Genomic DNA, 53,290 nt, shown 5'->3' with positions numbered 1-53,290 from the left:
CTGATCCCGCAGCCGCAGCATTCACCGCTGAATTGAAACAAGTGGTCGCGGCGCGCGATGCCGATCGGCTGCTGGCGCTGACGGACCCGCAGGTCATGCTCGATTTTGGCGGCGGAGCTGGACAGGCGGAACTCCGCCAGCGCCTTGGTTCGTCTGAATATAACCTGTGGGATGGACTCGACCGCATCATGCCGCTCGGCTGCGCCATCGACCGATGGGGCAATCTGGTGCTGCCGTGGCATTTCGCGCAGGAGACCCGACTCGATCCTTTTGAGTCCTTCATTGTGATCGGGACCGATGTGCCCGTTCGGTCCCGGCCCGCCAGCGATGCGCCGATCGTTGCGCGGGTTTCTTGGGATGAGGTTGAGATGGCATATGGCGATGACCCGACGCCAAGCGATGCCTCCGGCAATCATTGGACTGAAATCTGGTTGCAGGAGGTGGAAGGCCGGGACCGGGTGGGCGGGTTTATACGGACGGACCAGTTGCGCAGTCCTATCGATTACCGCCTGCTCGCAGACAAAAAGTCCGGCGCTTACCTTATTAGCGTGTTCGTCGCTGGCGACTAACTGTCTACCTTATCCAGCACCTCATAAGCCAGCACCGCCGCCGCCACCGCCGCGTTGAGGCTGTCCGCACGCCCCTTCATCGGCATGGTCACGCGCAGGTCGCAGGCGGCCTCGTAGTCCTCCGGCAGACCGCGCGATTCGTTGCCGACCAGCACGAAGCAGGGCGCGGCATAGGGTGCGCCGCGATAGGGGACGGCGTCGCGCAAGCTTGCGGCCACCAGTTGTCCCGCACCGCTGCGAAGCCACGGCAGGAACTCGCCCCAGCTGGCCTGCGCCACTTTCTGCGTGAAGACAGCGCCCATGCTGGCGCGCACGGCTTCGACGCTGAACGGATCGGCGCAATCGTCGATCAGGATCAGGCCGCCGGCGCCCACGGCATCGCCGGTGCGCAGCATGGTGCCAAGGTTGCCCGGATCGCGCAGGGCCTGGGCAACCAGCCAGATGTTGGCCGCCGAGCGGTCGATCCCCGCCAGCGAAGTGTCGAACTCGGCAAACACCCCGGCCACCCCTTGCGGGTTGTCCTTGCCGGTGATCTTGCTGAGGATCTCCTCGCTGGTCTCGATCACCTCGCCGCCGGTGCGCTCAACCGCCGCTTCCAGCTTGGCCAGCAGGGGGTGCGGATCGCGCTGCTCGCCCATCACCAGCACCTGCGGCACGTGCCCGCAGGCGAGCGCATCGGTCAGCAGCCGCAGTCCTTCGGCCATGAACTGCCCGGCGGCCTTGCGGTGCTTCTTCTCGCGCAGGGAGCGCAGGTGCTTGACCGTGGGGTTGGAAAATCCGGTGATCTGGCGGCGCATGGCGGCTCCTCTAGCGCAAGGTCAGCACAATAGCCACGCGCCGGACGCGAAGCTCAATCCTCGCCAAACCCGCCCTCGACCATGGCGACCAGTTCGGCCAGCCGGTCCTCGGCGGTGTCGCCGCTGACCACGATGTCCACGCTGTCACCCTTGGCCGCGCCCAGCATCATCAGGCCCAGGATTGATGCGCCGCCGGCCTCGTGCCCGTCCTTGTGTACGCGCACCTTCACATCGTCCATTTGCGCCACGGCGGCCACGAAGCGGGCGCTGGCGCGGGCGTGCAGGCCGCGCTTGTTGACGATTTCCACGGTCTGGCGTGCTTCTGCCATCGGTTCCCCCTCCCCAGGGCGGTGTGGCCGGCCTTTGCGCCGGTCCAAGTCTCTTATGCGTCCTGGCCGAGGAATTCCGAAGCCAGGGTGATATAGGTGCGGCCGGCATCGCGCGCGGCGGCGGCGGCGCGGGGCAGGTCCATATCCTTGCGCGCGCCGGCCAGGCGGATCAGCATCGGCAGGTTGATGCCGGCGATCACTTCGGTCCGGCCGCGTTCCAGCAGGCTTATGGCCAGGTTCGACGGGGTGCCGCCGAAAAGGTCGGTCAGGATGATCGCCCCGGTACCACTGTCCACCGTGTCAATGGCGGTGGCGATTTCCTCGCGCCGCAGCTCCATGTCGTCATTGGGGCCGATGCACACGGTGGCCACCTGGGCCTGCGCGCCGACCACGTGTTCCATGGCGTGGACGAATTCCTCGGCCAGGCGGCCATGGGTTACCAGAATCATGCCGATCATCGGGAAAAGCAACTCGCAGCGAGGGGGCGAACCAGTGACGTTTCAAAAACCGTGTTTGTCATCAATGGGTTGCCATCAATGGTTGGGCGAACCTTCGACCAGCCCGGCCGCGCGGGAGCCTAGGTTGCGGTGCAGCACAGTGGGCGAAAACCCGCCTTCGCGCAAGGCCTGCGCCATGCGTTCCGCCGTATAGACCGACCGGTGGCGGCCACCGGTGCAGCCAAAGGCAATGTTGACATAGGTTTTTCCCTGGCGGGCATATTCGGGCAGCAGTTCCAGCAGCAGGTCGCGCATCTTGGCGAAGGCGGAAACGAACAGCGGGTTTCCGGCGATGTGGCGGGCCACCGGCTCGTCCAGCCCGGTCAGCTCGGCCAGGCCCGGGGCCCAGTGGGGGTTGTCGAGGAAGCGCATGTCGAACACCAGGTCGGTCGCGGGCGGCATGCCGCGGGCAAAGCCGAAGCTGGAGACGGTCACGGTCATCTCCTGCGGGGCGGACTGGCTGAACTGGCTGCGGATCGTCTGCTTCAGGTCATTGGTGGTGAAATCGGTGGTGTCGATCAGCACCTCGGCCCAGCGGCGCAAGGGCGCCAGCAATTCGCGCTCGGCCTTGATGCCTGACGGAACCGGCATGTCCTGCGCCAGGTAATGCCGCCGCCGCGTCTCGTCGAAGCGGCGGGCCAGTTCGTGCCCGGCGCAGTCGAGGAACAGGGTGGTGATCTCCAGATCAGGCCGTTCGGACAGCACCTTCACCCGTTCGATGATGTCGGCCGGCACGAAACCGCGCGTGCGGCAATCGAAGCCGATGGCCAGCGGATGGCCGGTGGCGCCTTTGCCGGCCGCGCCGCCGATCAACCGGTCGAGCAGGCGGATGGGGAAGTTGTCGATCGATTCCCAGCCCAGATCCTCCAGCTCGCGCAGCGCGGTGCTCTTGCCTGCGCCCAGCATGCCGGTGACCAGCAGCACACGCTGGCGGGGGGGAGGGGATTCGTCGGTCATGACGCGGCAGGCATGCGCTGGCGGCGGCGAAAAGGGAAGAGGCTAGGAACCTTGGTCCGTATCGTGGCGCGGCAGCGCGTGGAGGCGCACGGCCCATTCGGCACGCAAGGGCAGGGCGGGCGTAGCGGGATAGAGCGCCAGCAGCGGCAGCTCCACGCCTGCCAGGGTCACCTGCGCTGCCTGCTCCACGAAGCGCGGGGCGGCAGCATCGAGCCGCAGCACCAGCCCCACCTGCCCCTCGGTACAGGGCAGCCGCGCCAGCCCAACGTTGCGGATCTCGATCAGGCCGGCGGTGTGCGGTGGGGGGCTGGCCCACAGGTGGCCGCCGCGCCGTTCCAGCGCCACCCCGTCATCCCCCACCAGCAGCGCGCCACGGTCGATCAGGGCGAGGGCGAGGGCACTCTTGCCGCTGCCCGGCTCACCCTCGATCAGCACCACGCGCCCGTCCACCAGCACCCCGGTCGCCTGGTGCAGCAGCGGCGTCATGCCACCCCCCTCACTCGACACCGGGCAAGTCCAGCACGAGGCAGGCACCCGGTGCGCCGTCGCTCCGGTCCGCCACGTAGAGCGATCCGCCATGCGCCTCGGCAATGGTGCGGGCGATGGCCAGGCCCAAGCCGGAGTGGTGGCCGAAGCCTTCGGCATCCGGCCGGTCGGAATGGAACCGGCGGAACACGTCCTCGCGCTTGTCGGGTGCGATGCCCGGGCCGTGGTCGCTGACAGTGGTGACCACCCGTTCCCCCTGCCGTTCCACCCGCACCTCCACCGCGCCCCCTTCGGGCGAGAACGAGATGGCATTGTCGAGCAGGTTGCTGATGATCCGTTCCAGCCGCAGGGCCACGCCCATCACCACGGTGCGGTGGCCGTTCACGGCAAGCTCGATCCGCCGCCCGAGGTTGAGCCCGCGCTCCTCGCGCGCGGCGATCAGGTGGCCGACCATGCGGCCCAGGTCCACCGCCTCGAACTTGGCGCGGCTGATCTCGGCATCGATGCGGCTGGCTTCGGAAATGTCGGACACCAGCCGGTCGATCCGCTGCACATCGTGCGCGGCCACCTCGATCAACTGCCCGCGCAGGGCCTCGTCCTTCACCTTGGGCAGGCTTTCGATGGCGCTGCGCAGGGACGCGAGCGGGTTCTTGATCTCGTGCGCCACGTCGGCGGCAAAGCTCTCCACCGCGTCGATCCGGTGCCTGAGGGTGCCGGTCATGTCGGAAACGGCGCGGGCCAGCACGCCGATCTCGTCGCCCCGCTCGCTCATGCGCGGAACTTCCACCTCGCGCTCGCGCCCGGTGCGCACGGCCACGGCGGCGCGCACCAGCCGGCGCAGCGGCTGGATGATGGTGTTGGCGAGGTAGAGCGACAGGACGATCGAGACCATCAGCGCAATGCCGATGGCGCTGAGCAGTTGCGAGCGGGCGTTGCGCACCGACTGGGTGATGTCCACCGCATTGCGGGTGGTCAGCAGGGTATAGCCCTGCACGCCCACGGGCGCGGCGGTGTTGATCACCGGGGTGCCATCGGGCGCGCTGAGCAGCTCGATCTGGGTATAGCCCAGTTCGCGTGCGCGGACCACTTCGGGCCAGGCATCGGCGCGGGTGCTTTGCGGTTCCAGGTAGGGGGCGGGCGAGGGCGCGCCGACCAGCACGTTCACCGCGCTGTCGGTCCAGCGGGCGAAGTCTTCCAGGAAGGGTTCGGCCACTGGATCGTCGAACACGAAGCTGGGCGGGGCCAGGGCGAAGCTGTCGGCATCCAGCTCGCCCGCCGGGTTGTACATCCGCAGGCGCAGGTGCTGTTCCTTGCCGATCTGGATCATCAGCGCTTCCTGCCGCGCGCGGGTGGCGCCGGACAGTGCTTCGGCGGCGATCTGCGCCTCGATCCGCGCTAGGTTGAAGCGCTCCTGCAGCAGTTGCCGGCGATAGGAATCGAGGAAGAACAGTCCGCCTGCCAGCAGCAGCAGCGGGATCAGGTTGACCGCCAGCGTGCGCGCGGTGAGCGACCCGCCCAGCGGCCGCGCCATCCGCTCCAGCCGGCCGGGACTGATCGTGTCAGCCATCGGAGAACGAGTAGCCCGCCCCGTAGAGCGTCTCGATCGCGCCGAAATCGTTGTCCACCGCGCGGAACTTGCGGCGCAGGCGCTTGATGTGGCTGTCCACCGTGCGATCGTCCACGAAGATGTCGTCCGGATAGGCGGCATCCATCAGCTGGTTGCGGCTCTTGATCACGCCGGGCCGGGCGGCGAGCGCTTCCAGGATCAGGAATTCCGTCACCGTCAGGCTTACCGGCTTGCCGCCCCAGGTCACCTGGTGGCGCGCCGGGTCCATCCGTAGCCGTCCGCGCTCGATCACCATGCTGTCGCTGGTGGCGGCCTCGGGGGCTTCCCCGCCGCTGTCTTGCACTGGCCCCGCGCGGCGCAGGATGGCGCGGATGCGGGCCAGCAGCAGGCGCTGGCTGAAGGGCTTGGAGATATAGTCGTCGGCCCCCATGGCCAGGCCCACTTCCTCGTCGGCCTCCTCGTCCTTGCTGGTCAGGAAGATCACCGGCAGGCTGCTGGTCTCACGCAAGCGGCGGAGCAGCTCCAGCCCGTCCATGCGCGGCATCTTGATGTCGAACACAGCCAGGTCCGGCGGGTTTGAGCGCAGCGCCGCCAGCGCCGCCTCGCCATCGGAATATACGCGCGTGGCATAGCCTTCCGATTGCAGGGCGATGGACAGGGTGGTCAGGATGTTGCGGTCATCATCCACCAGCGCGATGGTGCGCTGGGCATCGAAGTCCGGTCCGGAATCCAGCACCAGGTCGCTGCTCATCGTCTCACGCTCCACAAAATGCTGCACCACCCTTCGGAGCAATTGAGTAGTGCCGGGGCGGGGCGGAAACAATGTCTTGCACGGCAAAATCGATGCTGTCGATCATCGTAATACGGAATTTCGGCCTCTGCCCGTCGCGGGGCAAATTGACGAGCGGGGTTGCTGCAACTAAGGGCCATCCCCAAGCCGTGTGGGAGCGCGGTTCCTTTTAGAGCTTGGTTTTCACAATTTGCTGCGGGGAGATCGTCTGTGTCGACGACGCTTGGTGTTACGCTTGCCAGCCAGGGCATCGCTACCGATGCCACCATTCATGCCAACCTGGGCACTTCGGCACTGGTCGAACACGCCCTCAAGAAGGGCGAGGGCAAGCTGACCAAGCACGGTGCCCTGCTGGTGGATACCGGCAAGTTCACCGGCCGCAGCGTGAAGGACAAGTACATCGTCCGCGATGCCACCACCGAAGACACGATCAACTGGGGCACCATCAACCAGCCGATGGCCGGGGAGCACTGGGCCAACCTGAAGGCCGATTTTCTGGCCCACGTGAAGGACCAGCCGGAACTCTACGTGGCTGACCTGTTCGGCGGCAGCCAGCCGGAATACCGCGTGAACGTGCGCGTGATCACCCAGATGGCCTGGCACAACCTGTTCATCCGCACCCTGCTGGTGCGCCCCACGGCGGAGGAACTGGCCGGTTTCGCGCCCGAATACACCATCATCAACCTGCCCAGCTTCAAGGCGAACCCCGAGCGCCACGGCTGCCGCAGCGACACCGTGATTGCGGTCAACTTCACCGAAAAGCTGATCCTGATTGGCAACACCGAATATTCGGGCGAAATGAAGAAGGGCGTGTTCGGCCTGCTCAACTTCCTGCTGCCCGCACAGGGCGTGATGCCGATGCACTGCAGCGCCAACATTGGCGCTGACGGCAAGAGCGCGATCTTCTTCGGCCTGTCGGGTACCGGTAAGACCACGTTGTCCGCCGATGCCAGCCGCACGCTGATCGGCGATGACGAGCATGGCTGGTCGGACCAGGCCGTGTTCAACTTCGAAGGCGGCTGCTACGCCAAGATGATCAACCTCTCGGCCGAGGGTGAGCCCGAGATCTACGCCACCACGCAGATGTTCGGCACGATCCTCGAGAACGTGGCGATGGACGAAGACACGCGCGAGCTTGACTTCGACGACAAGAGCAAGACCGAGAACACCCGCGGCGCCTATCCGATCGAGTTCATCCCGAACACCAGCGAGAAGAACCTCGGTCCGGCACCCAGCAACGTGATCATGCTGACCGCCGATGCCTTCGGCGTGCTGCCCCCGATCGCGCGCCTCACGCCGGACCAGGCGATGTACTACTTCCTCAGCGGCTACACCGCCAAGGTTGCCGGTACCGAGATTGGCGTGACCGAGCCGGAAGCCACCTTCTCCACCTGCTTCGGTGCTGCCTTCATGCCGCGCCACCCCAGCGTCTATGGCAACCTGCTGAAGGAACGGATCGCCAAGGGCGGGGCGCAGTGCTGGCTGTTCAACACCGGCTGGACCGGCGGCAAGTACGGCGTGGGCAAGCGGATGCCGATCAAGGGCACCCGCACCCTGCTGAACGCGGTGCTCGATGGCTCGCTGGACAGCGTGGAATTCCGCAAGGACGAGAACTTCGGCTTTGAAGTTCCGGTCTATGTGCCCGCGCTGGAAGCGGCCGGGGTGGACATGAAGATCCTCGATCCGCGCAGCACCTGGGCCGATGGCGAGGAATACGACCAGACTGCGCAGAAGCTGGTGCAGCTGTTCGTCGACAACTTCCAGCAATTCAACGCCTACGTGGACGAAGGGGTGCGCCAGGCCGCGCCCGCTTCCGCCGCCTGACCTGGTCCGGAAGGGAAACTCCCGGGCCGCCACCAAGACGACCCGGGAATTCCCCTCCGATGACCGACCACCCGATCCGCCTTTTTGCCAGCGATGAAGCCGTGCGCCACGTGACGCGCGGATTGCTCGACCGCAGCCTGCCACGGCCCGAGTGGACGCATGAGGCGCACTTGGCCGCCTGCACCTGCCTGCTGCTCGAATATCCCGACTTCGTGCCCCTGCGCGACCTGCCCGGCACCATCGCCGGCTACAACGTGGCCGTGGGCGGGGTGAACGACGAGACGCAGGGCTATCACGAGACGATAACCCGGTTCTACGTGCTGGCCGTGGCGGCGCATCTTGAGGCCGATATCGCAGGCAGCCTGGTCGGGCGCGTCAACCGCCTGCTGGCCAGCGAGCGCGGGCGGCGCGACTATCCCTTGCGGTTCTGGTCGCGTGACCGGCTGTTTTCCCGCGCGGCGCGGCGTGGCTGGGTGGAACCGGACCTGCGCCCGCTGGCCGAATGCTGACTTGCAACTGCGTCCCGGTAGGCGGAAGATGCCTGCGAGGATCCAGAAGGACGAGGAGTCGCATGCGATGAGTATTTTCGACAGCCTGCTGCAAAGCATCGCCGGTTCGCCGGATGACGTGGTCAACCTGGCCGAGAAGGTGGGCATCTCCCCCAGGATGGCGGAAGCCGCCATCGCCGCGCTGGGTCGCGGGCACCAGATGCAGGGCGATACCGTGGAGCACGCCGCCGCGGCGACCGGACTGGACCCGGCGGTGCTGAACCAGATCGTGGGCCACATCGGCGGTGAGGGTTCGCTCACCCAGTTCGCCTCGATCCTCGATCGCGACGGCGATGGCAATCCTCTGGATGACCTGACGGATATGGCCAAAGGCTTGTTCGGCAAGGGCTAATTCCGGCGACAAAGCGGCGCGGGCGCACATTTCTGCCAAAGTGCTGCCGCATTCCGGGAACCGATCAGGGTGCGGTTCGTCTCACCGTGGAGTTCGTCAAACTCGTCACGGAGACCAAAACCATGAAGACTTTCCGCATCCTGGGCGCTTCCGCCCTCTTCGCCTCGGCCATGGCCCTCGCAGCTTGCGACAGCGCGCAGGAAAACGCTGTCGAAGATTCGGCTGAAGCCATCGACGAAGCTGCCGAAATGCAGGCTGACTCGATCGAGGACGCAACCGACGGCACCGGGATGGAAGAAGCCGGCGAAGCCCAGGCCGATGCCATCGAAGCCGAAGGCGAAGCCACCAAGGACGCCATGGAAGACGCGGCCGACGAAATGGACAACAACCTGCCGCAGTAAGCGGCGGCTTGCCCTGAAAAGTGTTCCCCCCTTCAGGAACAGACGAGCGGCGTCGGGACTCTGGTCCCGGCGCCGTTTCGCTAAATTTTGCCTGAGTCAGCATCATTGGGAGAGAAGACCATGACCCTTGCCCGCCTTGCCGCCACCGCCATCCTCGCCGTCCCCGCGCTTGCCCTGGCCGCCTGCGACAGTGCTGCCGAGAACCAGACGGAGGACGTCGCCGAAGCGATCGACGAAAGCTACGAAGCCGAAGCCGACATGGTCGAGGCGGTTGAAGAGGGCGGCCCGAACGAGGAAGTGGCCGAGCAGCAGGCCGACGTGATCCGCGCCGAGGGTGAGCAGATCAAGGACGACCTCGAAGATGCCGCAGACGAACTGGACGCAACCCCGCAGTAGGAATGTGGTGGGCCGCCTCAGCCGCCCATGACCAATGCCAGCATGGTGCCAAACAGGCCCAGGCCGAACACTGCTGCCGCGCCCCCGCGCTGCAGCAGGCGTTTGGTCGGGTTGCGGTGATGGGGGATCATCGCCAGTCCAACGCCGCCGGCCAGGGCGGCAGTGGCAGAAAGATAGAGCATGGTGGCGGACCTTTCACCAACGGATGGTGAATACGGAGTGGCCTGCGCTGGTAAATTTCCGGTTGCCGAAAGCGCCTAGCGTGCCGCTAACCACGCCGTCTCAGGCGCGCCCTGCGATGTGCCGCTCCACGTTGGCCTGCAGCACATCCAGCGGGCAGTTGCCGCCATCGACCACTGCCTGGTTGAAGGCGCGCAGGTCGAACCGGGCAGCGAGGCGGTCGCGCGCGTGCTGGCGCAGGCGCAGAATCTCGGTCTGCCCGATCTTGTAGGCACAGGCCTGGCCGGGCCAACTGCAATAGCGGTCGATCTCGTTGGCCGCTTCGGCCTCCTCCTTGCCCACCTGTTCCTGGAAGAAAGCGGCGGCGCGGGCGCGGCTCCAGCGCATCGCGTGCATCCCGGTATCCACCACCAGCCGCGCGGCGCGATAGGCCTGGTCCTGCAGGTAGCCCAGCCGCCAGGCGGGGTTCTCGTCATAGGCGCCCAGCTCGTCGGCCAGCACCTCGGCATAGAGCGCCCAACCTTCGGAAAAGGCGCTGAACGACAGCACCGAGCGGATCAGGCTGAGCTGGTTGGAATATTCACCCTCCCACACGTGGCCGGGAATGGTCTCATGGTGGACCAGGGTGGGGATGTCGTACTTGCGATGCAGGTCGGTGGTGCGCAGGTTGATCCACATCTTGCCCGGGATCGCGCCATCCTTGCTGCCCGATCCGCCATAGGCCGTGGGCGCGCCCGGCTCCTCGGCCAGCGGCAGGCGGCGCACTTCGAGGCGCGCGGGCACGATGCGTTCGAAAGCGCGCGGCATCTGCGCGCGGATCCAGTCCACCCGCTCGGCGATGAAGGCCATGATTTCCGCACGGCCCGGATCGCCATCGGCAAACTGGAAACGCGGATCGCGGCTGAGTTCCACCATGCGCTGGCCGGCCGTGCCCCGAGTGTAGCCCAGGTCGCGCAGGATCGGGTCCATCCGGCCGTGGATCTCGGCCAGTTGCTCCATGCCGATCTGATGGATTTCCGCCGGGGTCAGCGTGGTGGTGGTCGCCGCCTTCAGCGCCCAGGCGTAGTATTCGTCACCCCGCGGGCGCGACCACATGCCCGCCTCGCTGGTGGCTTGCCCTGCTTCCAGCCGCAGTTCGGCAAGCTGGCGCTGCAGGGCGGCTTGCACCGGGCCCTTCACCACGGCTTCTGCGCGTGCCTGCCACTGGCCGGGCAGGCCCTTTTCTCTCGTGCGGCGGACCAGCGATTCCACCAGCGCGCCGCCGCCGGCCGCATCGGCGATCGACTGTTCCATCTGGCCGATGGCCTTGGCCAGCAGGAAGTCGGGCGGCACGAGGCCCATCTCCCGCGCGGCCTGCAGCCGCTCCAGCTCGCCATCCAGTTGCGCCGGAAAGGCGGACAGGCGGACCAGGTACGCCTCCGCATCGGCGGTCGTCTCGATCTGCTGGTCGCTATCGAAGAAGCGCGGCATGTCGATATAGCCGCCCACGTTCTGGATCACGGTATAGGGCGAATTGCGCCACGAGCCGATCGAGACCGACCCATAGGGCATCGCCAGCCCCTCAAGCGCGGTGGCATAGGCGCTTTCGACCACGGCAAAGCTGGTGCGGGTGGCGTCGTCCATGCCGCTGGTGTCGGTCGCGCGAACCAGTGCGAGGTCCTGCCGCAGCATGGCGGCTTCTGCGGCCAGCCCCGCCAGCGAGACATCGGTGGACAGCCCGCGCAGCGCGGCGTGCTCGCCCGTGTCCACGCCCAGCGAGGTGGCGCGTTCCGGCTCGGCGGTCATCAGCCGCCAGACAATGGCATCGAGCGTGGCAGTGCCGGCCTGCGATGCGCTGAGTGTCTGCGTGGTGGCGCAGCCGGGCAGGGTGACCAGCGCAGTGCCGGCGGCCAGCGTCCCCAGCGCCTGGCGCCGGGTGAAAAGGGTGTTTTCGAGCATGGACAGGTGGTTGCAGGCGAAACCGTGCCTGTCAATCGCCGGCGCCAATCTCCCGCTGGCGGCGGGGCGAGGCCGGCTCTATGACGGCTGCACCATGAACGATTTCGCCCTTTCGCTGGCCATGTTGGCCATGGTCGCCCTGCTGTGGGGCGGCTGGTACCAGTACCGCCGCAACGGACCCAACCTGCAAACTCTGCTGATGGTGGTGATGGCACTGGTGCTGCTGGGCAACGTGGTGATCTGGCAGTTGCCTCCGCCGCAGGATGCGGAAGCGGCGGACGCGGAGAGTGCGCCCGCCGCCCGCTGACAGACGACCCGTCCGGACAGGGCCACGGACCTGGTCTAGTCCGGTAGCTGCCAGCTGACCGAACCGGTATAGATGCCGGCCACTTCCACGCCGTTGCGGTCGATGCCGGGACGGAAACGGGCGCGGCGCTCGATCCTGTCGCAGACGGTCCGGTCCAGCACTTCGAACCCGCTGCTGGCGACCACGCTGCAGCCCTGCACGCGACCGTTGGACCCCACAGTGACCTGGTAGCGCGTGGTGCCCTCATACTCGCGGCTGATGGCGATGCGCGGATAGTCATCCGTGGTTACCCAGCCGGCGGGGCCATTGGCGGGGACCGGTCCGCGCGGGGTGACCAGCGGCGGGCGCGGGGGTTCCGGGGGCTGTGGCGGCGTCGGCAGCGGAATGTCGGTGCCGCCGGTGTAGGTGATCTGCTCGTCCGTGGGGGTTGGCGGAACCGGGGGCAGGGGCGGGGGAAGGTTCAGGTCAACCGGCCGCTCCGGTGCGGTGGGCGGCACCCGCGGATCGACCGGGTCCGGCTGTTCCCTGGTGTCTGGCGGCGGGGGCGGCGGCAAGGGAATCTGCCCGCCTTCGAACGGCGGGGGCGGTGCCGGCCGGATATAGTCGATTGCCAGCCCCGCCGTCAGGCCCAGGGCAAGCACGATATGCACCAGTGCCACGCCGGTAACCCCGGCCAGGCGCTTGTGGCTGTGATTGTGGTCGAGATAGGCCATCGGCTTTCCACTCCTCTCTTGTCGCCGGCCTAGGTCTCGTGCCTCGACTCGGCGTGTTATAATGTAACATTACATCTTACGACAAAGTGTTACAAGTGGATTGATTGAGTTAGTGCCAGGGGCACGAAAAAGGCCCCTGTCCCGCGTGGGGAAGGGGCCTTCTCGAAAGCGAAACTGCTACCGGATCAGGTGATCGGACAGCTCGGGTCCAGCCGGAAATCGAGATAGCGGTCGACCGATGCCTTCAGGTCCTCCAGCTCGTTCTCGAAGAAATGGTTGGCGCGCGGAATCTCGTCGTGGTGGATGGTGATGTGCTTCTGCGTGCGCAGCTTCTCTACCAGCTTGGTGACCGAATTGGGCTGCACCACCGTATCGGCCGACCCCTGGATGAAGATGCCGCTGGCGGGGCACGGGGCCAGGAAGCTGAAATCGTACATGTTGGCAGGCGGGGCGACCGAGATGAAGCCGCGGATTTCCGGGCGGCGCATCAGCAACTGCATGCCGATCAGCGCGCCGAAGGACACGCCGGCGATCCAAGTGGTCTGTGCTTCCGGGTGGATCGACTGCACCCAGTCGAGCGCGCTGGCGGCATCGCTCAGCTCGCCAATGCCGTTGTCGAAGCTGCCCTGGCTCTTGCCAACGCCGCGGAAATTGAACCGCAGGGTGGCAAAGCCGCGCTCGGTGAAGTTCTTGTACAGCATCTGCACGATGCGGTCGTTCATCGTGCCGCCGCCCTGGCTGTGCGGGTGCAGGATCATCGCCACCGGCGCGCGCGGACGCAGTCCGGGGGAAAAGCGGCCTTCGAGACGGCCTTCGGGGCCGGGGAAAATCACGTGGGGCATGGGTCTATCGGATACTCTGCGATGAGGGCGTGACCGCGCGGGTGGCGCGGCGGAGTTGGCGGGCTATATAGGAACTGTGTCCATTTTCGCAATTATTCGATGACCGGCCGAGTCTATCTCGACCATGCTGCCACCAGCCCGCTGCGCCCGCAGGCGAAAGCGGCGCTGGATGAAGGCTTTGCCCTGTGGGCCAACCCCAGCAGCCCGCACGCCGAGGGCCGCCGCGCGCGCGCCGCGCTGGAGGAAGCGCGGGCGCGGATCAAGGCCTCGCTGGGGTGGGAGGGGGAGGTGATCTTCACCAGCGGGGCCAGCGAGGCGCTGGCCTTGGCCCTGGGCCGCGCCAAGGTGGACCGGCGGATAGTGAGCGCGGTGGAACACGATGCCGTGCTGCGCGCCGCGCCCGATGCCACGGTCGTCCCAGTGCGGGCCGCCTCGCTCGATCCCGTGGCGCTGGACGAGGCGCTGGCCACGTGCGGCAAGGCACTGGTGGCCATGCAGTCGATCAATTCGGAAACCGGCACCGTGCTGATCCCGCATGAAGGCACGCCCGTGCTGGCGCAGGTGCGCGCGGCGGGCGGGTGGCTACTAGCCGACTGTTCGCAGAGCGCGGGCCGCGTGCCGCTGCCCGATGCGGACATGGTCGTGGTCTCCGGCCACAAGCTGGGCGCGCCCATCGGCGTGGGCGCGCTGCTGGTGCGTGACTATGCCATGCTGGAGCCGACCGGCGGGCACGAGCGCGGTTATCGCGCGGGAACCGAGAACCTGCCTGGCGTGCTGGGCCTGGCCGCCGCGCTGGAAGCGGGCGGGGTGGAAAGCTGGGCCACCGGCTATCCCGACCGCTATGACCTGCGCGACATGCTGAACCATACGGGCGACGTGGTGCGGCTGGGTCCGCAATGCAGCCACGTGCTGGCCGTGACCCACCCCACGATGAGCGCGCAGGCACAGCTTATCCGGCTGGACGCGGCGGGCTTTGCCGTTTCGGCAGGCAGCGCCTGTTCCAGCGGCTCGCTCAAGCCCAGCCGGGTGTTGAAGGCTTTTGGCCTGGGTGACGAGGTGGCCCAGCGCACCATCCGCGTCAGCATTGGCTGGAATACCACCCCGGCAGACCTCGCAGCCTTCGCCAGCGCTTGGGGGCACCTGGCGTGATCTACCTGGATTACCAGGCAACCACTCCGCTGGCCCCCGAGGCGCGCGAGGCCATGCTGCCATGGCTGGGCGGGCCGGACAGCGACCACTTCGGCAATCCGCACAGCACCCACCGCATGGGTCGCATGGCCATGGCTGCGATCGAGGTGGCGCGCGAGCAGGTGGCGGCGCTGTTTCCCCCCGGGGGCCGCGTGGTGTTTACCAGCGGGGCGACCGAGGCGCTGAACCTGGCGATGCGAGGCTGTGGCGGGCGGGGACCGCTTGCGGTCAGTGCGATCGAACATGCCGCAGTGCTGGATACGGCAGCAGCATCGGGTGCGGTGCATGTGATCCCGGTCGATAGCGAAGGGCTGGCCGCCCCGGCTGCGCCTCTGCCCAACGATACCCGGCTGGTCTGCGTGATGCAGGTGAACAACGAGATCGGCACCGTGCAGGACAGCGCGGCGTGGCAGGCGCGGGCGCGGGCGGCGGGCGCGCTGTTCCTGTCCGATGCAGTGCAGGCGGCGGGCAAGCTGCCGGTGGCCGAGGCCGACATGATCGCCCTGTCCGCCCACAAGCTCCACGGCCCCAAGGGGATTGGTGCGCTGTGGCTGCGGGACGGGCTGGCGCTGGAACCGCAGACCACCGGCGGCGGGCAGGAACAGGGCCTGCGATCGGGCACGCTCAGCCCCGCGCTGGTGGCCGGGTTCGGCGCGGCAGCCAGGCTGGCGGTGGAGCGGCGTGAGGACGATACGGCGCATGTGCAAGCGCTGTGGGCCCGGGCACGCGACCTTTTCGCCGGGTGGACCCTTAACGGCAGCGCCACCCAGCGCTGGCACGGCAACCTCAACCTGCGGCGCGATGGCCTCGATGTCGCCCGCCTGATGAGCGACTGCCGCAATGTGATGTTCAGCGCCGGCTCCGCCTGCGCCAGCGGATCGGGCCGGCCCAGCCACGTGCTCAAGGCCATTGGGTTGAGCGATGCCCAGGCCAAATCGTCGATCCGGCTGGGCTTTGGCCGCTACACCACGATGGAACAGCTTGAAGCGGGCGCGGCAGCCATTATCAGCGCGGCGGAGGCGCAATAACCCTTTGGCAGGAGCAGGCACCATCAAGGTCATCTTCATCAACCGCGACGGCACCCGTACCGAGGCCGAAGGCAAGCCGGGCGACCGGTTGCTGGAAGTGGCGCAGGCCGCCGGGATGCCGCTGGAAGGGACGTGCGAGGGGCAGATGGCCTGTTCCACCTGCCACGTGATCGTGGGCCGTGACTGGTTCGGCAAGCTGCCCCCCGCGAGTCCCGACGAGGAGGACATGCTCGACCTCGCCGCCAGCCTCGCTGCCACCAGCCGCCTCTCGTGCCAGATCCTGCTGACCGAGGCCCTCGACGGGATCGAGGTGAAGATCCCGCGCGAGAGCCGCGATATGCAGGGGTATTAGGGCGCTCAGCCCGCAGCGGCCGCCGTGAGGCGCTGCCAGCGTTGCAGGCCAAGTGCGCCCAGCACCAACGGACCGGCAACGTCCGCCGAAAGAGCCACGCAAAAAGCCCCGCCACCTGTGGGGGTGGCGGGGCCCTGGCGATGCGGGTTGGGAACCGAAGGGGTCAGTCCGCCCGTTCGCGCAGCATGGTGATCAGGGCATCGGTGAAGGCGGGGATGTCTTCCGGCTTGCGGCTGGTGATCAGGTTGTCGTCCACCACCACCTCGGCGTCCTCCACCTCGGCACCGGCATTGGCGAGATCGGTGCGGACCGAGGGCCAGGCGGTCACCCGGTGGCCGTCCACCACGTCGGCTTCCACCAGCAGCCAGGGGGCGTGGCAGATGGCGGCGACGGGCTTGCCGGCATCGTAGAACGCGCCCACCAGGTCCACCGCCTCGTCATCCATCCGCAGGATATCGGGGTTCATCTGCCCGCCGGGCAGCAGCAGGGCATCGAAATCGGCCTCGTCGGCATCTGACAGGGCCATGTCCACCTTGACGGCGCGCCCCCAGTCCTTCTGGTCCCAGCCGCGGATCTCGCCCGTCTTGGGGCTGGCGACGGTGGTTTCGAACCCCGCCTTTTCCAGCAACGCCTTTGGCTTTTCCAGTTCCGACTGTTCGAAGCCGTCGGTGGCCAGGATGAGAATCTTCTGCGGCATGGCGAGTGGTCCTTGTTCGCGGGGGAAGTCAGCCACACAACACATGGGGAAAGCCGCTGGTTCCGCGCTGTTGCGCGAAAGCCCCCGCTGCTAGGGCACGGGGCATGGATACCATCGAAGACGAGAAGGACCCGTTCGACGCGATCGTCGATGCTCCGTTCGACAGTGCCCTGTCGGAGCGCTACCTGGTCTACGCCCTGTCCACCATCACCGCCCGTTCGCTGCCGGACCTGCGCGACGGGCTGAAGCCGGTCCACCGCCGCATCCTGTGGGGTATGCGCGGGTTGAAGCTGGACCCGTCCAGCGCCTTCAAGAAGTCCAGCCGCGTGGTGGGCGACGTGATGGGCAAGTATCACCCGCACGGCAACCTGGCGCTGTATGATGCCATGGTGCGCCTGGCCCAGCCGTTCAGCCTGCGCTATCCGCTGGTCGAAGGGCAGGGCAACTTCGGCAATATCGACGGCGATAACGCCGCCGCCGAGCGCTACACCGAAGCGCGCCTGACCCGCACCGCCATGCTGCTGATGGAGGGGCTGGACGAGGGCACGGTCGATTTCGTCCCCACCTACAACAACGAGGAGGAAGAGCCGACCGTATTCCCCGGCCTGTTCCCCAACCTGCTGGCCAACGGGGCCAGCGGCATCGCCGTGGGCATGGCCACCTCCATCCCCAGCCACAACGTGGCCGAGATCATCGATGCGGCCGAACTGGTCCTGTTCAACAAGGACGTTACCCATGCCGAACTGATGCAGGTGTTCCACGGCCCCGATTTCGCTACCGGCGGGCTGGTGGTGGACAGTGCCGATGCGATCAGCCACGCCTATGCAACCGGGCGCGGCAGCTTCCGCGTGCGCGGCCGCTTCTACGCCGCCGAGGCTGCGGACGAGGCTGACCGCATGGCCGGGATCGAACGGCACAAGGGCGGGGGCTGGCAACTGGTCATCTCCGAAATCCCCTACCAGGTGCCCAAGGGCAAGCTGATCGAACAGATCGCCCAGGCCATTGCCGACAAGAAGCTGCCGATCCTGGAAGACGTGCGCGACGAGAGCGACGAGCAGATCCGCCTCGTGCTGGTCCCGCGCAGCCGCAATATCGACCCCGAGCTGCTGAAGGAATCGGTCTACAAGCTGACCGACCTGGAGACGCGTTTCTCCCTCAACCTCAACGTGCTGGATGCCACGCGCACGCCGATGGTGATGGGGCTGAAGGAAGTGCTGCTGCACTGGCTGACCAGCCAGATCGAGGTGCTGCAACGGCGCAGCCAGCACCGGCTGGACAAGATCGCCAACCGGCTGGAACTGGTGGCGGGCTATATCATCGCCTACCTCAACCTTGACCGGGTGATCGCCATCATCCGTGCCGAGGACGAGCCCAAGCCGGTGCTGATGGCCGAATTCGAACTGACCGACCGGCAGGCCGAGGCGATCCTCAACATGCGGCTGCGGTCGTTGCGCAAGCTGGAGGAAATGCAGCTTCGCAAGGAGCAGGACGAGCTGCTGGCCGAGCAGGAGGAGCTGAACAAGCTGCTGGAAAGCCCGGCCCGCCAGCGCACCCGCCTGAAGCGCGATCTTGCCGCTATCCGCAAGGAATATGCGGAGGATACCGCGCTGGGCAAACGCCGCACCACCATTGCCGAAGCTGCCCCCACGGTGGAATTCAGCATGGACGCGATGATCGAGAAGGAACCGGTCACCGTAATCCTGTCCCGCAAGGGCTGGATCCGCGCTGCCAAGGGCCACGTGGACCTGGGAACCGACGGCTGCGGCGATTTCAAGTACAAGGAAGGCGACGAGGCGGCCTTTGCCGTCCATTGTCAGACCACCGACAAGCTGCTGCTGGCCTGCGACGATGGCCGCTTCTTCACCATCGGCGCGGACAAGCTGCCCGGCGCGCGCGGCTTTGGCGAACCGGTGCGGAACACGCTGGACATCGACGCCAGCGCGCAGGTGATCGCCATGATCGTTCATGAGGCGGGGCGGCAACTGCTGCTGGCGGCAGACAACGGCAAGGGCTTCGCCGCCGTGACCGACGAACTGCTGGCCGAGACCCGCAAGGGTCGCCAGGTGGTCAACGTGAAGGACGGGGTGAAGCTGGTGGTGGCCCGCGCCATTGCCCCGGCGCACGATCACGTGGCCGTGGTGGGCGACAACCGCAAGCTGGTTGTCTTCGCGCTGGACGAAATGCCGGTGATGGCGCGAGGGCAGGGCGTGACCCTGCAACGCTATCGCGATGGCGGCCTCAGCGATGTGACCACTTTCACCTTGGCCGATGGGCTAAGCTGGCAGATGGGCGGTGATAGCGGCCGCACGCGCACCGAGACGGAAATCGGCATGTGGAAGGTTGCGCGTGGTGCCGCAGGGCGGATGCCGCCGACGGGATTCCCGAAGGATAACCGGTTTTAGGCCATGAAAAAGGGGCCGGTGACAAACCGGCCCCTTCATCGGTCCCGTCCGGAAATCCGGTGGATCAGCCAGCCGCCACGGCGGCCATGATCGCTTCCTTGGTGGCGCGGACCATCACGTTGCCGCCGGTGTCCAGCGCCAGCAGGTCACGCGGCAGGGTTACCACGAATTCGCCTTCGCGGATCACGATGTTGTCGCCGTCCACCTGGTCGATGGTCCCCAGCGGCTGGGCATCGGCGGTGACCACGGCAGCGCCCACAACCAGCTTGGCATCGCGCGCGGCGGCGGCCTGCGCCAGCTGCTCGCCATAAAGCTGGTCCAGCTCGGCCTTGGTGGTGTTGAGGGTGGAGCCGCCATCGGCAGCGGCGAAAACGTCGGCGGGCAGAGGCACCTGGTGGGTGCCGGTATCGACCACCACGGTCGACCCGTCGTTGGACAGCACGGTGCCCACGGCGGCCCCGTCATTGCCGTTCACAGTCGCGCCAACATCCTGCGCCTGCGCGGTCTGGGCCGCAGCAAGGATGGCGGCGGCAGCGAATGCAATCTTGAAATTCATTGGAAATCTAGCCTCTTTGCAATGGGTTCGCGACCCGTTGCAAAGACGGTCGGGACATGGTCCCGATGATGCAACCCGTTCCGGACGAGCTGTGCCTCAGCCTCCATGAACCGAGCCACAAGCCGGGCACGACTTGCCTTTGCTCGTCATTGCGAGGCCGCAGGCCGAAGCAATCCAGGGTGGTTTGGGTGAACCCTGGATTGCTTCGCTGCGCTCGCAATGACGAAAGGCTATCAGCCCTGCCAGGCGTTGCGCTTGGTGTTCGACTTCTGGCGGTTGCCGCCACCGTTGCGCTGGCCCTGCGGGCGCTGGCCTGCGTTCTGGCCGCCCTGCGCCCGCTCGCCTTGCGGACGATCTGTACGCTGCGGGCGGTCATTACGCGGCTGGTGATCGCTGCGCGGCTGGCGCTCGTCACGCACCGGGCGCTCATCGCGGGCCGGGCGGGCGGGGCGGGCAGGGCGTTCGGCGCGCTCGCCGGGGCGGACAACCAGCGCATCGGGATGGCGGCGGGGGCCGCGCGCCTTGCGCTCGTTCTCGCGGGTGCGGCGGTTGCGGCCGCCGGCGCGGTTATCGTCCGAATATTCGGCACCGCTGCCACCGGCTGCCGCCTTGGGCAGCTTGGCGGCCAGGGCCACGAAGTCCTTGGGCAGCGGAGCCGAAGCCGGAACGACGCCGGTCAGCTTCTGGATGTCGCGCAGGTAGGCCTTCTCGTCCGGCGCGCAGTAGCTGATCGCCAGGCCGCCCTTGCCGGCACGCGCGGTGCGGCCGATGCGGTGGACGTACTGTTCGGCCACGTTGGGCAGCTCGAAGTTGAACACGGCGGACACGCCCGGCACGTCAATGCCGCGCGCGGCAATGTCGGTTGCCACCAGCACCGGCACCTTGCCGGCGCGGAAGCCGTCCAGTGCGCGGGTGCGCTGGGCCTGGCTCTTGTTGCCGTGGATCGCGGCTGCTTCCACTCCGGCGGCGACCAGGTGGCGCACCACGCGGTCAGCCCCGTGCTTGGTGCGGGTGAACACCAGGCAGCTTTCGATATCGCCGTTGGCCAGGCCCTTCTGCAAGCTGAGGGTCAGCAGCGCCTGCTTCTCCTTCTGCTCGATGAAAGTGACGTACTGGCCCACCTTTTCGGCGGTGGTCGATTGCGGGGCCACTTCCACCTTCACCGGGTTGACGATGAACTGCTTGCCCAGGCGGGCAATCTCGTCCGGCATGGTGGCGGAGAAGAACAGGCTCTGGCGCTGCTTGGGCAGCAGGTTGGCGATGCGGGTGAGGGGCTTGATGAAGCCCAGGTCCATCATCTGGTCGGCCTCGTCCAGGACGAAGATTTCCACCTCGTCAAGAAACAGGGCCTTCTGCTCCACCAGGTCCAGCAGGCGACCGGGGGTGGCCACCAGCACATCGGTGCCGCGCGAAAGGTTGGCAATCTGCTTGCCCACCGGCACGCCACCGAACACGGTCTGCACCTGGATGTCGACATACTTGGCATAGAGGCGGAAGTTGTCGGCAATCTGCGCCGCCAGCTCGCGGGTGGGCGAAAGGACCAGCATCCGGCAGCCGCGACGGGGGCGGGGGGCGGGATTGGCCAGCAGGCGGTGGATCGAGGGGAGGGCAAAAGCGGCGGTCTTGCCGGTGCCGGTCTGGGCAATGCCCAGCAGGTCACGCCCTTCCAGCAGGGCGGGGATCGCCTGGCGCTGGATCGGGGTGGGATCGGTGTAACCCTTGGTGGCAAGTGCACGCAGGATCGGCTCGGCCAGGCCAAGGTCGGTAAAATAGGACATGAAAAACTCTTTCAACGCATAGTGGCGCACGGCGCACGCATGGCGTCCGGGCGCAAGGTGGGGCCTTTGAGGCTCCCCACGCGTGATGCGGGTTGCTTGGCATATGACCGTGATTTCCGCCGCCGGTCCTTGCCCCTTGTTGGATGTGGGGAGGCTCACGCTAGCAGGCGGATCACGCGACGAATTCGCGCCGGTCACGCAGGCCAGATAGCGATGTTTCGCAAAAACGCAAGGAAATTACCGGGAGGAGTCCAGTTCTTCCGCCAACAGCGCTTCCACGCGGGGGCGGGGCGGGAAACCTTCGGCCACCCAGCGGGCCTCCACGGCGCGCAGCACGCGGGCGACCTGCGGGCCGGCGCCGACGCCCCTCTGCACGATTTCGCCGCCCTTCAGCGGCAGTTCGGGGACGGTCCAGTCGGCCAGCGGGGCGGGGTCCGTGCCGCCCAGCAGCGCCAGGTCGCGTGCCGCCTCGATCCCGTGGCGATAGGCCAGTGCGCGGACATCGCCCGAGGCGCGGCTGGCGAGGGTGGCGAGGTGCTTGCGCTGCGCGGTCGAGAGCTTGAGGCGCGCGGCCACCTTGTCCACCAACGGCGGATCGGCGGGCAGCAGCGCGGCCATTCGGCGCAGGGGGGCGGGGGCAATGCCACAGGCCGCCTCTGCCGCCACCAGCGCGGGCATGGTGGTCAGCGTGGCTTCCGGCAGGACCATGGCCAGTACGCCAAGGCTGTCCATCCGTTGCAGGGTGGCGACCGGATCGGGCAGGGCCAGCAGGGCCAGCAGTTCCATCGCCACCCGCTCGCGGCTGAGGCCTTTCAGCGTGGCGGCAAGATCTGCGCAGGCGGCATCGGCCTCCGCATCGATCGCGCTGCCGAAGCGGGCCTGAAAGCGGAAGTAGCGCAGGATGCGCAGGTGGTCCTCGCGGATGCGCTGGCGGGCATCGCCGATGAAGCGCACCCGGCCTGCCTGCAGGTCCTCCAGCCCGCCGAAATAGTCATCGATGGCCAGCGTCACGGGGTGGGCATAGAGGGCATTGATCGTGAAATCGCGCCGCGCAGCATCGTCTCGCCAGTCGCTGGCGAAGGCCACGGTGGCGCGGCGGCCATCGGTGGACACGTCATGCCGCAGCGTGGTCACCTCTACCGGCCCGCCCGGCAGCACCACAGTGACGGTGCCGTGATCGATCCCGGTGGGGACGGTGCGCAAGCTGGCGGCTGAACAGGCCGCGATCACCTCGTCCGGCGTCAGCGTGGTGGCGGCATCGATGTCCTTCACCGGGTGGCCCAGCAGGGTATCGCGCACTGCGCCGCCCACCCAGCGCATGGTGTCCACACCCAGCGCCGCCACCAGGGCGGCCAGGTCTGCGCGCTGCGTCCAGTCGGCGGCAGGCAGCCTTGCGGTCACGCGAACAGTCCCCCTTCCAGCCGATGCGACAGGTTGCCGATGATCGCGGCGGTGATGCCCCAGATGCGATGTTCGCCGTACATGATCTCGACATAGCGCCGCTCGTGCCCGCCCAACAGCCCCACGCGCTGGGCATGGTTGGCGCGGTCGAGCGCGAAGGCCAGCGGCACCTCGAACCAGCCGGCCACCTCGTGCGGGTGGGGCGTGATCGGGGTATCGGGGGAAATGACGCCCAGTACCGGCGTAACCTCGAAGCCGGATCCGGTGGTAAACCGTTCCGCCATGCCCACTACCCGCACCGCATGGGGGGCGATGGACAGCTCCTCCTCGGCTTCGCGCAGGGCGGCGGCCACGGCATCCTCGCCCGGTTCGATCTTGCCGCCGGGGAAGGAGACCTGGCCCGGGTGCTTGGCCATGGTGTGCGGGCGATGGGTCAGGATCAGGCCGGGCTCGGGCCGGTCGGTCACCGCCATCAGCACGGCGGCAGGGCGGGTGACGGGGGGCACGAAGCGGCCATCATCGTGCAGGCCCAGGTGGGCCCGTTCGATACTGGCGGCAAAGGCCGCGTGGAGACGCTCGAACAGGCCGCTCATGGCACCAGCGCAAAGTCCGCGCCCTGGCTGGAGACGACCGGAATGGGGCCGGAAAAGTCTGCCAGGGCAACCAGTTGCAGCCAGGTGCTGCGATTGATCCGCGCCTGCGTGCCATGCCGCACGGCCAAGTAGATGGCCGGGCAATCGGCATCGCCTTCGGCCCGCAAGGGGTTGCCGGGGCCTGCCAGCACCAGCTCGTCGGTGTTGAGACGGAAAGCGAGGGTGCCGTCCCTGGCTTCCACATCCACCGCCACGAAAGCGGCATCCTCCACCGCGATACGCTGGCGGCACTGCGGGGTCAGCAGGAAATGCTGCCCGTCGCGCTGCACCAGCAGGGAAGAGAACGCGCGCACCATGGCCGGGCGGGTGATCGGGCGGCCTTCGTGCAGCCAGGTGCCATCGGCCCGGATGACCATGTGGCTGTCCAGCTCCTCCGCCGGGTCCCACTGGTCGATCGGCGGCAGGCGGCGCGCGGCCAGTGCCTCCGCGATCTGCGGCAGCGTCATCTCGGCCAGGTTGGGAGGGGCATCATAGGGCATTGCGCCCGCTAGATGGCACTTGTGATCAGCCGCGCCAAGGCCCCAGCATGCCTTCGCGGGGGAGCACGGCAGGATTGGCGCAGCGCACCAGCAGGCGATCCTTCTCGTAAGGCCCGGGCAGGCTCCAGCCCTGGGTGGGCGCGGCGATAAAGCCGAACTTCCCGTAATAGGGTGCATCCCCGATCAGCACCTGCGGCAGTGTGGCGGGACCATCGCCGATCGCTTGCTGCTGGGCCAGCATCAGCGCCGTGCCATAGCCTTCTCCCTGCCGTTCGGGCAGCACGGCTACCGGGCCGACCATGATCATCGGGTGGGCGCGGCCTTCGGCATCGGTCAGCGCCACCGGCCAGGCCTGGATGGTGCCGACCAGCAGCTCGTCCTCGTCCAGCGCGGCAAAGCTGAGCGCGGGCAGGGCCTCGGTCCCCTGGCGCACCATGTAGGCAGTACGCTGGAAGCGGCCAGGACCGAACGCGCGGTCGAGCAGATCTTCCACCATCTGCGGGTCAACGCCCGCCAGCGGAATCAGCGAGGATATAGCCTGTGCCATGGGGGCGCGCGGATACGGCGCATGAACCCCCGGCGCAAACGAATTCGCGAGCGGCGGGTGGCTCTATTGCGCCGCCGTCACGTGTAGCAGCCGGCCACGCGGGCCATCCTCCACCACCCACAGCGAACCGTCCGCTGCCTCGGCAATATCGCGCAGGCGGGTGGGAAAGCCGTGGCGGGCCACTTCCGTGGCGGCTGCTTCGCCGGGGGCGGGCAACTGCACCTGCACCACGGCATTCACGCTGCTCATCGCCGCGATCAGGGCCTGGCCACGGAACTGCGGGAACATGCTGCCGTGATAGATCAGCAGGTCGCCCGGTGCGATCACCGGGTCCCAGAAGATCACCGGCTTGGTAAAGCCATCGTCCGCCGTGTGATCGGGAATGTCGGTGCCGTTGTAGTTGTTGCCGTTGGAGCGGACCGGCCAGCCATAATTGTTGCCCGGCTCCACCAGGTTGATCTCGTCACCGCCGCGGGGCCCGTGCTCCAGTTCCCACAGGCGGCCGTCGGGGGCGAAGGCCAGCTGCAGGTTGCGGTGGCCATAGGACCAGATCTGCGCCGCCACGCCGCCACGGTCGGCAAACGGATTGCCCGCCGCCGGGGTGCCATCGGGATTGAGCCGCAGCACCTTGCCCAGGTTGTTGGCCAGGTCCTGCGCCGGGTCGGCCTGCATCCGCTCGCCACTGCCGATGAACAGGTAGCGGCCATCGGGGCTGAACATCAGCTTGTGGGAAAAGTGGCCACCGCTGGCCACGGCCGGTTCCTGCCGCCAGATTTCGGTCAGGTCATTGATCTGGCAAGCTCCCGCCGCACAGGCGAGCTGTCCTCGCGCGGCCACGGCGCGGCGCGGGGCGTTCTCGCCTTCACCGGCAGCCTGTGCCCAACTGAGGTAGATCGTGCGGCTGGCGGCATAGTCGGGCGCGAAGATCACGTCACCCAGGCCGCCCTGGCCGCCGTAGGCCACGGCAGGCAGGCCGCTGACCTCCCACGCATCGCCGGTGGCGGGGTTGAAGTACTTGGCGGTGCCGCCCTTTTCCGTAACCAGCAGGTTGCCGGTGCCCGGCTCCACCGCCACGGACCAGCCTTCGTTGAGGTTGAGCACGGCGCGCGCGGTGAAGGGCGATCCGGCCTCCAGTTCTACCGGCGTGCCACCGGCGGCGATCGGGGCGGGGCTATCCCCGGCAGCAAAGGCGGAGCAGCTTGCGGCCAGCAGCGAGCCGGGTAACAAGGTGCTGAGCAGAATCCTGAGACGCATGATTTTCGGCACTCCCTCGCGCGAATTTGCAGCCCGGTTGGGCCCGTCCTCCCTGGTTGCCGGGGTGGACGAGGCCGGTCGCGGGCCTTTGGCTGGTCCGGTTGTGGCGGCTGCCGTGGTCCTGTGCAAGCCGGGACCAAAGGGCATCGACGATTCCAAGAAGCTGGGCGAGGCAGCGCGGGCGCGGGCGGAGGAGGCGATCCGCCGCCGCTGTGCCTTCGGCATCGGCGTGGTGAGCGTGGAAGAGATCGACCGGCTGAACATCTTCGGGGCCACCATGCTGGCGATGACGCGGGCCATGGCGCTGCTGTGCCAGGTGCTGGAATGCGACGTGGCGCAAGTGCTGGTGGACGGCAACCTCACGCCCCACGGCCGGGTGGCGGACTGGCGCTGGCCGGCCCGCGCCATCGTGGGGGGTGACGGGCGCGAGCGGTGCATCGGCGCGGCCTCCATCCTGGCCAAGCAGTACCGTGACCGGCTGATGGTGGAAGCCGCGCGCGAGCATCCGCATTACGGGTGGGAACGGAACAAGGGCTATGGCTCGGCCGAGCATCTGGCGGCGCTGCGCCAGCACGGCCCCACGCCCTTGCACCGCCGCTCCTTTGCCCCGGTGGCGCAAATGGAAATGGCGTTTTGAAAGGCCAAGGCAAGGGATATACCGCCCGCCATGTGCCAGACCAGGCGGGGCGGCGGTTCCTGATCACGGGGGCCAGCGCCGGGATCGGCTGGGAAGCCGCGCGGGTGCTGGCCTTGCGCGGGGCCGAGGTGATCCTGGCCTGCCGTGACGTGGCCAAGGGCGATGCCGCGCGGGCGGCGATCCTGGCCGAGGCGCCCGGTGCCGCCCTTTCGGTGCTGCTGCTGGATCTGGCGGACCTCGCCAGCGTGCGCGCAGCGGCGGCGCAGGTGGAGCGGATCGATGTCCTGATCAACAATGCGGGGGTGATGAACCCGCCGCTGCAACGCACTGCGCAAGGCTTCGAACTGCAGTTCGGCACCAACCACCTGGGGCATTTTGCCCTGACCGGGCTGCTGCTGCCGAAGATTTCCGGCGCCGATCCGCGCGTGGTGACTGTGGCCAGCCTGGCCCACAAGCGGGGGGCGATCGACTTTGCCAACCTGGATGGTGCGCGCGGCTATTCGCGATTCCGCTTCTATGGGCAGAGCAAGCTGGCCAACGCGCTGTTTTTTGCCGAACTGGACCGGCGGTTGCGCGCGGCAGGCTCGCCCGTGCGGTCGATGGGCTGCCATCCGGGCATTTCCGGCACCACGCTGGGCCGTTTCTCGCTGTTCGACAGGGCGGGGCTGGCGCTGGCCAGCGTGCTGTTCCACCGCCCGCCCGAAGCTGCCGTGCCTACGCTGCAGGCTGCTTGCGACCCTGACATGTTGGGCGGGGCCTATGTCGGCCCGCAGGGGTTCCTGGAGGCAAGCGGTCCCAGCGGCCCCGCGCGCCGCAGCAGGGCAGCGCGCGATCCGGCGCTGGCCGCGCGGCTGTGGCAGGTGAGCGTGGAGCTGACCGGGGTGGATCCGGGGATCTAGCTGAACGCCTTGGCGCGCATCGCCTCGATGTATTCGCGCGCAAAACCTTCCCGCGCCACCGGGTCGGCGGGAATGCCGCCATGTTCGTCGGACTGGGCACCCAGTTCGTCGCGGCTGTTGACGCGGGGAAAGGGGCTGTCCGGCACCGGCACGCCCAGGAACGCGCACAGCGGTTCCCACCCGTCGCGCGGGTGGAACTGGAGCAGGCGTTCGGGCGGCAGGCCGTCCACCACCGCCTGGTTGCGGCGCAGGTACCAGTCGGTCATCCACGCCCGGTCGGTGAGGTGGCCGTCGAAATGGCTGATCGCTACGCCGTCCAGCAGCGCCTCGAACGGGGTGCCTTTGACCGAATCGTTCATCCGGGCGGAAAAGATCGTGTCGCTGACCGAATCGAACCAGCTATCCGGATCGCGTGTGGTCAGGACCACCTTGGCCTGCGGAAAGTGGTCGGCCAGTTCGCGCCAGTAGCTGCATGCCGGGTAGTCGGTGGTGGAACGGAAGCCGGCAAAGACCGCGTCCCAGTCCGGCGTGCCGCCGATCACGTCCAGCCACAGGGGGATGGCCCGGCGCCCGTCGGCCAGGACTTCCGACATGTGGTAGCAGGGGCCGTAGCCGATGTGCTCCAGCGCGAATTTCAGCGAGAACGTGGCGTTGCGCCCCAGACCCGCGCCGATCACTTCCAGTGCCATCTTCACCCCTCCGGCTCCGTCGAACCCTGCTTGTGCCACCTTGCGGGCGATCACGCAAAAATTGAGTCCTGCCGGCAACACCCCAGCATATCGAGTCTTCACAAGGGCAGGAGACTCAACATCTTGTGGGGGACTCTTTTCGTTCCGCCTTATCCGGAGGCGGGCCTGCGACGGGCTGAGAGAATTGGTGCTTGACCCGGGACTCCGCAGGACTCACCCTGTGGATAAGTCAGGGGGTCTTACCGGATGGGTGAAGTGCTGAAAGTACGGGCGGCTCCGGCCGCAAGGGCGAAAGCTGCGCCCAGGGTGGACAAGAAGGACCTGCCGCTGGGGCAGATCCTCGAAGGCGACTGCATCGCGGCAATGCGCAGCCTGCCCACGGCCAGCGTGGACCTGGTGTTCGCCGATCCGCCCTACAACCTGCAACTTGGCGGCGATCTGAACCGCCCCGATGGCAGCCACGTGGACGCCGTCACCGATCACTGGGACCAGTTCGACAGCTTCGCCGCCTATGACCGCTTCACCCGCGAATGGCTGGTGGAGGCGCGCCGGGTGCTGAAGCCCGATGGTGCCATCTGGGTGATCGGCAGCTATCACAACATCTACCGCGTGGGCGCGATGATGCAGGACCTGGGGTTCTGGCTGCTGAACGACATTGTCTGGCGCAAGACCAACCCCATGCCCAACTTCCGCGGCACCCGCTTCACCAATGCCCACGAAACCCTGCTGTGGGCCAGCCAGGGCGAGAAGGCGAAGTACCACTTCAACTACCGCGCCATGAAGACGCTGAACGACGAGCTGCAGATGCGCAGCGACTGGGTGCTGCCGATCTGCAGCGGCGGCGAGCGGCTGAAGGACGAGGCCGGCCACAAGGCCCACCCCACGCAGAAGCCCGAGGCGCTGCTCTACCGCGTGCTGCTGGCTACCACCGAGGCGGGCGACGTGGTGCTCGACCCGTTCTTCGGCACCGGCACCACGGGCGCTGTCGCCAAGCGCCTGGGCCGCGAATGGATCGGCTGCGAGCGCGAGGAAAGCTATATCAAGGTGGCCAAGGCGCGCATCGCCAAGGAACTGCCGCTGGATGAAAGCGCCGTCACCACGATGAGAGCCGCGCGCGATGCCCCGCGCGTTGCCTTCGGGGCCGTGGTGGAGGCAGGGCTGATCCCGCCCGGCACCGTGCTGTCCGACAAGAAGCGCCGCTGGCAGGCCACGGTGCGGGCCGATGGCTCGCTGGCCTCGGGCGCTCTCAGCGGCTCGATCCACGCGGTCGGCAAGGACCTGCAGGGCGCGCCAAGCTGCAACGGCTGGACCTTCTGGCACATCGAACAGGACGGCGAACTCAAACCCATCGACAGCGCGCGGCAGCTCTACCTGCTGGCGGTGGAGGATTGATCGCCGCGCCCGGTTGTGGAACGGACACGCCATGACCGAACGCATCTACATCCAGCCGCTCACCCTGGTCCCCTCGCCGCAAAGCGTGGATGGCGATGCCGTGCGGCTGGGCGGGTCGATGGCCTATGCCCATACCTTCGCCATCACCATCAGGGACGGCGCGCAGGTGGTGGAGCGGGCCACCGCCACCCCGCGCGAAATGGCCGAGGTGCTGGGCGACCTCAGCGGCCCGATCCTTGACGAGGCCGAAGCCCAGTGGGCCAATATCGGCCGCCAGCATCCGCCACTCCAGTGCGGCACCCGCACCGTGAAGCTGGACGAGCCGCAGGTTATGGGCATCCTCAACGTCACACCCGACAGCTTCAGCGATGGCGGCAAGTTCAACGATCACGGCACCATGATGCGGGTGCAGGCCGCCATGATGCACGAGGCGGGCGCGGCGCTGATCGACATTGGCGGCGAAAGCACGCGTCCCGGTGCCAAGGCGGTGTGGGAAGGCGAGGAGATCGAGCGCGTTGTCCCCGCCATCCAGCACTGCGTGAAGATGGGCGCGGCAGTCAGCGTGGATACCCGGCGCCCTGGCGTGATGCAGGCGGCGCTGGATGCCGGCGCGCACGTGATAAATGACGTATCCGCCCTGCGCCACGACCCGCGCAGCCTGCAATTCGCCGCCAGCACGCAGCGGCCCGTGATCCTGATGCACGCGCCCGGCCCCAGCAACGAGGCGGCGCAGGACCTGCATGACGATGCCACCTATAGCAACGTGGTGTTCGACGTGTTCGACTGGCTGAAAGAACGGCGCGACGCCGCGCTGGCGGCGGGCATTGCGCGCGAGAACATCGTGCTCGATCCGGGCGTGGGCTTCGGCAAGTCGCTGGCCGAGAACCTGGCCCTGATCAACGCCCTGCCGCTGTTCCACGCCCTTGGCCAGCCGCTGCTGCTGGGTGCCAGCCGCAAGCGCATGATCGGCGCGCTGAGCAACGAGGCGGCGGCCGACAAGCGGCTGGGCGGATCGCTCGCCCTGGCCATGCGCGGGATGGAGGCAGGCTATCACCTGCTGCGCGTGCATGACGTGGCCGAGACGGTGCAGGTGCGCAATGTATGGCGCGGCCTGCGCGACGCGGCGCTGACCGACTTCGCGGGGCTGGTGGTTTGATGCGTCCAAGTGCTCTTTGTCGGATCGCGGTGGCATTGTCCTGCCTCGTCCCGGCTCAGACCCATGCACAGAGTGTCCTGCCAACAGTGCGCATGGACGCGAACGTATCGCCATTTACGCTGTCGCGTGTCGACGATCTTTTCTGTGATCTTTCCCTGCAATTCTCGAATGTTGATGGCCGGATCGGCCACTTCACTCTGACTACCGCGGACATGGGACCTTCTGGCCCACCCTGATGCTTCAAGACGGATTTTTGGCAACCGGTAGGGAACCGGAGATGTCAGTTTTGGCTCCGTGGCGGCGACGGCAACGTGATGGGTGGAATCCGGCGACCGGTCATGGTGACGCCGATGACGGACAGCGGCCGGTCTTTCACCAGCTTCCGTGCTGGCGGACCAATTTCGGTCACCCTCATCGATCGCATGCAGGCGGCGCATACAATCGGGTTTGGTCTTGATGGGCTAACCGTCAAGGAAATCGAGATCGTTGGAGGTGGGGGCCATGTTGTCGAGGGCCTTGCTCAGTGCGTGGAAGCCTTGCCCTGAACTTGGATTTCGTCAAGCAAGCTCAACAATCTTGGTGGCGCTAGCTGCATTGCCTGCGACAAACACTTCCCATCGCCCACCGGCACCACGCGGATAGCGCACTCCGCCCGCCAGCTATACCGAAGCCCCGTCCCGCCGCCCCACCAGCAGGCCCTTGGTGCCGCCGCCTTCGTAGCTGAACGTGAAGCCCGGCCATTCGCGCATCCAGCGGCGGGCCACGTGCCGCTCGCCGGGACGGGCGGCATCGTCCAGCAGCACCACACCGCCCGGCACCACTCGGTCGAACAGCCGGTCCGCCATGCCGCGCACATAGGGGTGGATCACCCAGGGCGGCCCGTCGATCAGCAACAGGTCGATGGCGGGCGGCAGGTCGGCCAACTGGTACCACACCCCCGGCCAGCGCGGATCGCGCTGGGCCAGCGGGGCGTGCTGGAAGTGGGCGGACAGGCCGTGCTCGCCTAGCCACTGGCCCATCTGGTCCACGAAGGGGCGATGCTGGTCGAAGCTGTACAGCGTGCCGCCGCCATTGGCCGCCAGGGCCTGGGCGATCACCAGCGATGTTGCGCCAGAACCCAGTTCCACCACGGTGGCCGGGCGCAGCGCCTCGATCATGTCCACCACGCGGTGCAGCAGGTAGGTATCGGCCTTCCAGCTTCCCAGGTTGGGCAGGGCATCGGCGGGCAGGCCCACCCGTTCCAGCAGCGCCTGCTTGTCCGCCTGCGAGCCGCCGGAGAGGCTGGCCAGCAGCCAGGGCCACTGGATCAAGGCGTACGCATAGACGAAGGCGCGCTCTGCCGTGGTGGCGGGCAGCGTGACGGCGAAATCGGCCGGCTTTGCCAGCAATCCGGTGAGGGCTTTGGTGGTCACGCGGCAGGCATCCTTGTTGTGGGCATGGTGGCTCAGGCAAAATGGTCGGCCCGTCAAGAGATCAGGCCTGTTGCAGCCTGATGAATAAGCCACCGGGCCGCTGTCAGGCCGCCCAATGCGCGGGATGAACCGAAGGTTCCGGTGCCACGCCCACGATACCGTTTCCCTTGGGGCGATCGCGGCGCTGTGGGTCAGCCGCGATCGCCGGGAAGTCAGGCCGTCATGCAAAATACCACACGGCATAGGCCAGCAAAGCTGCCACCATGCCCACCACGCAGGTCATCAGCGCATATTCCCGCAAGGTCAGCCGGTCGAGCTGGTCGGCGCGGAAGCGGCGATAGCCACTGGTGACCAGCGGATTGCTGGCAACCATTCCCACGTCCAGCGCGGTCGCCTCGTGCTTGAACCAGTGCAGCAGCTCGCGCAGCTCGTCGTCGGTGGTGTCGGGGTACGAGGCAAGCAGGGCCTCGATCTGCGCGCGCCGGTCTGCGCCGGTCGCGCCGGTCATACTAGTGTTCATGATTGGTAATCCTGATTGTCGTCGCGCCGCCACAGCGGCGGAGAAACGGAGCAATCAGGCGTGCGGCGGCTCGCGCGGGGAAGCGGGCACTTCGGGGCGCTGGCGCGGGGCCAGCGGCGGCGGCGATTGTGCCACCGGGATCGGGGCAGGAGTGGCGGCAAGGGGCTGGAGCACGGTCAACGGATCGACTGGCGGCAGCGTGGGCAGGGGATCGGGCAGGGGGGCAAGTCGCTGGCTGACCTGCTCCTGCTGGCGCGGGGCCAGGGTGACATCGGCGGTCAGCGCGCTGAACGCGGAGCCGTGTTGCTGGTGGGAAGCCGGCGCAGAGGGAGCCAGGGCCTGCAATGCGATCATCGCCAGCAGCAGTGCCGCCAGTGCCTGCATCGCCAAGGCGCGCAGGCGCCGCCGGGGCGCGGCTATCGCAGCAGGGGGCGGCATTGCAGGCATGGTTGCGAGATAGGGGCGGTGACGGGCAAAGCCAACCCGCTAGAGCAGGTAGCCCCCGTCGCTCACCAGCGATGTGCCGGTGATCGTGCCCGCCGCATCGCTCAGCAGGAAACCGATCTGCGCGGCAATCTGGTCGGCGGTGGCAAAACGGGCGAGCGGGGTGGCCGCGCCGGAGAGGGCCGCCATTGCCGCCGCCCGGTCACCCCCGGCTTGCGCGATCATTTCCTGGAAGAACGGGGTCTGGTCCCAGATCGGCGTGTCGACCCCGCCGGGCGCAATGCAGTTCACCCGCACGCCGCGGGGGGCCAGTTCCTTGGCGGCAACGCGGCCCAGTTGCATCAGCCCGGCCTTGCTGGCGCCATAGGCGGCGGTGCCGGGTTCGGCCTTGAGGCCGCTGACCGAGGCGGTGAGGACCATCGCCCCATGGTCGCGGACCAGGCGGGTGGCGCAGCGCAGGGCCAGGAAGGCGCCATCAAGGTTGACCGACAGCGTGGCGCGCCATTCGTCGAGGGTCATGGTCGCGATGGGTGCGCCGCCGGCGATTCCGGCGTTGATGACGGCGTAGTCGAGCGGGCCGGCCTCGGCCTCGATCCGGTCCCACAGGGCTTCATCGGTCACGTCACCGGGAAAGGGCAGGACTTCGCAAGGCATGTCCAGCGCGGCGAGGCCGGGCCCGTCGAGGTCCACCAGCACCAGTGCGGTGACGCCGTGCGCAGCCAGCCAGCGCGCCGTTGCCGCGCCGATCCCCGATGCCGCGCCGGTGACGAGGGCGCGCTTGCCGGTAAGGTCTTCTGTCATCGGGGCAGGCTAACCGCGACCGTCGGCCTTGTCGATTGTGCTGTCCTACAGGCAGCGGTCCGTGCCAGCGATGGAACGATCCTTGATTCGTCCGGCCGTGCCCTTTGGCAGCCTGTTGGCGGTGCCTGCGGGGATGTACTTCATCAACAAGCGGGTCAGGCTGCGCTTTCGATGCCCAGATCGGTCAGCTTGCGATAGAGCGTGGAGCGGCCGATGCCCAGGCGGCGGGCCACTTCGGTCATGCGCCCGCGATAGTGGCCGATGGCCAGGCGGATCACGTCGGCCTCGATGTCCTCCAGCGGGCGCAGGTTGCCGTCGCCGGTGTAGATCTGCACCCCGGCGCTTTCCATCACCGGCTGGTTGGCCTCGGCCAGTTCGCCGATCATCTGTGAAAGCTGGGGGAAATCCTGCGCGGTCAGCGCGTCGCCATCGCAGAACACCGCCGCGCGGAACAGCACCGCCTGCAACTGGCGCACGTTGCCCGGCCAGTCGAACGCGGCCAGCAGCTTCAGCGCGCCGTCGGTGATGCCCAGCGGGCGCAGGCCCGGCTGTTCGCCGATGCGGGCCAGGAAATGGCGGGTCAGCGCGGTAATGTCGCCCGTGCGGTCTCGCAGCGGCGGCAGGGTGATGCCGGTGCGGTTGATGGCGGCCAGCAGTTCCTCGCGGAACAGCCCGGCGCTGACCATGTCGGCCAGCGGCAGGTTGCTGGCGGCGATGATGCGGGTATCCACCTTGAAGCTGTGGCGCGCGCCGATGGGGCGGACCGAACCGTTGCGCAGGGCCTCGGCAAGCCGGTCCTGCAGGTCCAGCGACAGGCGGTCGATCTCGTCCAGCACCAGAGTGCCGCCATCGCAGTTCTGCAAGGCGCCCACCTGCCGGTCGAAGGCCCCGGCAAAGGCGCCCTTCTCGTGCCCGAACAGCACCGATTCGAGGCTGGAGGCGGACACGCCGCCCACGTTGATCATGCGGAACGGGGCGCGGGCGCGAGGGCTGGCGGCCACCATGGCGCGCACCAGCATCTCCTTGCCGGTGCCGCTCTCGCCCTCGATCAGCACGTGGCCGTGGCCGCGCGCCGCCTTGGCCGCCTTGGCCAGGGCATCGCGGAACTTCGGGGCCGTGCCGACCATGGCATCGAAATCGAGCCGGGCGGGCATCTTCTCGGTCATCGGCGCCAGCTCGTCGCGCGGGGTTTCGCGCATGGTGGCGTTGCGCAGCGCCTGCATCAGCCGCTCGGGCGCGACGGGCTTGACCAGGTAATCGGCGGCCCCGGCGCGCATCGCCTCCACGGCCAGTAGCGGACTGGTGCTGGCGGTGATCATCAGGATCGGCAGGCCGGGCCGGCGTTCCTTCAATTCGGCAATCAGGTCACAGGCCTCATCACCCGGCACCCACTGGTCGAGGATGATGGCGGAAAGCTGCATCCCCTGGCGCGTGCCCAGGGTGGCGATAGCCTTCTCCGCCTCGTCCACCACCAGGGTGCGCCAGCCCTCGCGCGCGGCAAGGGCGGTGATCAGCCGGCTCTGCGCCGGCTCGTCGTCGATCAGCATCAACAGGCGCTGTTCGGCTTCGGCCATCATTCCCCACATGCGACAAGGGCCGGACTGGTCCGGCGTGAACGCAGGGCATATCAGGACCAGGTAAAGAGGCTGTTAAGCGCATGCTGCGCCGTGGGTTCACTGCAGGCTTGAGTGCGGGCCGCAGCGGGGATAGACGGGTGGCAACAGACCGTTCCCCATTCCAGCACAAGGACTGCCACCAATGGCCAATTCGCAGGATATCAAGCCCAACGAGAAGACCTATGATGGCTTCATAGGCATGCTCAAATGGTCGGTGCCGCTGATCGCGGTGCTGACGCTGATCATCCTCCTGATCATCCAGTAAGACACCGGCTGGCGCGGGGCGATGGGGGGCATTCGCATCGCGGTCCTGAAAGAGCGGGCCGCAGGGGAAACGCGGGTTGCCGCCACGCCCGAAACGGTGAAGAAGTTCATCGCACTGGGGGCCAGCTTTGCGGTTGAGCAGGGCGCCGGCCTCTCCGCCGCCATCGCCGACGAGGATTACCGCACCGCCGGGGCCGAGGTGACCGATGCTGCCGCGGCCGTGGACGGGGCGGATATCGTGTTGGGCGTGCAGGCGCCCGATCCCGCGCTGCTGGCGGGCGCGAGGCCGGGGGCCATGGTGGCTGCCACCTTTGATCCCTTCCGCGAGAAGGATCGGGTGCAGGCCTATGCCGCAGCCGGTCTGGAAGCGCTGGCGATGGAGTTCATGCCGCGCATCACCCGCGCGCAGAGCATGGACGTGCTGTCCAGCCAGTCCAACCTCGCCGGTTACAAGGCGGTGCTGGCCGCCGCCAACCAGTATGGCCGCGCCTTCCCGATGATGATGACTGCGGCGGGCACTGTGTCCGCCGCCAAGGTGTTCATCATGGGCGTGGGCGTGGCGGGCCTGCAGGCCATCGCCACCGCCCGCCGCCTTGGCGCGCAAGTCTCCGCCACCGACGTGCGCAGCGCCACCAAAGAGCAGATCATGTCGCTGGGCGCGAAGCCCATTTTCGTGGAAAGCGTGGCCGGCATCGAGGGCGAGGGTGCCGGCGGCTATGCCACGGAGATGAGCGAGGAATACCAGAAGGCCCAGGCCGAGCTGGTGAGCGCCCACATCGCCAAACAGGACATCGTGATTACCACGGCTCTCATCCCTGGCCGCCCCGCGCCACGCCTGATCAGCGACGCGCAGATCGCCACGATGCGCAAGGGCTCGGTCATCTATGACCTGGCCGTGGCGCAAGGGGGCAACGTGGAAGGCAGCGTGGCCGACCAGGTGGTGGAACGCCACGGCGTGTTCATCATCGGCTCCAGTAACACCCCCGCGTTGATGGCGGCAGACACATCGGCGCTGTTCGCCCGCAACCACTACAACTTCCTCTCCGCCTTCTGGGACAAGGAGCAGGGCCGGCCGGTGCTGGACGAGGAGATCGGCAACGCCGTGCGGCTGACGCAGGGCGGGGCGATGGTGAGCGAGAGGTTGAAGGGGTAAAGACCATGGACTTCATCTCGATCCTTTCGATCTTCGTGCTGGCCTGTTTCGTGGGTTATTATGTGGTCTGGTCGGTAACCCCGGCGCTGCATACGCCGCTGATGGCGGTGACTAATGCGATCTCCTCGGTGATCATCGTGGGCGCGCTGGTGGCGGCGGCCACGTCTGGTAGCCCGATTGCCAAGTGGCTGGGGCTGGGGGCGGTGGTGATGGCATCCGTCAACATCTTCGGCGGCTTTGCCGTCACGGCGCGGATGCTGGCGATGTACAAGAAGAAGGAGAAGAAGTGATGCTGTCCTTCCTCTCCGCCGCTGCGGCCACGCTGCAAGCCTATCCCGAACCGACGCCAGCAGCCCCTCCGGCAGGGCCGCTGACCGAAATCGTACCCGTGCCGCTGCCGACCGGCGCGCATGTGGGCGAAGCGCTGGCCCACGCTGCCACGCCGTCCTGGGCCATGTTGGCCTACCTTGTCGCGGGCGTGCTGTTCATTCTGGCCCTGCGCGGCCTGTCGCACCCCACCACCAGCCGCGAGGGCAACCGCTATGGCATGGCGGGGATGCTGATTGCCGTGGTGACTACGCTGGTCACGCACATGCCGATGAAGGTGGGTGACGCGTTCAACAGCTATGCGGGGCCGGATTTCGCCTCGCTGGGCGAGATTCTCGCCGCCATCGCCATCGGTGCGGTGATCGGCCTTGTCACCGCGCGCCGCATCAAGATGACAGACATGCCGCAGCTTGTCGCGGCGTTCCACAGCTTGGTCGGCCTTGCCGCCGTGCTGGTGGGCTGGGCGGCCTACCTTGACCCAGCGGCCTTCGGTATCCTTGGCGGGGACGGCCTGATCAACCCGGTCAGCCGGGTCGAGGCGGGGCTGGGCATTGCCATCGGGGCCATCACCTTCTCCGGTAGCGTCATCGCCTTCCTGAAGCTGGCCGGCAAGATGAGCGGATCGCCGATCCTGCTGCCATTGCGCCACGTGATCAACCTGGGCACTCTGGTCGCGATCCTCGGTTTGGTCGGCTACTTCACCATGGACCAGAGCCTGTGGGTGATTGCCACCATCACCGTTCTGTCCTTCATCATCGGCTTCCTGCTGATCATCCCGATCGGCGGGGCGGACATGCCGGTGGTCGTCTCGATGCTCAATTCCTATTCGGGCTGGGCAGCTGCGGCGATGGGCTTCACGTTGCACAACAGCGCCATGATCATCACCGGCGCGCTGGTGGGCAGCTCCGGCGCGATCCTGTCCTACATCATGTGCAAGGCGATGAACCGCGGGTTCCTGTCCGTGATTGCGGGCGGTTTCGGCGCGGAAGCCGCAGCCAGCGGCGGCGCGGCCAAGGAGCAGCGCCCGTGGAAGCAGGGCAGCGCTGACGATGCCGCATTCATGCTCAAGCAGGCCGAAAGCGTCATCATCATCCCCGGCTACGGCATGGCCGTGGCCCAGGCCCAGCACGCCCTGCGCGAGATGGGCGATCACCTTAAGAAGGAAGGCGTATCGGTCAAATACGCCATCCACCCCGTGGCCGGCCGTATGCCCGGCCACATGAACGTGCTGCTGGCCGAAGCCAACGTGCCGTATGACGAGGTGTTCGAGCTGGAGGACATCAACAGCGAGTTCGCTCAGTGCGACGTGGCATTCATCATCGGCGCGAACGACGTGGTGAACCCTGCGGCCAAGACCGACAAGTCCAGCCCGATCTACGGCATGCCCGTGTTCGACGTGGACAAGGCCAAGCAGGTGTTCTTCATCAAACGCAGCATGGGCGGCGTGGGCTATGCTGGCGTCGACAACGATGTGTTCTATATGGACCAGACCATGATGCTGCTGGCCGACGCCAAGAAGATGGTGGAAGACATCAACAAGGCATTGGACGCCTGAGCGCAACGCATCGCCGCGCCGCATTTGCGCTCCGCCGCTGAGCGCGGTTCTGGTCATCCGGCGTTCATCTGGCGGACCAATGGGTGGCCGCCCGGACAACACATGACATGAGGAAGGCGGCCGTTTTGCGCAAACTGGGGCTGATCGGGGGGATGAGCTGGATCTCCACCCGTAGCTATTACGAAGACATCAACCGCGCGGTGCAGGCCCGTCGCGGACCTACCTCCAGCGCGCCGATGCTGATCGAAAACCTGGATTTCCGCGATCTTGTGGGCCTTTCCAGCGATGAGGACTGGGCCCGCGCCGCACAGGTGCTGTTGTCAAGCGCCCGCCGGCTGGAAGCGGCCGGGGCCGGGCTGATCCTGATCGCCGCCAATTCCATGCACCGCGTCTATCGCGAGCTGGAGGCCGAACTGTCCGTCCCCATCCTCCACATCGCCGAATGCGTGGGCGAGGAGATGGAAGCCAAGGGCGTGAAAAAGGCCGCGCTGATCGGCCCGCGCAACGTGATCACCGGCGGGTTCTACCGCCGCCGGCTGGTGGCCCACGGGGTCGACCTGCTGCCCCCGGTAGTGGAGTATTCCGACCAGGTGGAGCGGATCATTTACGAGGAACTCATCAAGGGCCGCGCCACCCGCCCGGCAGAGCGCCTGTTCAAGACCATCATTACCGAACAGGCGCAGGAAGGCGCGCAGGCCATCGTGCTTGGCGCCACCGAACTGAACCTGGTGATCGACGTGGATGCCAACGTGCTGCCGATTTATGACAGCGCCCGCATCCACGCCCGCCGCGCGGCACAATGGCTGCTGGAAGAGGACGGTTAGTTCGTCAAACGTTCCCGTTGCCAGCACCGGCAGCGGCATCTAGCCCGTCCCCCATGTCACTCGCCCCCTTTGCCGCCAATCCTGCGCATTCGCGCGGGCGTGAGTTTGCCTTGGGGGCCGAGGGGACGCGGGGGCCGCGCAGCCCGTTCCAGCGTGACCGTGACCGGATCATCCACTCGATCGCGTTCCGGCGGCTGGCGGGCAAGGCACAGGTGTTCATCGCGCCCGATGGTGACCATTACCGTGTGCGCCTGACCCACAGCCTGGAAGTGGCCCAGATCGGCCGCGTGGCGGCGCGCAGCCTGGGGCTGGACGAGGATCTGGCCGAGGCCCTGTGCCTGGCGCACGATATCGGCCACCCGCCGTTCGGCCATGCAGGTGAGGACGCGCTGAACGCCGCGCTGGCCCCTCACGGCGGGTGGGACCACAACGAACACTGCCTGCGCGTGCTGATGCGGCTGGAGCGCCCCTATGCCGATGTGCCGGGCCTGAACCTGAGCTGGGAGATGCTGGAGGGCCTGGCCAAGCACAATGGGCCAGTCACCGCGCCGGGCTGGGCGCTGGCGGAACTGGACGGGGCTTATCCGCTCGATCTCGACCAGTGGTCATCGCTGGAAGGGCAGGTGGCCGCGCTGTCCGACGATATCGCCTATGACAACCACGACATCGACGATGGCCTGCGCGCCGGGTTCCTGGACCTGGACGACCTGCTGACGCTCGATTTCCTGGAAGTCCAGTGGAACGCGGTGCGCGCCCGCCATCCTGACGCGCCGCGCGCGCTGCAACTGCGCGAACTGGTGCGCGACCAGATCGGCGTGATGGTGACCGACCTGATCGCCACCACCCGCGCCAATGTGGCAGGGCTGCAATCGGTGGACGATGTGCGCCAGGCGGGCAGGGCCCTGGCGACCCTCTCGCCCGAATGGACGCAGCGGGAGCGGCGACTGAAGGCGTTCCTGTACGAGCGGCTCTATTATCACCCGGACCAGTTGGCCACGGCCAGGGTAGCGCACAAGGTGATCGCCCAGCTCTATGCGGCGTTCGACCAGCAGCCCGACCTGATGAGCGCAAGCTGGGTGGACACCTTGCCCGAACAACCGGACGCCCGTGCCCGGCATATCGCCGATTTCATCGCCGGCATGACCGACCGCTTTGCCATCGACAGCTATGCCCGCGTGTTCGGCCAGGTGCCGGAGGGGCTGTCCAATGTCTGATCCGCGCCGCGTACTGGTGCTGGGCGCATCGGGCCTGGTCGGCCAGCAGGTGCTGGCGCTGGCCGTTGGTCGTCCGGAAGTGCGGCTGGTGGCCGTTGCGCGCAGCGAAGTGGCGCTGCCGCCGGGCGCAAGGATGGAAGTGCTGGTGGCCCCGCCCGAGGGATGGGACCGGGCCATCGCCACGGTTGGGGCGACCCATGTGATCTGCGCGCTGGGCACCACGATCCGCCAGCAGGGCGGCGACAAGGACGCCTTCGCCGCGATCGACCGTGACCTGGTGCTGCGCGCGGCCATGCATGCCAGGGGGGCAGGGGCCACGGGTTTCGCCGTCGTCTCCAGCGTGGGCGCAACCCTTGCCAGTCGCAATTTCTACCTCAGGACCAAGGGCGAGATGGAAGCGGGGCTGGAGAAGATCGGCTTCACCCGGCTGGACGTGCTGCGACCCGGCCTGCTGCGCGGCCACCGCCCCGGACACCTGCGACCACTGGAACTGCTTGGTCAACTGGCCGCACCGCTGGGCAATATGGTATTGCATGGAGAACGGCGGCAGTACCGCGCGATCCGCGCCGCAGATGTGGCCGCCGCGGCGCTGCAATGCACGCAGGAGAAGGCCCCCGGCCGCTTCGTGCACGATCATGACAGCCTGCACCGCTTGGCCGGTCGCTGGCGGCGCGCGGGTGAGGGAGAGCGATAATGTGGGAAGGCCTGTTCACCGCTGCCAACCTGGTGGCACTGGCCTGCTGGGCGGCGCTGGTCCTGGCTCGGCGCACGCCCGTTACCTTCAGCGCAGTGATGTATTGCGGGGTGGCGCTGCTTTGCCTCACCTACGCGGTCATGCTGCTGGGCCTGGTGACCGGCCTGCTTGATGGCAACAAGGCAGCAGGGGCCGGGCAGGCAGGCTTCACCAGCATCCAGGGGGTGAGGAACATCTTCCTGTCCGATGGCGGCGTGGTGGTGGGCTGGGTCCACTACCTGGCGCTTGACCTGTTCACCGGCGTGTGGATCGCGCGGGATGCCGATGCCAAGCAGTTTCCCAAGCTGTGGCAGGCCCCGGTCCTGATCGCCACTTTTATGGCAGGGCCGCTGGGCCTGCTGGTGTGGCTGGCCGTGCGAGAGCCTGCCGCCCGCCGCGCCGGTCCCGCGCGCAGCAAGGTGCTGAAGTGAAGCGCGAGGCCCCCGCCGCCGCGCGCAACCGCGGCCCGATTGCCGATGTCCTGGCGGAGGAATTGCCTGCCAGCGGCACGGTGCTGGAAGTGGCCAGCGGCACGGGGGAACACGTGATCCACTTTGCCGCGCGCTTTCCGCAACTCCGGTGGCAGCCAAGTGACCCCGATGAAGGCGCCCGCGCTTCCATCGCGGCCTGGTCGTCGGACAGCGGCCTTGCCAACATCGCCACGCCGCTGGCTATCGATGCCTCGGCAAGCGAGTGGCCGGTGGCGGTGGCCGATGCCGTAGTGTGCATCAACATGATCCATATCAGCCCCCCTGAAGCGACCCTTGGCCTGGTTCGTGCTGCCGGCCGGATATTGCCTGAGGGAGCCCCGCTGATCGTCTATGGCCCGTGGCTGGAAGCCGGCGTTCCCACCGCGCCCAGCAATCTGGAATTCAATGCCTGGCTGAAAGGGCAGGATGCCCGCTTCGGCTTGCGTGACACTGCCTGGATGGACGAACTCTGCATCCATAATGCATTGCGGCGGACACGGCGCGTAGCCATGCCCGCCAACAATATCATGCTGGTCTATCGGAAGACCTGAGCGCTTACGTCTCTTCGTCAACCGCGTTGGCGGCGGATTCCAGGTCGGCACCGGCGCCGCGCACGGTGTTGCATGCGGTAGCGGTCAGAGCCATCAGGGCAGCGGTAACGCCCAGAACGATCTTGCGGGACATGGCAGAACTCCTTTCAACTGCTGCTTAACGGCCCTGCCGAAGTCAGGTTCCCCCGCTCGTGGCCCGCTGATCCACGAAGCGCTTGTGGGCCAGCCGCTCGCGCCAGCCGATGATCAGGCCGGCCAGGATGATCAGCGGCGCGCCAAACCAGGTGCTGGTGCTGGGGAGCGCCGCAAACAGCAGCCAGCCGAACAGCGTGGCCCAGACGATCGACGAATAATCCATCACGATCACGCTGGCCACCTGGCCAAAGCGCAGCGCGGTGGTGATGCCCACCTGGCCCAGCGTGCCGGTGATGCCGATGGCCAGCAGCAGGCCCCAGTCTTCCCACCCATGTGCGGTGGAAACAAAGGGCAGTGCGGGCAGCAGCAGCAGCGAGCTGGTGGCGGCAAACCATAACACGATGGCCATCGAGTTCTCGGTCTTCGACAGGTCGCGGATCTGGATCGAGATCAGCGCGATCATGAAAGCCCCGCCCAGCGCCACGGCCGCCCCGAACAGCGGGATGGCATGGTCCGAATTGCCCGGCTGGGCAATCACCACAATGCCCAGGAACCCTGCCAGCACGGCCGACCAGCGCCACACTCCCACCTTCTCGCGCATCAGCAGCACGGAAAGCAGCACGGCAAAGATCGGGGCGGAAAAGCCGAAGGTGGTTGCCTCGGCCAGCGGCAGCATGATCACCGCACCAAAATTCAGGATCATGCCGATCAGCCCGGTGACCCCGCGCGCTATCTGCGCCTTGGGCCGTTTGCTGCCCAGTTGCGACACGCCGCCGCTCAGCAGCGCCCAGCCCAGCAGGATCGGCAGGGCCAGGAACTGGCGCCAGAACAGCAGCTCGATCAGGTGCAGGCCGCGGGTTGAGGCAAATTTGATCAGCGCGGCCATGGCGGCGAGGCCGGCGATCCCCCCAAGACGGATCAGCAGGGCCAGGACCGGCCGGTCATGCTCGCGCGCGCTCATGGGTTCGCCATAGTCCGGCGCGGCGCTTGTGCAAGCATTGCGCTGGAGGCCGAGCGGTCACATATGGCCAGCGCGATGGACCTGCGCCACGATCTCCTCTTCGCCAGCGATGCTGCCCTGCTGGGGTTGGCCGGTGCGGCGTGCCTGCTGCTGGCCATCCTGGCCTGGCAGGGACAAGTGCGCCGCCAGCGCCGCCGCCATCTGGACGCGGTCGGCTGGGTGCCGTGGAGCAGCCTTTCACTGCTGCTGTTCGGCGTGGGCCTGCTGGCCCTGCTGGTGGCGGTACTGGGCCTGCTGAAGAGTTAGAGGCACGCCTCAAGATAGGCCTGGTCAAAGCCGAACTGGCGGGCCTTTTCCAGCGTGTAGGGGCGCAGGCCGGAACTGCGGAATTCGCCCAGGATCTTGCCGTCCTCGCTCTCGTCCAGGTACTCGAACTTGAACAGTTCCTGGGTGACGATCACGTCGCCTTCCATGCCGATCACCTCGGTGATGTTGGTGGTGCGGCGGCTGCCGTCGCGCAGACGCTTCACCTGCACGATCAGGTCCACCGATTCGGCGATCTGGCGGCTGATGGCTTCCTTGGGGATCTTGATGTCGCCCATCAGGATCATGTTTTCCATACGGCCAAGGCATTCGCGCGGGCTGTTGGCGTGCAGCGTACACATCGAGCCATCGTGGCCGGTGTTCATCGCGGCGAGGAGGTCGAAGCACTCCGCGCCGCGGATTTCGCCCAGGATGATCCGGTCAGGCCGCATACGCAGGGCGTTCTTGACGAGGTCACCGATGGTGATGGCACCCTGGCCTTCCAGGTTCGGCGGGCGGGTTTCCAGCGGCAGCCAGTGCGGCTGCTGCAGGCGCAGTTCCGCCGCGTCCTCGATGGTCAGCACGCGCTCGCCGGGGTCGATCATCTTCGACAGGGCGTTGAGCATGGTCGTCTTGCCCGAGCCGGTGCCACCCGAGATAACGATATTCATTCGGCAGGCACCGGCGATCTTCAGCGCGGTGGCCATCTTCACGCTCATGGAGCCGAAGCCCTGCAGCATATCGATGGTGATCGGCTTTTCGGAAAACTTGCGGATCGAGATGGCCGTGCCGCGCAGGGACAGCGGCGGCACGATCACGTTGACGCGGCTACCGTCCTTCAGGCGGGCATCGGCCAGCGGGGTGGTCTGGTCAACGCGGCGGCCCACCTGGTTCACGATGCGCTGGGCAATTTGGAACAGGTGGCTTTCGTCGCGGAACTTGATCGGGGCAATCTGCAGCTTGCCCTTCTTTTCGATGTAGGTCTGGTCCGGGCCGTTGACCATGATGTCGGACACGTCCGGGTCGCTCAACAGCTCTTCCAGGGGGCCGAAGCCCAGCAGCTCGTCGATCAGCACCTTTTCCAGCGCGAACTGCTCGCGCCGGTTGAGGGTGATCTTCAGCTCGGCCAGCACCTCCATGATGATGGGGCGGAATTCCTCGGACAGCTCGTCCTTGGTCAGCGTGGCGGCGGCTTCGGGGTCGACGCGTTCCAGCAGGCGCGGCAGCACCTGCTCCTTGATCTTGTGGACGCTGGCTTCGAACCCGGTTGGCTCGTGATTGGCTTCGGCAATGGCATTGGCGCGGTCGGCCAGCCGGGTCATCGCGTCATCGCGGTTGTAGGCGTTGGAATAGCTGTCTCCCGCGGGGGCTGCGGGGGCTGCATCGGACGGGATCGGGGGGAACTGCTCGCCGCCGGCCGGCATGCCGCCCGGCACAGGGGCACCGCCGCCGCGCATGGGGCGGGCAACGCCGAAGGAGGGCCGGGCACCCTGGCCCATACCCGCAGCACCGCTCTTGCGTCCGAAAGCGCTCATTGTCGCGTAACCTCGTCCTTCAGTCGACCGGGCGGCAGGGAAAGACCGCCACCTGATCCAGCCTCCCGTGTCGCCAATTTAGGTGAAGAACTGGTTAAGTGGGCCTTTCCCGCGTGTGGTTAATCGCGCGTCAGGCCCTTTGCAGAACGCTGGACATGCGCCTATGGCCCGTGCCGAGGGTTCAAGGAAGGATCGCCGGCCAGATGCAACAATCGGATCGCGCGGGGCTGCTGTTTGCCCTGGCCGGCTTCTGCACGCTGTCGATCGGCGATGCGATCATCAAGGGCATGGCGGGCGAATGGCCGGCCACGGCAATGGCCACCACCCGCTATTTCGTGGGCACCTGCCTGCTGGCCGTGCTGGTGGTGCGGCATGAAGGGGTGGCGGCGCTGGCCCTGCCGCGCGACAGGCTGCAATGGGTGCGCGGCGTGGCGATCAGTTGCTCGGCCCTGGGCATGTTCCTGGCCGTGTGGCTGATGCCGCTGGCCGAGGCGACGACCATCGCATTCACCCAGCCGATGATCACCGCCGTGCTGGCCATGATCTTCCTGAAGGAAAAGGCAAAGGCCGAGACCTGGATCGCCACGCTGCTGGCCTTCATCGGCGTGTTTATCGTACTGCGGCCCAATTTCGACAGCGCCGGGTGGGGCGTGCTGTTCCCCCTGTTGGGCGCCAGCGGCATGGCCGTGACGATCATCACCAACCGCAAGGTGAGCGGACGGGCCAGCGTGCTGGCCATGCAATATTACATGTCGGTCACCGCGCTGATCTTCCTGCTGGGGGCGACTGCCGTGGGCCACGTGAGCGGGGTGGAGCGGTTCCACGTTGGCGTGGCCGACTGGACCGTGGTGGCCCGCTGCGCTTTCATCGGCCTGACCGCGACGCTGGCCCAGTGGCTGATCTTCATGGGCACGATGCGCGCCGGCGCAGGCACCATTGCGCCGATGACCTATGGCCAGTTGCTGATGGCGACCGCGCTGGGCTGGTACTTCTTTGGCGACCGGCCCGATGCGATGGCCCTGCTGGGGGCGGCGATCATCATCGGTGCCGGCCTGTACCTGTGGCACGCCGCCCGCCGGCGGAAGGCATGACCCACGACGTCCGGGGCGGGCTGCTGGCGGCGCTGGCGGGGTTTGCCCTGTTCTCGCTGGGCGATGCAGTAACCAAGACGATGGCGGGCGTTTGGTCGCCCGTGGCGGTGGCCGCGCTGCGCTTCATCATGGGATCGCTGGTGCTGGGCACCATGCTGTGGCGCGCGGAGGGGCGGGCCGCCTTCCGCCCGCAGCGGCCGTGGTTGCAGGTGGCGCGCGGGGCGGCGCTGGCCACGGCCACCTGCGGGTTCTTCTGTGCGGTGTTCATCATGCCGCTGGCGACTGCCATCTCGATTGCCTTCGTGGCGCCGGCCTTCACCGCGCTGCTCAGCGGTCCCTTGCTGGGCGAGAATGTGCGCCCGGCCACCTGGGTTGCCATTGCGGTGGCCTTTGCCGGAGTGCTGGTCATCCTCCAGCCCAACGTGGTCACGCTGGGCTGGCCGGCCCTGCTGCCGCTGTTCACCGCGCTGGGGATGAGCCTGCTGGTGATCGCCAACCGCGCCTCGGCCGGTGCGGGCAGCGCGCTTTCCATGCAGTTCTTCGTGGCGGCGGGATCGGCCGTGCTGCTGTCCATCGCCGCGCTGGCAGGGGCCGTGAGCGGGCTGGAGTTTTTCCATGCCGGCTGGCCCGACTGGACCGTGGTGGCCCGCTGCGCCTTCGTGGCGGTGACCGGCACAACCGGCCATTGGCTGATCTATCATGGCACCACACGTGCAGGTGCGGCCACCGTGGCCCCGGCAACCTATGTCCAGCTCATCACCGCCAGCCTGTTGGGCTGGCTGGTGTTCGATAACGTGCCCACGCTGGCCACCGTCGGCGGGGCGCTGGTGATCATGCTGGCGGGCCTGATCCTGTGGTGGGACGGGCGGGCGCTGGCCTCCACTCAGGAACGATGATCGCGCAGGACCCATGCATGATAGGTCCGCTTGTGGATAGGGCGGGCGATCACGTGGACATAATCGGCCGCCAGCGCCTGTCGGATCAGGCGGTTGGTATCGGGGTCCTGCTCGGTCACGCGATCGTCGGCGGTGATGATGGCACCCGGCCTGCGGGCCAGCACACGCTGCAATTCGGCCACCCGGTCAAGGCCCAGGGCGTCGCGTTCCAGCAGGTTGTTCCAGTGGTCGGAATAGACAATCCGCGAAGGCAGGCAGCCCCCGGAAAGCCGCTGTAGTGCCATCGGGCCATCGAATATCAGCAGGCAGCGTGACCGGGCATCGACATGCGAACGGATCGCCAGCGCCATATCGTCCACCGCCTGGCGGCTGGCGCGGGCCTCGTCCAGACGCAGAGGAATGTTGAGCAGGACCAGACATGCCAGCAGCGCAAGCGGCAGTGGCAGCCAGCCCATCCGTGGCCGGCGATCGAGGAAGGGCAGCGCCAGCAGGATCGCCATCGGCACGAAGGCCGCATAGTAATAGAGGTAGAGCGTGCCCGGCAGGTAGATGCCGGCAAGGGCACTCAGGCCCCACAGCCCAACCAGCCGGTAATAGCCCCGGTCCTGCGGCGGGTTGAGGCGGAAGGCGGCGTAGATGCCGGCAAGGGCCAGCGTGGCCATGGGGGCCAGCGCGGACAGGTGTTCAGCCATGAAGCGCCCGCCGCCCGATGGTGCGCGGTCCATGCTGGAGGCGACGCTGGCGTACCAGTAGGCGTCGAAATGCCCGACTGCGGCGTAATAGCCCGTAACGAGCAGCGTCGGTGCCAGCCCGATCAGAGCATAGGCTGCCGCCCGCCCGGCCAGGCGGGGCAGGGGTTCGGCGCGGAAATGCCACAGGGCCAGCGCTCCCAGCAGCAGGCATTGCGGAGCCACGGTGAACTTCACCTGCAGGGCCAGCCCGCCAAAGGCCATGGCTGCCGCTGCGCGCACCTCGGCGTTCCCCCGATCCAGCCTGGTCACCAGCACGAAAGCGGCGATCACCAGTGGAATGAAGAAGTTTTCCGCCTGGCCGGAATAGGAGCCGTAGAGCGCGATCAGGGGCGGGTAGAGCATGGCTGCACCACAGGCCGTCAACCGGTCGGCCAGCGGCCGCGCGGCCAGGTAGACCAGCCATCCGCCGACCGCTGCGAACAGGCAGGCGAAAAGCTGGTAGGCCAGCGCATCGTCGCCCCCCAGCAGGTGGGCAAAGGCAAAGATCGCAAACAGGCCCACCGACTTGCGATCCCATATATCGACATAAAGCAGGTCACCCGCCAGCATCCGCTGGGCGACCAGCGAATAGAGCTGTTCGTCATAGCCGGCGGCCTGGTCGCCGAAGAAGGCGGCGCGCGAGACCAGGGTGGCAAGGGTGACCATGGCCATCACCACGGCGTGCCAGCGCCAGCCGTGCAGCCCTGTAGCGTCCGCCGCCGGATCGGCCGTGGCGGTAGTGGCAAGGGCTGCTGACGGGGCTCCGCTCATGCCCCCGGGTTTAGCGCAAGCGTGGTTAACCAATTGCCTCGCGCGATCAGCGCGGCGCCTGGTCCACCCGGCAGTCGCTCCACACATCGTACAGCCGCTGGCCATAGCGGTTGGGCAGGTTCCATGTTTTGACCGAGCCGCAATGGGCGCGCACCCAGGCATCGACCAGGGCAAAGGTCTCGGGGTTCTCGGAGCTGTGCCGCTCGGCGCGCACCAGCACGGTGGTGGGTTGCCAGGCCAGCACGCGACTCACTTCGCCGGCCGTGTCGAGGTGGCTGACATTGCGCTCCGGCATGGCTTCCAGGTGCAGCGGGAACAGCAGCGGCGTGGGCGGGTAGCTGCCGGTCATGCTGTAGAGCGCCACCGGCCCCTGGAACAGGAACAGCCGTGGTTCGGGCCGGTCGACGGCGATCTGCCCGGCCAGCCGGGTCATCGCCTGGCGCGATTCGATCCGTGTTGCGCGGTCGAACTGCGGCCCGAAGGACAGCATCACGGCCAGCCCCAGCAGGCCCAGCACCGGCCCCCAGGGTTCGCGCTGCAGGAACGGCGCTGCGCACAAGCTCAGCACCAGCACCACGGGGATGAGGTAGTGGTCGATGAAATTGGGGATCGCCACCAGGGCCGCCAGCGTGGCCGCCAGCCAGCCCAGCATGGCCCCGCGCGGCATGGTCTTGCCGTCATACTCGCGTGCCCGCGTCAGGCCCAGCACGGCGGGGACCAGCAGCGGCAGCAGCAGGAAGGCCATGGCAAAGACGCGGGTGGGGATATCGTTGCCCGCATCGTACTGCTTGGCGAGGTTCGACAGCACCATGGCGTGCCAGAACTCGGCGAAGTGCCCCAGGCCCGCATAGATTGCCGCGAAGGCCAGCATCGGCAGCGCGCCCGCTGCGGCATAGAAGCTGGCGGCCTTCGCCAGTTCTGCCGGGCGGGCACCCGCGCGCCAGTGCTGCCACAGCAGCAGCAGGCCCAGAAAGCCCCCGTCGAAGATCACCGTCTGCTTGAAGGTAATGGCAAGGCCACACAGCAGCATCGCCGCCAGCGAGGCGCGGGTGGGGCCGCGCGCCGGGGGGCGGGCCAGCACCAACCAGGCGGCGATGATGACCGGCAGGTTGAAATAGACCCCCGCCTGTCCCCCGCCGCCCATCACGCGCGGCAGCACGGCCAGGTACATGGTCCCCGCCAGCATGGCCCCGAGCCAGCCGGTGTGGCGGTGGGCGATCCGCGCGAGGACGAAAGCGGTCAGCGCGGCAAAGACCAGCGCCCCGATCTGGTAGGACAGCACCGAATCCGAAATGGCCGCGAACCCGGCAAACAGGGCGAACAACCCCGGGCCCTTGCGGTCCCACACGTCGACATAGGGAATGGCCCCGTCGAGCATCCTTTGCCCGATCAGGAAAAACAGCGTTTCGTCATCATGGTAGTTGGGGTCACCCAGCATGGTCCAGCGGGTGACCAGCGCAAACAGCAGGAACCACGCCAGTTGCACCGGCCAGGGTCCGAACCAGCGTTCGGCCAGCCGGGCCAGCGAGAAGTATTGTCCGCCCATACGAAAAATCCCCCGGTGCCGTGACACCAGGGGACTATCGCTGTGGGTGCGCCGGCAAAAGGGCGCCCGGGGAATTGTCCTCAGGCTTCGACGTGCTCGGCAAGCACGGTCAGGCCGTTCTCGCCCACTTCGGCAAAGCCGCCGCGCACCTGGATCGTCTCCGGCGCGGCGCCGGCAGTGCGGAACACCTGCACGGCACCATCGCGGATGGTGGACATGAAGGGCGCATGGCCCTCCAGCACGCCGAACTCGCCCTCGGTGCCGGGGACGACCACCATGTAGACGTCCTCGGACCGGACCAGCTTGGCCGGGGTGACAAGTTCGAAGTGCAGGGCCATCGTGCTTATGCCTCTTCGGCCAGCTTCTTGGCCTTGGCCACGGCTTCGTCGATCCCGCCAACCATGTAGAAGGCGGCTTCGGGCAGGTGGTCGTATTCGCCATCCACCACGGCCTTGAAGCTCTTCACGGTGTCTTCCACCTGCACGAACTTGCCCGGGATGTTGGTGAACACCTCGGCCACGTGGAACGGCTGGGACAGGAAGCGCTGGATCTTGCGGGCGCGAGCCACGGTCAGCTTATCTTCTTCGCTCAGCTCGTCCATGCCCAGAATGGCGATGATGTCCTGCAGGCTCTTGTACTTCTGCAGCGTCTCCTGGACGCGGCGGGCGGTGTCATAGTGCTCCTGGCCCACGACCGCCGGGGTCAGCACGCGGCTGGTCGAGTCCAGGGGGTCCACCGCCGGGTAGATGCCCAGCTCGGAAATCGCGCGGTTCAGCGTGGTGGTGGCGTCAAGGTGGGCAAACGAGGTGGCCGGCGCAGGGTCGGTCAAGTCGTCCGCGGGAACGTAGATCGCCTGCACCGAGGTGATCGAGCCCTTGGTGGTCGAGGTGATGCGTTCCTGAAGCGCGCCCATGTCGGTCGCCAGGGTGGGCTGGTAGCCCACGGCCGAAGGAATGCGGCCCAGCAGCGCCGACACTTCCGAACCGGCCTGGGTGAAGCGGAAGATGTTGTCCACGAAGAACAGCACGTCCTGGCCTTCCTGGTCGCGGAAGTATTCGGCCATGGTCAGGCCCGACAGGGCCACGCGGGCACGGGCGCCCGGCGGTTCGTTCATCTGGCCGAACACCAGGGCCACCTTCGACCCGTCGCTGGTGGCGTTGCCTTCGGCGTCCTTGGCGATAACGCCGGCGTCGAGGAACTCGTGATACAGGTCGTTGCCTTCGCGGGTGCGCTCACCCACGCCGGCGAACACCGACACGCCGCCGTGGCCCTTGGCGATGTTGTTGATCAGTTCCTGGATCAGCACGGTCTTGCCCACGCCGGCGCCGCCGAACAGGCCGATCTTGCCGCCGCGCGCATAGGGGGCCAGCAAGTCGATCACCTTGATGCCGGTGACCAGGATGGCCGCTTCGGTCGACTGGTCGACGAATTCGGGAGCCTTGGCGTGGATCGGGGCGACCTGGTCGGCACCGATCGGGCCACGCTCGTCGATCGGCTGGCCGATCACGTTCATGATGCGGCCCAGCGTCTTGGGGCCGACCGGCACCGAGATCTGCGCGCCGGTATTTACCACTTCCTGGCCGCGGGTCAGGCCTTCGGTTGCGTCCATGGCGATGGTGCGCACGGTGTTCTCGCCCAGGTGCTGGGCCACTTCCAGCACCAGCGTGTTGTCGCCGTTGCGGGTTTCCAGCGCGGTGAGAATTGCCGGCAGCTCGCCTTCGAAAGCGACGTCGACGACGGCGCCGATCACCTGGGCGATCGTGCCGTTGGGGCTCTGGTTAAGGACGGGGGCGGTGGCCATGTTCGTTTCCTTGCCTTGAATTCGGTTAGAGCGCTTCGGCGCCCGCGATAATTTCGATGAGTTCGGTGGTGATCGCGGCCTGACGGCTGCGGTTGTACTGGATGGTCAGCTTGTTGATCAGGTCACCGGCGTTGCGCGTGGCGTTGTCCATCGCGGTCATCGATGCGCCCTGTTCGCTGGCTTCCCGCTCCAGTAGCGCGCCGAAGACCTGGGTCTTCACATAGCGCGGCAGCAGTTCGGCCAGAATGGCTTCCTCGTCCGGCTCGTATTCCACCACGGCATCGGCGGCGGCCGACGTGGCAGGGGCGGGCACGGGGATCAGCTGCTGGGTCACCGGGTCCTGCGCCAGTGCGCTCTTGAACACCGGGGCGATCAGGTGCGCGACATCGAACATGCCGGCATCGAACAGTGCCACCAGCTCGGCAGCGATGGCTTCCGCCTCGGTAAAGCCGGGGGTGCGCACGTTGCCGGTGTCGAAGCCTTCGCCGGTCTTGCCGGGGAAGTCACGGCTCAGCGGCGCGCGGCCCTTCTTGCCGACGAGGTAGAACGAGACGTCCTTGCCCTGGGCTTCCAAGGCACGGGCCTGGTTGCGCGCTTCCTTGACGATGTTCGAGTTGAGACCGCCGCACAGGCCCTTGTCGGTGTTAACCACCACCAGCAGGTGGCGCTTGTCCGATCCGTTGCCGGCCAGCAGCTTGGGCGCGCTGTCACCGCTGACCTTGCCGGCCAGCGATGCCATCACCGCGCTCAGCCGCGTGGCATAGGGGCGCGCGGCTTCGGCCGCAGCCTGCGCCTTGCGCAGCTTTGCCGCCGCGACCATCTGCTTGGCCTTGGTGATCTTCTGGGTCGACTTGACCGAGTTGATCCGGCCCTTGAGTTCTTTCAGCGAGGCCATTTCGGCTCCCTAGTCAGGCTCTTGAAGGGCTCAGGCGAACTGCTTGGCGAAAGCGGTGAGAGCGGCCTTGGTCTTCTCCGCCACTTCGCCTTCGAACTTCTGCGAGTTGCGGATTTCGGCCAGGACTGCCCCGTGCTCGT

Annotated in this window: 62 protein-coding genes (2 of these 62 only partly in view); 28 read left to right on the top strand and 34 right to left on the bottom strand. The window is 67.2% G+C overall.

Features of this window, described 5'->3' with window-relative positions; genetic code table 11:
* Positions 1–569: the 3' portion of a hypothetical protein gene (locus GRI99_RS13520; protein WP_160772565.1), read on the top strand. It extends 166 nt beyond the left edge of the window; the window shows 569 of its 735 coding nt (coding positions 167–735); its start codon lies beyond the left edge, outside the window; the stop codon is at positions 567–569.
* Here GRI99_RS13520 and GRI99_RS13515 read toward each other — a convergent pair.
* The 7 genes from GRI99_RS13515 to GRI99_RS13485 all read right to left on the bottom strand — a co-directional run bounded on the left by GRI99_RS13515 (position 566) and on the right by GRI99_RS13485 (position 5,953).
* Positions 566–1,366, bottom strand: a complete 801-nt coding sequence (locus GRI99_RS13515; RefSeq protein ID WP_160772564.1) for a TrmH family RNA methyltransferase — start codon at positions 1,364–1,366, stop codon at positions 566–568. The two genes, GRI99_RS13520 and GRI99_RS13515, sit on opposite strands and share 4 nt — an antisense overlap.
* A 53-nt stretch (positions 1,367–1,419) precedes the next feature.
* Positions 1,420–1,695 (bottom strand): HPr family phosphocarrier protein, encoded by a 276-nt coding sequence (locus GRI99_RS13510; protein ID WP_160772563.1) that lies wholly within the window; start codon positions 1,693–1,695, stop codon positions 1,420–1,422.
* 53 nt (positions 1,696–1,748) lie between these two features.
* The gene (locus GRI99_RS13505; protein ID WP_160772562.1) at positions 1,749–2,153 is read right to left on the bottom strand and encodes a PTS sugar transporter subunit IIA; all 405 of its coding nucleotides are present in this window, start codon (positions 2,151–2,153) and stop codon (positions 1,749–1,751) included.
* 75 nt (positions 2,154–2,228) lie between these two features.
* On the bottom strand, positions 2,229–3,149 hold the full coding sequence (gene rapZ, locus GRI99_RS13500; protein WP_160772561.1) for an RNase adapter RapZ: 921 nt from the start codon (positions 3,147–3,149) through the stop codon (positions 2,229–2,231).
* A gap of 42 nt (positions 3,150–3,191) precedes the next feature.
* Positions 3,192–3,635: an HPr kinase/phosphorylase gene (locus tag GRI99_RS13495; protein WP_160772560.1), complete on the bottom strand. Its 444-nt coding sequence runs from the start codon at positions 3,633–3,635 to the stop codon at positions 3,192–3,194.
* 10 nt (positions 3,636–3,645) lie between these two features.
* The gene (locus GRI99_RS13490; RefSeq protein WP_160772559.1) at positions 3,646–5,202 is read right to left on the bottom strand and encodes a HAMP domain-containing sensor histidine kinase; all 1,557 of its coding nucleotides are present in this window, start codon (positions 5,200–5,202) and stop codon (positions 3,646–3,648) included.
* Positions 5,195–5,953: a response regulator transcription factor gene (locus GRI99_RS13485; protein ID WP_160772558.1), complete on the bottom strand. Its 759-nt coding sequence runs from the start codon at positions 5,951–5,953 to the stop codon at positions 5,195–5,197. Before GRI99_RS13485 ends, GRI99_RS13490 begins: the two co-directional genes overlap by 8 nt.
* A 249-nt stretch (positions 5,954–6,202) precedes the next feature.
* Between GRI99_RS13485 and GRI99_RS13480 the strand changes: the two genes are divergently transcribed.
* The 5 genes from GRI99_RS13480 to GRI99_RS13460 all read left to right on the top strand — a co-directional run bounded on the left by GRI99_RS13480 (position 6,203) and on the right by GRI99_RS13460 (position 9,513).
* On the top strand, positions 6,203–7,816 hold the full coding sequence (locus tag GRI99_RS13480) for a phosphoenolpyruvate carboxykinase (RefSeq protein WP_160772557.1): 1,614 nt from the start codon (positions 6,203–6,205) through the stop codon (positions 7,814–7,816).
* Between the two features lie 59 nt (positions 7,817–7,875).
* The gene (locus GRI99_RS13475) at positions 7,876–8,325 is read left to right on the top strand and encodes a hypothetical protein (RefSeq protein ID WP_160772556.1); all 450 of its coding nucleotides are present in this window, start codon (positions 7,876–7,878) and stop codon (positions 8,323–8,325) included.
* Between the two features lie 67 nt (positions 8,326–8,392).
* The gene (locus GRI99_RS13470; RefSeq protein ID WP_160772555.1) at positions 8,393–8,716 is read left to right on the top strand and encodes a hypothetical protein; all 324 of its coding nucleotides are present in this window, start codon (positions 8,393–8,395) and stop codon (positions 8,714–8,716) included.
* An 86-nt stretch (positions 8,717–8,802) separates the two neighbouring features.
* Positions 8,803–9,117: a hypothetical protein gene (locus GRI99_RS13465; protein WP_160772554.1), complete on the top strand. Its 315-nt coding sequence runs from the start codon at positions 8,803–8,805 to the stop codon at positions 9,115–9,117.
* Positions 9,118–9,237: 120 nt separating this feature from the next.
* Positions 9,238–9,513 (top strand): hypothetical protein, encoded by a 276-nt coding sequence (locus tag GRI99_RS13460; RefSeq protein ID WP_160772553.1) that lies wholly within the window; start codon positions 9,238–9,240, stop codon positions 9,511–9,513.
* A 17-nt stretch (positions 9,514–9,530) separates the two neighbouring features.
* On the opposite strand, the gene GRI99_RS13455 is transcribed toward GRI99_RS13460, so the two are convergent.
* On the bottom strand, positions 9,531–9,695 hold the full coding sequence (locus GRI99_RS13455) for a hypothetical protein (RefSeq protein WP_160772552.1): 165 nt from the start codon (positions 9,693–9,695) through the stop codon (positions 9,531–9,533).
* A gap of 100 nt (positions 9,696–9,795) precedes the next feature.
* Positions 9,796–11,631 (bottom strand): DUF885 domain-containing protein, encoded by a 1,836-nt coding sequence (locus tag GRI99_RS13450; RefSeq protein ID WP_160772551.1) that lies wholly within the window; start codon positions 11,629–11,631, stop codon positions 9,796–9,798.
* Between GRI99_RS13450 and GRI99_RS13445 the strand changes: the two genes are divergently transcribed.
* Positions 11,630–11,938 carry a hypothetical protein gene (locus GRI99_RS13445; protein ID WP_237438343.1) on the top strand — a complete coding sequence of 103 codons (309 nt, stop codon included), beginning with the start codon at positions 11,630–11,632 and terminating at the stop codon, positions 11,936–11,938. The genes GRI99_RS13450 and GRI99_RS13445 overlap by 2 nt on opposite strands.
* Positions 11,939–11,973: 35 nt before the next feature.
* Here the strand turns inward: GRI99_RS13445 and GRI99_RS13440 are convergent, their stop codons facing one another.
* Together GRI99_RS13440 and GRI99_RS13435 are read right to left on the bottom strand one after the other, a co-directional pair.
* Entirely contained in the window at positions 11,974–12,651 is a 678-nt protein-coding gene (locus tag GRI99_RS13440; protein ID WP_160772550.1) for an energy transducer TonB, read from the bottom strand.
* Between the two features lie 185 nt (positions 12,652–12,836).
* On the bottom strand, positions 12,837–13,493 hold the full coding sequence (locus GRI99_RS13435) for an alpha/beta hydrolase (RefSeq protein WP_160772549.1): 657 nt from the start codon (positions 13,491–13,493) through the stop codon (positions 12,837–12,839).
* Between the two features lie 99 nt (positions 13,494–13,592).
* Here GRI99_RS13435 and GRI99_RS13430 point away from each other — a divergent pair, with 99 nt between their 5' ends.
* From GRI99_RS13430 to GRI99_RS13420, 3 genes are read left to right on the top strand one after another with little or no spacing between them, the layout of a single operon-like run.
* The gene (locus GRI99_RS13430; protein WP_160772548.1) at positions 13,593–14,642 is read left to right on the top strand and encodes a cysteine desulfurase family protein; all 1,050 of its coding nucleotides are present in this window, start codon (positions 13,593–13,595) and stop codon (positions 14,640–14,642) included.
* Positions 14,639–15,709 carry an aminotransferase class V-fold PLP-dependent enzyme gene (locus GRI99_RS13425; protein ID WP_160772547.1) on the top strand — a complete coding sequence of 357 codons (1,071 nt, stop codon included), beginning with the start codon at positions 14,639–14,641 and terminating at the stop codon, positions 15,707–15,709. Before GRI99_RS13430 ends, GRI99_RS13425 begins: the two co-directional genes overlap by 4 nt.
* Before the next feature lie 4 nt (positions 15,710–15,713).
* Entirely contained in the window at positions 15,714–16,061 is a 348-nt protein-coding gene (locus tag GRI99_RS13420; RefSeq protein ID WP_237438342.1) for a 2Fe-2S iron-sulfur cluster-binding protein, read from the top strand.
* A 163-nt stretch (positions 16,062–16,224) separates the two neighbouring features.
* Here GRI99_RS13420 and GRI99_RS13415 read toward each other — a convergent pair whose 3' ends face one another.
* Positions 16,225–16,758, bottom strand: a complete 534-nt coding sequence (locus tag GRI99_RS13415; RefSeq protein WP_160772546.1) for a type 1 glutamine amidotransferase domain-containing protein — start codon at positions 16,756–16,758, stop codon at positions 16,225–16,227.
* 104 nt (positions 16,759–16,862) lie between these two features.
* Between GRI99_RS13415 and parC the strand changes: the two genes are divergently transcribed.
* Complete coding sequence (gene parC, locus GRI99_RS13410; RefSeq protein ID WP_160772545.1) at positions 16,863–19,160, top strand: DNA topoisomerase IV subunit A; 2,298 nt, start codon at positions 16,863–16,865, stop codon at positions 19,158–19,160.
* 64 nt (positions 19,161–19,224) lie between these two features.
* Here parC and GRI99_RS13405 read toward each other — a convergent pair whose 3' ends face one another.
* The 7 genes from GRI99_RS13405 to GRI99_RS13375 all read right to left on the bottom strand — a co-directional run bounded on the left by GRI99_RS13405 (position 19,225) and on the right by GRI99_RS13375 (position 25,828).
* Positions 19,225–19,716, bottom strand: coding sequence for a hypothetical protein (locus GRI99_RS13405; RefSeq protein ID WP_160772544.1), 492 nt, complete (start codon positions 19,714–19,716; stop codon positions 19,225–19,227).
* Between the two features lie 233 nt (positions 19,717–19,949).
* Entirely contained in the window at positions 19,950–21,494 is a 1,545-nt protein-coding gene (locus tag GRI99_RS13400; protein WP_160772543.1) for a DEAD/DEAH box helicase, read from the bottom strand.
* 237 nt (positions 21,495–21,731) lie between these two features.
* Positions 21,732–22,895, bottom strand: a complete 1,164-nt coding sequence (locus GRI99_RS13395; RefSeq protein ID WP_160772542.1) for a tRNA nucleotidyltransferase/poly(A) polymerase-related protein — start codon at positions 22,893–22,895, stop codon at positions 21,732–21,734.
* Positions 22,892–23,488 (bottom strand): CoA pyrophosphatase, encoded by a 597-nt coding sequence (locus GRI99_RS13390; RefSeq protein ID WP_160772541.1) that lies wholly within the window; start codon positions 23,486–23,488, stop codon positions 22,892–22,894. The genes GRI99_RS13395 and GRI99_RS13390 overlap by 4 nt, the downstream gene beginning before the upstream one ends.
* A complete protein-coding gene (locus tag GRI99_RS13385) occupies positions 23,485–24,027 on the bottom strand; it encodes a DUF1285 domain-containing protein (RefSeq protein WP_160772540.1) in 543 nt (180 codons plus the stop codon). Before GRI99_RS13385 ends, GRI99_RS13390 begins: the two co-directional genes overlap by 4 nt.
* A 25-nt stretch (positions 24,028–24,052) precedes the next feature.
* Positions 24,053–24,574 carry a GNAT family N-acetyltransferase gene (locus GRI99_RS13380; protein ID WP_202393093.1) on the bottom strand — a complete coding sequence of 174 codons (522 nt, stop codon included), beginning with the start codon at positions 24,572–24,574 and terminating at the stop codon, positions 24,053–24,055.
* A gap of 63 nt (positions 24,575–24,637) precedes the next feature.
* Positions 24,638–25,828 carry a PQQ-dependent sugar dehydrogenase gene (locus GRI99_RS13375; protein WP_160772539.1) on the bottom strand — a complete coding sequence of 397 codons (1,191 nt, stop codon included), beginning with the start codon at positions 25,826–25,828 and terminating at the stop codon, positions 24,638–24,640.
* Here GRI99_RS13375 and rnhB point away from each other — a divergent pair.
* Together rnhB and GRI99_RS13365 are read left to right on the top strand one after the other, a co-directional pair.
* Complete coding sequence (rnhB, locus tag GRI99_RS13370) at positions 25,827–26,465, top strand: ribonuclease HII (RefSeq protein ID WP_160772538.1); 639 nt, start codon at positions 25,827–25,829, stop codon at positions 26,463–26,465. The two genes, GRI99_RS13375 and rnhB, sit on opposite strands and share 2 nt — an antisense overlap.
* Positions 26,462–27,364 (top strand): oxidoreductase, encoded by a 903-nt coding sequence (locus GRI99_RS13365; protein WP_160772537.1) that lies wholly within the window; start codon positions 26,462–26,464, stop codon positions 27,362–27,364. Before rnhB ends, GRI99_RS13365 begins: the two co-directional genes overlap by 4 nt.
* Here GRI99_RS13365 and GRI99_RS13360 read toward each other — a convergent pair.
* A complete protein-coding gene (locus tag GRI99_RS13360) occupies positions 27,361–28,107 on the bottom strand; it encodes a sulfotransferase family protein (protein WP_337192927.1) in 747 nt (248 codons plus the stop codon). The genes GRI99_RS13365 and GRI99_RS13360 overlap by 4 nt on opposite strands.
* A 192-nt stretch (positions 28,108–28,299) precedes the next feature.
* Between GRI99_RS13360 and GRI99_RS13355 the strand changes: the two genes are divergently transcribed.
* From GRI99_RS13355 to GRI99_RS13345, 3 genes are all read left to right on the top strand, one after another.
* The gene (locus GRI99_RS13355; RefSeq protein WP_160772536.1) at positions 28,300–29,445 is read left to right on the top strand and encodes a site-specific DNA-methyltransferase; all 1,146 of its coding nucleotides are present in this window, start codon (positions 28,300–28,302) and stop codon (positions 29,443–29,445) included.
* 31 nt (positions 29,446–29,476) lie between these two features.
* Entirely contained in the window at positions 29,477–30,601 is a 1,125-nt protein-coding gene (folP, locus tag GRI99_RS13350) for a dihydropteroate synthase (RefSeq protein WP_160772535.1), read from the top strand.
* Between the two features lie 338 nt (positions 30,602–30,939).
* Complete coding sequence (locus GRI99_RS13345; RefSeq protein WP_160772534.1) at positions 30,940–31,146, top strand: hypothetical protein; 207 nt, start codon at positions 30,940–30,942, stop codon at positions 31,144–31,146.
* Between the two features lie 114 nt (positions 31,147–31,260).
* Here the strand turns inward: GRI99_RS13345 and GRI99_RS18770 are convergent, their stop codons facing one another.
* The 5 genes from GRI99_RS18770 to GRI99_RS13320 all read right to left on the bottom strand — a co-directional run bounded on the left by GRI99_RS18770 (position 31,261) and on the right by GRI99_RS13320 (position 35,352).
* On the bottom strand, positions 31,261–32,013 hold the full coding sequence (locus GRI99_RS18770; protein WP_337192926.1) for a class I SAM-dependent methyltransferase: 753 nt from the start codon (positions 32,011–32,013) through the stop codon (positions 31,261–31,263).
* 220 nt (positions 32,014–32,233) lie between these two features.
* Positions 32,234–32,533 (bottom strand): hypothetical protein, encoded by a 300-nt coding sequence (locus GRI99_RS13335; RefSeq protein WP_160772532.1) that lies wholly within the window; start codon positions 32,531–32,533, stop codon positions 32,234–32,236.
* A 54-nt stretch (positions 32,534–32,587) separates the two neighbouring features.
* Positions 32,588–32,971 (bottom strand): hypothetical protein, encoded by a 384-nt coding sequence (locus GRI99_RS13330; protein ID WP_160772531.1) that lies wholly within the window; start codon positions 32,969–32,971, stop codon positions 32,588–32,590.
* A gap of 48 nt (positions 32,972–33,019) precedes the next feature.
* Positions 33,020–33,778 carry an SDR family NAD(P)-dependent oxidoreductase gene (locus GRI99_RS13325; protein WP_160772530.1) on the bottom strand — a complete coding sequence of 253 codons (759 nt, stop codon included), beginning with the start codon at positions 33,776–33,778 and terminating at the stop codon, positions 33,020–33,022.
* A gap of 155 nt (positions 33,779–33,933) precedes the next feature.
* Positions 33,934–35,352 (bottom strand): sigma-54-dependent transcriptional regulator, encoded by a 1,419-nt coding sequence (locus GRI99_RS13320; RefSeq protein ID WP_160772630.1) that lies wholly within the window; start codon positions 35,350–35,352, stop codon positions 33,934–33,936.
* 184 nt (positions 35,353–35,536) lie between these two features.
* Here GRI99_RS13320 and GRI99_RS13315 point away from each other — a divergent pair, with 184 nt between their 5' ends.
* The 9 genes from GRI99_RS13315 to GRI99_RS13275 all read left to right on the top strand — a co-directional run bounded on the left by GRI99_RS13315 (position 35,537) and on the right by GRI99_RS13275 (position 42,485).
* Positions 35,537–35,659 (top strand): aa3-type cytochrome c oxidase subunit IV, encoded by a 123-nt coding sequence (locus GRI99_RS13315; RefSeq protein WP_160772529.1) that lies wholly within the window; start codon positions 35,537–35,539, stop codon positions 35,657–35,659.
* Positions 35,660–35,689: 30 nt separating this feature from the next.
* Entirely contained in the window at positions 35,690–36,811 is a 1,122-nt protein-coding gene (locus GRI99_RS13310) for a Rossmann-fold NAD(P)-binding domain-containing protein (RefSeq protein ID WP_160772629.1), read from the top strand.
* A 5-nt stretch (positions 36,812–36,816) separates the two neighbouring features.
* Positions 36,817–37,101: an NAD(P) transhydrogenase subunit alpha part 2 gene (locus GRI99_RS13305; protein ID WP_160772528.1), complete on the top strand. Its 285-nt coding sequence runs from the start codon at positions 36,817–36,819 to the stop codon at positions 37,099–37,101.
* 164 nt (positions 37,102–37,265) lie between these two features.
* On the top strand, positions 37,266–38,693 hold the full coding sequence (locus tag GRI99_RS13300; RefSeq protein ID WP_160772628.1) for an NAD(P)(+) transhydrogenase (Re/Si-specific) subunit beta: 1,428 nt from the start codon (positions 37,266–37,268) through the stop codon (positions 38,691–38,693).
* A gap of 107 nt (positions 38,694–38,800) precedes the next feature.
* Complete coding sequence (locus GRI99_RS13295; protein ID WP_237438341.1) at positions 38,801–39,517, top strand: aspartate/glutamate racemase family protein; 717 nt, start codon at positions 38,801–38,803, stop codon at positions 39,515–39,517.
* Positions 39,518–39,570: 53 nt separating this feature from the next.
* Positions 39,571–40,731, top strand: coding sequence for a deoxyguanosinetriphosphate triphosphohydrolase (locus GRI99_RS13290; RefSeq protein ID WP_160772527.1), 1,161 nt, complete (start codon positions 39,571–39,573; stop codon positions 40,729–40,731).
* The gene (locus GRI99_RS13285) at positions 40,724–41,425 is read left to right on the top strand and encodes a Rossmann-fold NAD(P)-binding domain-containing protein (RefSeq protein ID WP_160772526.1); all 702 of its coding nucleotides are present in this window, start codon (positions 40,724–40,726) and stop codon (positions 41,423–41,425) included. Before GRI99_RS13290 ends, GRI99_RS13285 begins: the two co-directional genes overlap by 8 nt.
* A complete protein-coding gene (locus GRI99_RS13280; RefSeq protein WP_160772525.1) occupies positions 41,425–41,895 on the top strand; it encodes an ABA4-like family protein in 471 nt (156 codons plus the stop codon). Before GRI99_RS13285 ends, GRI99_RS13280 begins: the two co-directional genes overlap by 1 nt.
* Entirely contained in the window at positions 41,892–42,485 is a 594-nt protein-coding gene (locus GRI99_RS13275; RefSeq protein ID WP_160772524.1) for a DUF938 domain-containing protein, read from the top strand. The genes GRI99_RS13280 and GRI99_RS13275 overlap by 4 nt, the downstream gene beginning before the upstream one ends.
* Before the next feature lie 4 nt (positions 42,486–42,489).
* Here the strand turns inward: GRI99_RS13275 and GRI99_RS18890 are convergent, their stop codons facing one another.
* Positions 42,490–42,618: a hypothetical protein gene (locus tag GRI99_RS18890; RefSeq protein ID WP_272917411.1), complete on the bottom strand. Its 129-nt coding sequence runs from the start codon at positions 42,616–42,618 to the stop codon at positions 42,490–42,492.
* Between the two features lie 42 nt (positions 42,619–42,660).
* Positions 42,661–43,581 (bottom strand): DMT family transporter, encoded by a 921-nt coding sequence (locus GRI99_RS13270; protein WP_160772523.1) that lies wholly within the window; start codon positions 43,579–43,581, stop codon positions 42,661–42,663.
* A 63-nt stretch (positions 43,582–43,644) separates the two neighbouring features.
* On the opposite strand from GRI99_RS13270, the gene GRI99_RS13265 reads away from it, so the two are divergent.
* Positions 43,645–43,887 (top strand): hypothetical protein, encoded by a 243-nt coding sequence (locus GRI99_RS13265; RefSeq protein ID WP_237438340.1) that lies wholly within the window; start codon positions 43,645–43,647, stop codon positions 43,885–43,887.
* Here GRI99_RS13265 and GRI99_RS13260 read toward each other — a convergent pair.
* Positions 43,884–45,419, bottom strand: a complete 1,536-nt coding sequence (locus GRI99_RS13260) for a TadA family conjugal transfer-associated ATPase (protein WP_202393091.1) — start codon at positions 45,417–45,419, stop codon at positions 43,884–43,886. The two genes, GRI99_RS13265 and GRI99_RS13260, sit on opposite strands and share 4 nt — an antisense overlap.
* A 203-nt stretch (positions 45,420–45,622) precedes the next feature.
* Here GRI99_RS13260 and GRI99_RS13255 point away from each other — a divergent pair, with 203 nt between their 5' ends.
* The gene (locus GRI99_RS13255; protein ID WP_160772522.1) at positions 45,623–46,510 is read left to right on the top strand and encodes a DMT family transporter; all 888 of its coding nucleotides are present in this window, start codon (positions 45,623–45,625) and stop codon (positions 46,508–46,510) included.
* Positions 46,507–47,406, top strand: coding sequence for a DMT family transporter (locus GRI99_RS13250; protein ID WP_160772521.1), 900 nt, complete (start codon positions 46,507–46,509; stop codon positions 47,404–47,406). Before GRI99_RS13255 ends, GRI99_RS13250 begins: the two co-directional genes overlap by 4 nt.
* Here the strand turns inward: GRI99_RS13250 and GRI99_RS13245 are convergent.
* The 6 genes from GRI99_RS13245 to atpA form a co-directional block, all read right to left on the bottom strand.
* Positions 47,394–48,908, bottom strand: a complete 1,515-nt coding sequence (locus GRI99_RS13245) for an ArnT family glycosyltransferase (protein WP_160772520.1) — start codon at positions 48,906–48,908, stop codon at positions 47,394–47,396. The genes GRI99_RS13250 and GRI99_RS13245 overlap by 13 nt on opposite strands.
* Before the next feature lie 46 nt (positions 48,909–48,954).
* Complete coding sequence (locus tag GRI99_RS13240; protein ID WP_160772519.1) at positions 48,955–50,454, bottom strand: ArnT family glycosyltransferase; 1,500 nt, start codon at positions 50,452–50,454, stop codon at positions 48,955–48,957.
* Positions 50,455–50,534: 80 nt separating this feature from the next.
* Positions 50,535–50,792, bottom strand: a complete 258-nt coding sequence (locus GRI99_RS13235) for an ATP synthase F1 subunit epsilon (protein WP_160772518.1) — start codon at positions 50,790–50,792, stop codon at positions 50,535–50,537.
* Positions 50,793–50,797: 5 nt separating this feature from the next.
* Positions 50,798–52,255, bottom strand: coding sequence for a F0F1 ATP synthase subunit beta (gene atpD / locus GRI99_RS13230; RefSeq protein ID WP_160772517.1), 1,458 nt, complete (start codon positions 52,253–52,255; stop codon positions 50,798–50,800).
* Positions 52,256–52,280: 25 nt separating this feature from the next.
* Positions 52,281–53,150, bottom strand: coding sequence for a F0F1 ATP synthase subunit gamma (locus GRI99_RS13225; RefSeq protein ID WP_160772516.1), 870 nt, complete (start codon positions 53,148–53,150; stop codon positions 52,281–52,283).
* Between the two features lie 30 nt (positions 53,151–53,180).
* Positions 53,181–53,290, bottom strand: the 3' portion of a protein-coding gene (gene atpA, locus GRI99_RS13220) for a F0F1 ATP synthase subunit alpha (RefSeq protein ID WP_160772515.1). The gene runs 1,420 nt beyond the window's last position; 110 of the gene's 1,530 nt are visible here — the last part of the coding sequence; its start codon lies beyond the right edge, outside the window; its stop codon occupies positions 53,181–53,183.

It is taken from the genome of Alteraurantiacibacter buctensis (assembly GCF_009827655.1).
Classification (GTDB): domain Bacteria; phylum Pseudomonadota; class Alphaproteobacteria; order Sphingomonadales; family Sphingomonadaceae; genus Alteraurantiacibacter; species Alteraurantiacibacter buctensis.
This window is presented reverse-complemented; position numbering and strand designations above follow the sequence as displayed.

What these genes read in the sequence shown, in the direction of transcription:
- GRI99_RS13515 (WP_160772564.1), bottom strand. Translation starts at nt 1,366, where the DNA reads ATGCGCCGCCAGATCACCGGATTTTCCAACCCCACGGTCAAGCACCTG.
- GRI99_RS13510 (WP_160772563.1), bottom strand. Translation starts at nt 1,695, where the DNA reads ATGGCAGAAGCACGCCAGACCGTGGAAATCGTCAACAAGCGCGGCCTG.
- GRI99_RS13505 (WP_160772562.1), bottom strand. Translation starts at nt 2,153, where the DNA reads ATGATCGGCATGATTCTGGTAACCCATGGCCGCCTGGCCGAGGAATTC.
- rapZ (WP_160772561.1), bottom strand. Translation starts at nt 3,149, where the DNA reads ATGACCGACGAATCCCCTCCCCCCCGCCAGCGTGTGCTGCTGGTCACC.
- GRI99_RS13495 (WP_160772560.1), bottom strand. Translation starts at nt 3,635, where the DNA reads ATGACGCCGCTGCTGCACCAGGCGACCGGGGTGCTGGTGGACGGGCGC.
- GRI99_RS13490 (WP_160772559.1), bottom strand. Translation starts at nt 5,202, where the DNA reads ATGGCTGACACGATCAGTCCCGGCCGGCTGGAGCGGATGGCGCGGCCG.
- GRI99_RS13485 (WP_160772558.1), bottom strand. Translation starts at nt 5,953, where the DNA reads ATGAGCAGCGACCTGGTGCTGGATTCCGGACCGGACTTCGATGCCCAG.
- GRI99_RS13475 (WP_160772556.1), top strand. Translation starts at nt 7,876, where the DNA reads ATGACCGACCACCCGATCCGCCTTTTTGCCAGCGATGAAGCCGTGCGC.
- GRI99_RS13470 (WP_160772555.1), top strand. Translation starts at nt 8,393, where the DNA reads ATGAGTATTTTCGACAGCCTGCTGCAAAGCATCGCCGGTTCGCCGGAT.
- GRI99_RS13460 (WP_160772553.1), top strand. Translation starts at nt 9,238, where the DNA reads ATGACCCTTGCCCGCCTTGCCGCCACCGCCATCCTCGCCGTCCCCGCG.
- GRI99_RS13455 (WP_160772552.1), bottom strand. Translation starts at nt 9,695, where the DNA reads ATGCTCTATCTTTCTGCCACTGCCGCCCTGGCCGGCGGCGTTGGACTG.
- GRI99_RS13445 (WP_237438343.1), top strand. Translation starts at nt 11,630, where the DNA reads ATGGACAGGTGGTTGCAGGCGAAACCGTGCCTGTCAATCGCCGGCGCC.
- GRI99_RS13450 (WP_160772551.1), bottom strand. Translation starts at nt 11,631, where the DNA reads ATGCTCGAAAACACCCTTTTCACCCGGCGCCAGGCGCTGGGGACGCTG.
- GRI99_RS13440 (WP_160772550.1), bottom strand. Translation starts at nt 12,651, where the DNA reads ATGGCCTATCTCGACCACAATCACAGCCACAAGCGCCTGGCCGGGGTT.
- GRI99_RS13435 (WP_160772549.1), bottom strand. Translation starts at nt 13,493, where the DNA reads ATGCCCCACGTGATTTTCCCCGGCCCCGAAGGCCGTCTCGAAGGCCGC.
- GRI99_RS13430 (WP_160772548.1), top strand. Translation starts at nt 13,593, where the DNA reads ATGACCGGCCGAGTCTATCTCGACCATGCTGCCACCAGCCCGCTGCGC.
- GRI99_RS13415 (WP_160772546.1), bottom strand. Translation starts at nt 16,758, where the DNA reads ATGCCGCAGAAGATTCTCATCCTGGCCACCGACGGCTTCGAACAGTCG.
- parC (WP_160772545.1), top strand. Translation starts at nt 16,863, where the DNA reads ATGGATACCATCGAAGACGAGAAGGACCCGTTCGACGCGATCGTCGAT.
- GRI99_RS13405 (WP_160772544.1), bottom strand. Translation starts at nt 19,716, where the DNA reads ATGAATTTCAAGATTGCATTCGCTGCCGCCGCCATCCTTGCTGCGGCC.
- GRI99_RS13400 (WP_160772543.1), bottom strand. Translation starts at nt 21,494, where the DNA reads ATGTCCTATTTTACCGACCTTGGCCTGGCCGAGCCGATCCTGCGTGCA.
- GRI99_RS13390 (WP_160772541.1), bottom strand. Translation starts at nt 23,488, where the DNA reads ATGAGCGGCCTGTTCGAGCGTCTCCACGCGGCCTTTGCCGCCAGTATC.
- GRI99_RS13385 (WP_160772540.1), bottom strand. Translation starts at nt 24,027, where the DNA reads ATGCCCTATGATGCCCCTCCCAACCTGGCCGAGATGACGCTGCCGCAG.
- GRI99_RS13380 (WP_202393093.1), bottom strand. Translation starts at nt 24,574, where the DNA reads ATGGCACAGGCTATATCCTCGCTGATTCCGCTGGCGGGCGTTGACCCG.
- rnhB (WP_160772538.1), top strand. Translation starts at nt 25,827, where the DNA reads ATGATTTTCGGCACTCCCTCGCGCGAATTTGCAGCCCGGTTGGGCCCG.
- GRI99_RS13375 (WP_160772539.1), bottom strand. Translation starts at nt 25,828, where the DNA reads ATGCGTCTCAGGATTCTGCTCAGCACCTTGTTACCCGGCTCGCTGCTG.
- GRI99_RS13355 (WP_160772536.1), top strand. Translation starts at nt 28,300, where the DNA reads ATGGGTGAAGTGCTGAAAGTACGGGCGGCTCCGGCCGCAAGGGCGAAA.
- folP (WP_160772535.1), top strand. Translation starts at nt 29,477, where the DNA reads ATGACCGAACGCATCTACATCCAGCCGCTCACCCTGGTCCCCTCGCCG.
- GRI99_RS13345 (WP_160772534.1), top strand. Translation starts at nt 30,940, where the DNA reads ATGGTGACGCCGATGACGGACAGCGGCCGGTCTTTCACCAGCTTCCGT.
- GRI99_RS13335 (WP_160772532.1), bottom strand. Translation starts at nt 32,533, where the DNA reads ATGAACACTAGTATGACCGGCGCGACCGGCGCAGACCGGCGCGCGCAG.
- GRI99_RS13330 (WP_160772531.1), bottom strand. Translation starts at nt 32,971, where the DNA reads ATGCCGCCCCCTGCTGCGATAGCCGCGCCCCGGCGGCGCCTGCGCGCC.
- GRI99_RS13325 (WP_160772530.1), bottom strand. Translation starts at nt 33,778, where the DNA reads ATGACAGAAGACCTTACCGGCAAGCGCGCCCTCGTCACCGGCGCGGCA.
- GRI99_RS13320 (WP_160772630.1), bottom strand. Translation starts at nt 35,352, where the DNA reads ATGGCCGAAGCCGAACAGCGCCTGTTGATGCTGATCGACGACGAGCCG.
- GRI99_RS13315 (WP_160772529.1), top strand. Translation starts at nt 35,537, where the DNA reads ATGGCCAATTCGCAGGATATCAAGCCCAACGAGAAGACCTATGATGGC.
- GRI99_RS13305 (WP_160772528.1), top strand. Translation starts at nt 36,817, where the DNA reads ATGGACTTCATCTCGATCCTTTCGATCTTCGTGCTGGCCTGTTTCGTG.
- GRI99_RS13300 (WP_160772628.1), top strand. Translation starts at nt 37,266, where the DNA reads ATGTTGGCCTACCTTGTCGCGGGCGTGCTGTTCATTCTGGCCCTGCGC.
- GRI99_RS13295 (WP_237438341.1), top strand. Translation starts at nt 38,801, where the DNA reads ATGAGGAAGGCGGCCGTTTTGCGCAAACTGGGGCTGATCGGGGGGATG.
- GRI99_RS13290 (WP_160772527.1), top strand. Translation starts at nt 39,571, where the DNA reads ATGTCACTCGCCCCCTTTGCCGCCAATCCTGCGCATTCGCGCGGGCGT.
- GRI99_RS13285 (WP_160772526.1), top strand. Translation starts at nt 40,724, where the DNA reads ATGTCTGATCCGCGCCGCGTACTGGTGCTGGGCGCATCGGGCCTGGTC.
- GRI99_RS13280 (WP_160772525.1), top strand. Translation starts at nt 41,425, where the DNA reads ATGTGGGAAGGCCTGTTCACCGCTGCCAACCTGGTGGCACTGGCCTGC.
- GRI99_RS18890 (WP_272917411.1), bottom strand. Translation starts at nt 42,618, where the DNA reads ATGTCCCGCAAGATCGTTCTGGGCGTTACCGCTGCCCTGATGGCTCTG.
- GRI99_RS13270 (WP_160772523.1), bottom strand. Translation starts at nt 43,581, where the DNA reads ATGAGCGCGCGCGAGCATGACCGGCCGGTCCTGGCCCTGCTGATCCGT.
- GRI99_RS13265 (WP_237438340.1), top strand. Translation starts at nt 43,645, where the DNA reads ATGGCCAGCGCGATGGACCTGCGCCACGATCTCCTCTTCGCCAGCGAT.
- GRI99_RS13260 (WP_202393091.1), bottom strand. Translation starts at nt 45,419, where the DNA reads ATGAGCGCTTTCGGACGCAAGAGCGGTGCTGCGGGTATGGGCCAGGGT.
- GRI99_RS13255 (WP_160772522.1), top strand. Translation starts at nt 45,623, where the DNA reads ATGCAACAATCGGATCGCGCGGGGCTGCTGTTTGCCCTGGCCGGCTTC.
- GRI99_RS13250 (WP_160772521.1), top strand. Translation starts at nt 46,507, where the DNA reads ATGACCCACGACGTCCGGGGCGGGCTGCTGGCGGCGCTGGCGGGGTTT.
- GRI99_RS13245 (WP_160772520.1), bottom strand. Translation starts at nt 48,908, where the DNA reads ATGAGCGGAGCCCCGTCAGCAGCCCTTGCCACTACCGCCACGGCCGAT.
- GRI99_RS13240 (WP_160772519.1), bottom strand. Translation starts at nt 50,454, where the DNA reads ATGGGCGGACAATACTTCTCGCTGGCCCGGCTGGCCGAACGCTGGTTC.
- GRI99_RS13235 (WP_160772518.1), bottom strand. Translation starts at nt 50,792, where the DNA reads ATGGCCCTGCACTTCGAACTTGTCACCCCGGCCAAGCTGGTCCGGTCC.
- atpD (WP_160772517.1), bottom strand. Translation starts at nt 52,255, where the DNA reads ATGGCCACCGCCCCCGTCCTTAACCAGAGCCCCAACGGCACGATCGCC.
- GRI99_RS13225 (WP_160772516.1), bottom strand. Translation starts at nt 53,150, where the DNA reads ATGGCCTCGCTGAAAGAACTCAAGGGCCGGATCAACTCGGTCAAGTCG.